The following is a 55,322-nucleotide window of genomic DNA, read 5'->3' as shown; positions in this document are numbered from 1 at the left end:
TGTTACTGAAGTTGTAAATGGTACAGCAGCTTAATAGACATCAGGAATATGATGTGCAGCAAACGCAGTCAATTGACTAGCGTTATTTTTATTGCTAAAAATAACCATTAATTATATTAAAGGTACTTTCGCCTTTCTGTCGAATTAAGTAGATAGACGGGAGTAGATGATATGTTAAAAGAATTTGATAAAATAAATATTTTTGCCCAAGGTGGAACGCGTATATTTAAGACTCAAGGTACTTTTAACGTTAGAGAAAATTCAATTGAAATTAACTTCAGTGAACGCGATGATGCATACAAATATTTCATAGAAGTGCATTTGAAACACCATGAAATTACAAGTTTATTAATATCAAAAGGCGAAGAAACCAATCTCTCGCAAAATTATAAAACTATATTTATTATGGACGCGGATACAAAAGTTATGTTAATAAAACAGCAAGTCCAATAGGAGTTTGCTTTTTAAGCCTTCCACAATTAATGTGGAGGGTTTTTTCTTATATAAAAAAACAAAAGAGCCCTTATACGACTCTTTTTATTTTGGGGAAGAAGAGGTGTTGTTGTGGACGTAACAACAATTGAGAGAATCGCCGGAAGCCAATTTATTTGGACCATATGTAGTATGTTGCTAGGAGTAACCGCGTTAATGTATTTAAAAAGCGAAAACAAAGAGAGAGAAAAAAAGCTCGAAGAAACACAAAAAGAGCAGAAAAGAGAATCCGAAAGACGATACCTAGAGCTAAAAGAAGAGTCACGCAAACGAGAAGAAAAACTCATGGCCAACTTAAAAAGTCTAACTGAATCCCAGGAGAAAAGCGTAAAAGCTATTGAAGGATTGAGCCAGTCTTATACAGGTCTTAAAAGCGACTATTCGCATTTAGCAAAAAGAGTAGAGCTCATAGAAGAAAAAAATGTATTGGAGGAAATACCATGTTAGTAATATTAGCTTTAGCAAGCGTTATTGCACCAATTGTGATGGCATTAGTCGAGTTAGTTAAAAGATCCATAACAACCAAAAAGAACTACATCCCGCTCATCGCATTTGCGATGGGTATTTTTATTGGAATAGTATCATTTCCTTTTACAGAACTTGAAGTCACGTTACGTCTGTGGGCAGGTGGGATTGCTGGATTAGCAAGTACAGGCTTGTTTGAAATAACGAATTATAGAGATGGACTAACCAAGGGGGGCAAATAAATATGGCAAAACAATTTGTAATTAGTAGCGGACACGGCGATAAAGTAGCGGGAGCAGTTGGCATTCTAAATGAGCATGAAGAGGCTAAAAAGGTTGTTAATCGTGTATTCGACATTTTAACCAAAGAATACAACGGTGTTGGCTTTAAATATTATGAATCAACAGCTACAACACAAAATCAAAACTTAGCTAATATCGTAAATTTCCATAACAATAAAGAGCGTGAACTGGATGTAAGTGTACATTTTAATAGCGCTACTCCTGTAGCAACTGGCACAGAATGTTTATACTATGACCAAAAACCATTGTCGGCTAAAATGAGTGCGGCTATGGCAACAGCTCTTGGCATTGTTGATCGTGGACCAAAAGAGCGCAAAGAACTGTACTTTTTAAAAAATACAAGTAAGCCAGCTATTTTATTAGAAGTTTGCTTTGTAACTTCTGAAAAGGATGCAGCAGCATACCGTAAAAACTTTGAAGCTTTATGCCAAGCTATCGCGAAAGTTATGGTGGGGCATTTAGGATACACGCAAAATAAAGTTGAAGGCGTTTCAAAGCCTGTTAACCAAGGTTATTACAATAAGAAATATGACAGGTTAGTTTCTCTAACAGATGTCGGTGTATATGAAGATAAAGAGTTTAAGAAAGAACTGAAACGCCATAAGAAAGGCACTAAACTAGATATTATCGACATTGCTCATTCAAAAAATGGTACACCAAGATTTATTACTTGCGGTGGCTATGTAACTGCAAATCGTGAATATGTTAAAGCATATACTATAAATAAGAAGTAATTTTTTCATCCCTATCTTCCAATTGGAGGATGGGGCTTTTTTGTTTTTACCTATATATTTTCTAGAGGTTTTTAATTATAATGTGTAGAAGTGGGGTAATAATAGAAAATAAAGCATAAATACATAATAAAAGAGGAGGTATCTTCATGATAAACAATCAAGGTGGTAAATATAATGCATCATATGTAGCCGCATATATTGTTAAGAAATTTAATAAAAACGGAGATAACCTTGATCACCTTAAACTTCAAAAATTACTCTATTTTATTGCATTACGTTGGATTGATGAATTTGAAGAATATCCATATAAGCAACCTATTGAGATGTGGAAACTCGGTCCTGTAATAAGAGATGTTTATAGCGAGTATCGTTCAAATGGTTCTGGTCCAATTAGCAAACCGGCAAGTGCATTTATTTTTGAAGATGGAAAATTCCGTTTGGATGAAGTACCAGCAGCTGACTTTACAAGGGAAGAAGTTAGGTTGGTGGAAAGAGTTGTACAGAAATATGGACATTGGGGATCATTCGAATTAGTCGATGAAACGCATGAACATGAGCCATGGAAAAGAAATGAGAAAAAAATTAATAAAAACGATGGAAGAGTTATCGAATACTCTTCAGATGACTTAGAAGAAATAATTGATCAATTGTGAAGTAGGTAAATGAATATGCTGCAATTAGATGATGAAAGTCAAAGTTTAAAAGAATCCTTTAGAGAAACCTTGAAATTTATGAGAAATTACAAACATCAGGAAACTTTTTCTGTAGATTTATCCGATGTTTTTGAAATTTGGAAAAAAGTATTCTTAAGGAATGTGAGAATATATTCGATTATTAGTCATGAACTTTTTAATAAAGAAATAGATGATTTCCATGACCAAGATTTTGATACATTAGCTAGAAATATTTCTCTACTTGGGCAATTTCCTTTTGAACCTGAAGAGCGTATAGATGAGTGGGAAAATTTCTTGTGGAAAATAGACGATCACATTGAACTTGTTCGAGTTCAAATTAGTAAGATTAACGACAATTCACGTTTAGCAGAAAGTTCATTAGGTATTATTGGTACTCATTTAAATAAAATAAATGACGAAAATAATAAGAAATATAAAAGGTTAGAAGGTAAACAGCGTAAGTTATTAGAGCAATCAAAAAATGCTCAAAAAGACTTTATATCAATTCTTGGAATTTTTGCTTCTATCCTAATTGCTGCATTTGGTGGAATAACTTCATTAAGCAGTCTGTTTAAGAAAATTGATAGTGTATCAACAGGTAAATTGATTCTTATGGGTTCTTTCGAAACTCTTGCTATCATCTTAATTATATTCTTGCTATTGAACGGGATAGCAAAATTAACAGATCTTAATTTAAAAAGTTGTGGTTGCAAGCCTGAAGATGATTGCAAATGTAATGTCGCTCGAAAACATCCTTCTTTATTCATTTTAACAGTCGTTCTTTTGTTAACATCGTTGTTTGGTGCTTCTGAATATGTTATCGATTATCCAAAACTACTTGGCAAGATGGGTGACGGCATAACACTTTTAGTTGTAATTATAATTGCAATTTTTATAGCTGTTTGCAGTTTCATTTATTTTAACGATACAAAAAGGAAACTTAAGAGCTCCTAAATTAGACCAGAATATAACTCTGGTCTTTTTTAATACTTGAAATCAGAACAAATGTTCCTTATAATAAAACAAACAAACGTTCTTATTTTAAAGGAGGAATCACAATGAAAGAACAGTTAATAAAAGCTATGCAGCATAATCAATTGGTTGATTTAATGTACATTTCTCAAACAGGAGAGATAACGAAACGACGAGTAAAGTTAATCAAGATTTTTGGTGACAGATTCCAAGCATTTTGCTTCAGCAAGCATGCAAAACGTACTTTTATTACCGATAATGTTCTTGCAGTGATACCAGTCCTTAGAAAAGAACGAGAAGTCGTATGAGTAGGGAACACAGCGATCTAGTGCATAAACAAATCATTCTGGATTTAACAATACGGACACTAGAGCGTGATCGTAAGTTTTTAGATAGTTTTAAATCGCATGGAGCTTTCGATATATGGTTTGAAAATAAGATACAAGAAATAAAACAAGAAAAACTGAATGTCAAAAGACAACTAGGTGCTTTGGGAATACGAATAGAAAAAGAAGTAAGAGAAGATGATTTCATAACTTTTTACGAAGTGTTATATCGTGGTGCAACAGAGTACCATAGGTATTTTAACGTGGCGTTAAGAAACTGGACTAACGAAGAAATAAAACGCCTACTAAACATGGAGTACAAAACAGTAGCAGAAGTTAATAGGAAGGTTTACCACAAATAAAAAGGAGAGATAACCATGTCTTTAGGATTCCCGAAACCAAAAAGAGTTAAAAAATCCGCTAAACATCCTGACCGTGACGAATTTGATTTAGAAGAATTAGCAATGACATTGAACGAAGCTTTAAATACAAACAAAATGTATAGCTTTGCAGTATTTAATAAAGATGAACCGATTGATGGAAAGGTTACTAAGATGGACCCGAATACAAAGTTAATTACTATTCAAAGGTATGGAGAGATATTTAAGGCTCACTTCCTGGATATTTTAAAAGTAAATAGTTATGAAGGTTAAAAGAGCTACCATTTAAGGTAACTCTTTTTCTTTATTTCAATGGAATTACTACTTTAGTTTCTTTTCCTATCGGCTCTTTATTTTTATCAACCGGTGCTTCAAAGTGAAGAGTGATTTTTTTAATATCCTTGATGGCTTTATCTAAGAAGAATACGACACGTCCATTCTTAGAAACTGCACCTTTAAAATCCTCGCCAACTATTTTAGATACATCGTGAGCGGTTGCATCAACTTGTTGCCCATTATCTGTTACAACAGTAGGGTGATCTGCGCTAAACCAAACTTCATCTTTGGTAGTGTTTTCTGTATTCAAAGATACTACAATTACATGAGCCACCTTTAAGTCATTAAAAATAAACGAATATTCTTCTGAAGGTTTTAAATCGGCAATATTAACTCCGGTAATTTCAAATTTCATGGGTCCAGTTTCTTCTTTATAGCTTAAATCTTCCTTATTATAATACTCCTTCACATCCCCATACTCAGAAAGAATATTATTATTGGTTTTAACTTCTGTTTTTGTTTCCTTTTTTGTTTCATTCTTGTTTTCGGGAGATGCCCCACATGCACCCAGTAACAGTGAAGTACTTAACGCTGCAGTTAAGAGTTTCTTCATATGTATATCTCTCCAATTCTTTTGATTTAAAGTTAAGTATAACATCCCGAGTAATCACCATATTAGATCAATTTTAAACACAAAACTCTCCTTATAAATGTGCCGGTAAAAACCGGCATCTTACCGGCACTTAATTTGTTAGATAATGATTCATGAGAATATTAAATGCTTTTAAAGTGTTGCAAAACAAGGTGTAATGTTATAAGATAATTTTTGTTGATACATACACCTATTCCATGGTAAGGAAGAGGTCACCGGTTCAAGCCCGGTTGGAAGCTTATTTATAAAGGTTAAACTTTTTTGGTTGAAACTATTGCTTTTTATAAATTAGTATGGTAAAATAATTCTTGTCTTGTTAAAGAGATATACATAAAGCGGATGGCCCCTTGGTCAAGCGGTTAAGACACCGCCCTTTCACGGCGGTAACACGGGTTCGAATCCCGTAGGGGTCACCATCATATATAACTAATATTGTGGAGGATTAGCTCAGCTGGGAGAGCATCTGCCTTACAAGCAGAGGGTCGGCGGTTCGATCCCGTCATCCTCCACCATTTGTCGGAGGGGTAGCGAAGTGGCTAAACGCGGCGGACTGTAAATCCGCTCCTTCGGGTTCGGCAGTTCGAATCTGCCCCCCTCCACCATCTATTGGGGTATAGCCAAGCGGTAAGGCAACGGATTTTGATTCCGTCATGCCCTGGTTCGAATCCAGGTACCCCAGCCATTTTGAGTCATTAGCTCAGTTGGTAGAGCATCTGACTTTTAATCAGAGGGTCGTAGGTTCGAATCCTACATGACTCATTTCTTATATAAAACCTTCTTCTATTATTAGAAGAAGGTTTTTTGTTGTTTCTAAATAAGTATAAATTCTAGTATTCCAGTTTTCTTTTTGAATAAACATACAAAAAAATGTGACGTTGAGCCATCCCTATAAAAGCGGTTACAATATTAGCAGAATACAAAGGGGGTATTTAATAATGAATACATCATTAAACATCACAATGATTGGGGTACCAATGGACTTAGGCCAACAACGCAGGGGTGTAGACATGGGGCCAAGCGCTATCCGTTACGCAGGCGTGCATGAACGTTTAGAAACGATCGGTCATACGGTAGAGGATTTAGGAAATATCGTCATTGAAACTGCAAAAGAAGAGCCAAACACAAAACTACGCAATTTATCAGCTGTATTGAAAGCGAATACAGAGCTAGCTAATAAAGTGAATGAAATGGTTAAAGAAGAACACTTCCCATTAGTATTGGGCGGAGATCACAGCATTGCCATTGGTACTTTAGCAGGCCTCTCAGATCACTATAGCAATTTAGGTGTTATTTGGTATGATGCACATGCAGATATGAATACAAGCGATACATCACCATCAGGTAACATTCATGGTATGCCACTTGCTATAAGCATGGGTTTGGGACATGATAGCTTAGTAAACATTAGAAACTATGCACCAAAAGTGAAACCAGAAAACATCATTATCATTGGGGCACGCTCAGTGGATGAAGGCGAAAAAGAACTTATCCGGGAAAAAGGCATTAAAGTGTATTCAATGCATGAAATTGATCGTTTAGGCATGACATATATTATGCAAGATGCAATCAACTACTTAAAGGACAGAAATGTAGATGGTGTTCATTTATCACTAGATCTAGACGGTATTGATCCAATCTATACACCAGGTGTAGGTACTCCAGTTCCAGGCGGTATTACATATCGAGAAAGCCATTTAGCAATGGAAATGCTGCATGAATCAAATCTTATTACTTCAGCAGAGTTTGTTGAAGTAAACCCTATTTTAGATGAAAAGAATCAAACAGCAGAAGTAGCGGTAGCGTTAATGGGTTCTTTATTTGGTGAAAAACTAGTATAAAAATGGGCGACTGCCCATTTTTTTTTATTTTAATTTACAAAATGGAAAACATAAATTAAAAATGTTGGATATTTCCTTCCTGATTCTTGTTATAATAAAGTGATGTAACAATCAAAGAAGTTTTTTTAACATCATTATTATTTTATCTAGGTTTCTATGTGGAATGCTAAGAGACCGTATGAAACTGATTGCTAGTTTCAAGAGTATTTGGACTGTGGGTTTCTTATCTAATCATCACATGTCCTATAAGTTTTATGATGGAAACACGCAAGGAGATAAAAATTAATGATGAAAAATGAAACCAAACAAGACTGCGATACGTATAGTATGTAGCCGCATGGCGGAGGGGAATTCACATGGACTCGATCACGAACAAAAGAATAAAGCAAGTACTGAAAGGTGACCAGCATGCGTATTCCGAAATTGTAAGCCTCTATCAACAGAAGGTCTACCAAATATGTTATCGTATGCTTAATAATCAGCATGAAGCAGAAGATATTGCGCAAGAAGCTTTTATACGGGCCTATACTAATTTACATACGTTTGATCTCAATCGGAAATTCTCAACCTGGCTTTTCCGGATTGCTACAAACTTATGTATAGACCGTATAAGAAAAAAGAAACCTGACTATTATTTAGATGCAGAGGTAGCAGGTACAGACGGGCTTGATATGTATTCTCAGATTTCTTCACCGGATCGATTGCCGGAAGAAGAAGTAGAAGGAATGGAATTGCAAGAGCGCATTCAATACGAAATCAGCTGTTTATCCGAAAAATATCGGACAGTGATTATCTTAAAATATATCGAAGAACTGCCGTTGCAAGAGATTAGTGAAATTTTGAATATACCGCTTGGAACGGTTAAAACACGTATACATCGCGGACGTGAAGCTTTAAGAAAGCAACTAAGCAATTTGTAGGAGGGGTTTCACAATGAATACATGCCCTAAAGAGATTGTGCAATATATGCATGAATATCTAGATGGGGATATTGCCAGTGAGCATGAGCAAGAGCTTCAAAAACATTTGTACAATTGCTCAGATTGCCGAAAGCATATGCAAGAGTTGGAAGATACAATTGCATTTGTGAAAGGCGCCATAGCTATCGCCACTCCTCCCCGTTTTGTAGATCAGGTTATGCAGCGGCTTCCTAGGAGAAAAATGAAATACGGATTTCAACGTTTTATCCGAAGACATCCAATTGCTATTGCTGCCGCTTTATTTTGCATTTTTATGAGCGCATCCTTTCTGTCGGGTTATAAAAATGATCAACAGTTTTCATATACAAAACAGCCAAACTTGCAGGTTGAGGGGCAAACGGTCATTGTGCCTGAAGGTGAAACGATAAAAGGAGATCTTCTTGTCAAAAATGGAGATATTCTTGTGAAGGGTGCAGTTGATGGCGATATAACCGTGATCAACGGAAAGTATATGGCGTCCTCTGCCAACGTGACAGGGCAAATTGAGGAAATCGATGAAATGTTTGAGTGGCTATGGTATAAGATAAAAAACAGTGCTAAAAAAGCATGGTCTATTATAGATAATAATGAATAAACTAATGATTAAGTCTGCTATCACAGTAGGCTTTTCTGCTTTATCCCGTATTATTAAGCTACAAGTGACTTACTTTAAACTTTAATAACCTGAATACTGTTCGTAAAGGCCCAAATGGCAATGGGGCTAAAAGAATGTCATTGCTTGTAAGGTCACTTCATCCGGGCAGAAAATAGAGCAGTTATGCTATACTTGATATAAACGTACTCGCTAGAAAAGTGGGGGATCCACATGTCTTTTATTAATGAATTTACACAGTTTACAAACAATCAATGGGTAAGAATGGTTTTAAACGTCATCGACATTCTGTTGGTCTGGTTGGTTATCTATAATATTCTTATATTAATCCGTGGTACAAAGGCCGTTCAGCTATTAAAAGGCATATTCGTCATTATTATCATTCGGATTATTACAGTTTATTTTGGATTGACTACACTTGGCTGGATGACAAAACAGGTAATTGAATTTGGATTTTTAGCCATTATTATTATCTTCCAACCTGAATTGCGTCGAGCACTCGAGCAATTGGGGCGAGGTAAGTTGTTTGCTAGGAGTAATATGCAGGAGGAAGAAGAACAAACTCGGCTAGTTACTGCTATGTCCAAATCAGTAAGCTATATGGCTAAACGAAGAATTGGCGCCCTTATCTCCATTGAGAGAGAAACAGGTCTGAATGAGTATATCGAGACAGGGATACCGATGTATTCTGAGATTTCTTCAGAATTAATTATAAATATCTTTATCCCAAATACACCGCTTCATGATGGAGCAGTCATTGTACAAAAAAATAAAGTTGCAGCCGCCGCTTGTTATCTTCCGCTTTCTGAAAGTCCTTTTATTTCGAAGGAACTGGGAACGCGTCATCGTGCTGCGATAGGCATTAGTGAAGTAACAGATGCAATTACTGTTGTTGTCTCTGAGGAAACAGGAGCTATCAGTTTGACGATCAACGGGGACTTGCACCGTGACTTATCAATTGAAGAGTTTGAGGTCCGCCTGCGAAATGCTTGGTTCGGAGGAGCTACTAATTCAGTAGGCACTTCTAAATGGAGCTTATGGGGGGATAAAAAATAATGGATAAACTTTTTGAGAGTCCATGGTTTCTTCGTATTATGGCGCTCCTGTTATCACTATTAATATTCTTCACTGTTAAGTCAGAGACGAGCACAGACAATTACACAACAACGACATCTGACCGCCAAGCGGAAGTGATAAAGGATGTGCCAGTAGAAGTTCTTTACGATAGCGAAAATTTAATTGTTTCTGATGTTCCTAAGACAGTGGATGTATCTATTAAGGGTCCGCTTGCAGTTGTGTTGCAGACAAAAGCATTTAAAGATTATCATGTTTATTTAGATCTCAGCAAAGAGACAATTGGAGAGCACAAGGTTAAATTTAAATCCAAAGGTTTCTCAGATAAGCTGAATGTACAAATTGAGCCTTCTACCATCAATGTATCAATAGAGGAAAAGGTAACAAAGACATTCAAAATTGACCCTGACTTTAATGAAAGCAGACTATCGCCGAATTACTTCATTAAAACGATGACGGCGAACCCAAGTGAAGTGACTGTCACTGGTGCCAAAAGTGTTATTGACAATATCGCCTATATTAAAGCCATGTTATCTAGCGACGGCAACATTAATGAGTCGTTCACAAAGGATGCTCCTGTTAAAGTACTGGATCGCGATATGAATAAGTTAGACGTCTCGGTTACTCCAGCTACAGTATCAGTTAAAGTTGATATTGGTGAATACAGCAAAGAAGTTCCTCTATCACTTAATATAAAAGGATCGCCAAAGGGTAAGAAAGTAAAATCGATTAAAGCAGAAGAAACGATGATTACATTATTCGGTTCTAAAAATGACTTGGAGAAGATTCAATCTCTTCCTGTCGATGTTGATGTTACTAAACTTAAAAAATCCGGCGATATATCCGTAAACTTGGATAAGCCCAATGGTGTGACAAAGTTATCATTCAATCAATTACGTGTACATGTAATAGTAGATGACACATCTTCATCTTCTGGTTCAGATCAAAATCAAGAGAAAGAAAAAGAAGACAAAAATGCAGACAATGAAGAAACAAAAGTAACAGAAGCACCCGTTTCTACCTCTACTGTTACGTTAAACGATGTAGCCGTTAGCATAGAAAACTTAGACACTGACCAGTATGAAATAGAAAGCAATGCCAACCATTTTGTATCTGTTCTTGTGACTGGTGAAAAGCAACGACTTGCCAATATAGCCAAATCAGATATTCGGTTATATGTGGATGCAAAAGATGTAAAAGAGGGTATAAACAATCTGGAGATTATGGGTGAAAGCCCAAAAGGAACTACATGGAAGGCGAATCCAAATACAATGAAACTAAAAATTAGCCAAATTTCATAAAGTGAAACTCCATAAAAGCAGGGGTTTCTTCTAGTTCATAAAATTGCATTTAGAGTTTTGAAGGAGAGAATACACAATGGGTAAATATTTCGGTACAGATGGCGTACGCGGAGTCGCCAATAGTGAACTAACACCAGAATTAGCATTTAAATTAGGGCGCTTCGGCGGTTATGTTTTGACAAAGGAAACAAGAGAACGCCCTAAAGTTCTAATTGGACGAGATACGCGTATTTCCGGGGAAATGTTAGAAGGTGCACTTGTAGCAGGTCTCTTATCAGTAGGAGCAGAAGTAATGCGTTTAGGTGTCATTAGCACGCCAGGAGTCGCTTACTTGACTCGTGCGATGAGTGCACAAGCAGGCGTTATGATTTCTGCATCTCACAATCCGGTAGAGGATAACGGCATTAAATTCTTTGGTCCCGACGGCTTTAAGCTATCTGATGCGGAAGAAGCAGAGATCGAAGCATTACTTGACCAAGAACATGATGATTTGCCACGTCCAACTGGTGGAGCACTTGGTACTGTCAGCGACTACTTCGAGGGCGGTCAAAAGTACATCCAGTATTTAAAACAAACTGTATATGAAGAATTTACAAATATTCATATTGTGTTAGACTGTGCGCATGGTGCGACATCTTCACTTGCAACTCATCTGTTTGCTGACTTGGAAGCTGACCTTTCTACAATGGGTTCATCACCAAACGGCTTAAATATTAATGATGGAGTAGGTTCTACACATCCTGAGAAACTAGCACAGTTGGTTGTAGATAAAGGGGCAGATATCGGTCTTGCCTTCGATGGTGACGGAGACCGCTTGATTGCTGTAGACGAAAATGGAAATATCGTTGACGGCGACCAAATCATGTATATCTGTGCCAAACATATGCATGAAGAGGGAAAACTGAAGCATGATACAGTTGTATCTACAGTCATGAGTAATATGGGCTTTTATAAAGGATTAGAAGAACACGGTATGCATAGTGTTCAAACAAAAGTGGGTGACCGCTATGTTGTAGAAGCAATGCGCGAAGGAAATTACAATGTCGGTGGGGAGCAATCTGGCCATATTGTATTCTTAGACTACAATACAACAGGTGATGGCATGCTTACTGGTTTACAGCTTGTCAATACCATGAAAGTCACAGGCAAAAAGCTGTCTGAATTAGCTGCAGAAATGACGATTTATCCTCAAAAGTTGATCAATGTACGTGTAACAGATAAGCATGCTGTGACAGATAACGCTAAAGTAGCGGCCACTATTGCTGAAGTCGAACAAGAAATGAACGGCGAAGGTCGTGTCCTTGTACGCCCATCTGGTACAGAGCCATTAGTGCGTGTCATGGTGGAAGCACCGACAAGCGAAAAATGTGAAGCATACTGCACCCAAATTGCTGCTGTTGTCAGCGAGGAAATGGGATTAAAAGAATAATAAAGCGAAGAAAAGGAACTCGTATAAGAGTTCCTTTTTTGTTTAAAATTTGGCGATTGTGGAAAAGTACAAGTAGAGGCCAATAACGGCCCTATCTATGAAAAGGAGATGTTATCATTGGCTAAAGTAGCGACAGTAGTAACAAACCTAGTAGAAGATGTAGAATACACAGAACCTGTTAAAGCCCTTCGTGATGCAGGTCATGAAGTCGTAACAGTTGAAAAAACAGCAGGCGGCGAAGTTGAAGGGAAACATGGCACTAAAATTCAAGTCGACAAATCAATCGATGATGTAAAAGTAGACGACTTTGACGCATTATTGATTCCTGGTGGTTTTTCACCTGACCAATTGCGTGCAGACGAGCGTTTCGTGAATTTCGCAAAAGCTTTCATGGATGCTAAAAAACCAGTTTTTGCGATTTGCCACGGACCGCAATTATTAATCACTGCTAAAACACTAGATGGTCGTCACGCAACTGGCTACAAATCTATCCAGGTAGATATGGAAAATGCCGGTGTCAATTTCCAAGATAAAGAAGTGGTTGTATGCGAAAATCAATTGGTAACAAGCCGTACACCAGATGATATTCCTGCATTCAATCGTGAGATTGTCAATTTATTAAAATAGCCTAGACTGATACAATAGGAGCTAATCGAAAGAGCCTTCTTTCGATTAGCTTTTTACATTACGTTTATAGTAAGCAACTAAAGGGTAATAGTGACATATGATAGTTATATCATCAAACTTGCATTTTATAATTGACTAAAAAAAGACTTTTCAAGTATGATGAACATGCTGATTCTTTTAAAGTTAAGATCAGCGTATGCTGAGGAGGATTGTATGTAAGCAAAAATCGGAAAAACAGTTATAGCGCCAGTACTGAAGAAATCGTGAATCTTCAGTAGACGAGGTGGAGGAGTATCGAAGTTTTCGGCGGATGCCTCCCGATCGCAATGCCCGATCGTTATCTTGCTTTTAAAGGACTCAAGTGATTGAGTAGACAGGGAAGCAAGAAGGCAAATTAGCAGCTGCATATGAATGACTTCGCCTGTAATAGGGGAAGCTTATTTACACGCGGCTAATTTGGCAAAGTTCGGAGGAAATATAGTTATGTGTGGTATTGTTGGATATAATGGTTTACTTGATGCGAAAGAAATTCTATTAAAAGGATTAGAAAAACTAGAATATAGAGGTTATGATTCTGCAGGGATTGGCCTATGCACAGAAGATGGAGTTGCAGTCTTTAAAGAAAAAGGCCGTATCGCTGACTTACGCAGTATTGTCGATGAAGAAGCAGCTGCTACTATGGGCATTGGCCATACACGATGGGCAACACATGGTGTCCCAAATCAGCTGAACGCTCATCCTCACCAAAGTGCGTCAGGCCGTTTTACATTAGTGCACAATGGTGTATTAGAAAACTATCATCACTTGCAAGATGAATACCTAAGCGGAGTTCAGCTAAAATCTGATACAGATACAGAAGTGCTTGTCCAATTGGTTGAGGAATTTGTAGAGGACGGCATGGCAACAGAAGAAGCGTTCCGCCATACGTTAACACTTGTGCATGGGTCTTATGCCCTTGCTTTATTGGATGCAGAAGAATGTGACACGATTTATGTAGCTAAAAACAAAAGCCCGCTTTTAGTAGGTGTAGGCGAAGGGTTTAATGTAGTAGCATCTGATGCGATGGCAATGCTACAAGTAACAGATCAATTTATCGAATTGCATGATGAAGAAGTTGTTATTGTTCGCAAAGACTCTATCGTAATCAAAAAACTTGATGGCACAGTAGTAGAACGTGCACCTTACACTGCAGAGCTAGATATGAGCGATATCGAAAAAGGCACATATCCACACTACATGCTAAAAGAAATCGATGAACAACCTGGCGTAGTTCGCAAAATTGTTCAAAACTATGAAGATGAAGAAGGCAACCTAGTGATTCCTTCTGACATCGCCAATGCTTTACATGCTGCAGATCGACTTTATATCATTGCAGCAGGTACTAGCTATCATGCAGGCCTTGTTGGCAAACAATACTTTGAGAAAATGGCAGGCATCCCTGTCGAAGTGCATATCTCAAGTGAATTCGGCTATAATATGCCGTTACTATCAGAAAAGCCATTCTTTATTTTCATCTCACAATCAGGCGAAACAGCAGATAGCCGTCAAGTGCTTGTGAAAATTAAGGAATTAGGCCATCCAATTTTAACTATTACGAATGTACCTGGCTCTACTTTATCACGTGAAGCGGATTACACATTGTTATTGCATGCAGGCCCTGAAATTGCCGTAGCCTCTACTAAAGCATATGTTGCACAAGTAGCCGTACTTGCAATCGTTGCTTATGTAGAAGCACAAGCAAAAGGCAAAGCACTGGACTTTGATTTAAAAGCAGAGCTTGGCATTGCAGCAAACAACATTCAAACGATTGTTGATCATAAAGAAGACATGGAACATGTAGCAGCAGATTTCTTAGAAACAACACGCAATGCTTTCTTTATTGGCCGCTCAATGGACTTTTATGTCAGCTTAGAGGGCGCGCTCAAACTAAAAGAAATCTCTTATATCCAAGCGGAAGGGTTTGCTGGAGGAGAGCTAAAACATGGTACAATCGCATTAATTGAAGATGGTACACCTGTATTTGCGCTTATTACACAAAAAGAAGTAAGCCTTAACCTAAGAGGTAATGTGAAAGAGGTAACCACTCGTGGTGCCAACGCTTGCATTATTTCGATGGAAGGCATGGAAGAACCAGGCGACACAATCGTCCTTCCACCTGTACACCCGCTTCTAACACCGCTTGTATCAGTTGTTCCATTACAATTGATCAGCTATTATGCATCTCTTGCACGTGGCTGTGATGTGGATAAACCAAGAAATTTGGCTAAGTCGGTTACAGTGGAATAGTTGTATTCCTAGTGAGTGAGTTATACCTAATCCTGTCACAGCTTATAAGTATGTTTGTCATATAAATATAAGTTGTTGTGACACATAGATTCACCTTGATACTGCGATAAACCTTTCAGTATCAAGGTTTTCTGTTTTTTATCTCCAATAGTATTTAGTAAGTGTTATTCACTAAAAATAATTAAAGTAACAGTTAAGGTTTTATAATTAATAATGACATTATTCTATTCGTCTAGGGTTTTGATTGTGATTTAAATAGAGTTGTACAAAAAATGTTCACCTATATTAATGTTAGTAACTATACAATAATGTAGTAACTCAACATTAAACTAGGTAACTGAACTTTTTTTGAAGTATAAATTGTATAGAGCAAATAAAGTTCGATTCGATTTGTTTATTATCGTGTTTAAGAGGATATCTCTTAATCACGATTTTTTTGTTGCTTTTAAATAAAGTACGATGTTTTGCCCCTTTGGATCTGTTTATCTAAGGGGGTGTTTTTATAGTGAAAGAAGATCTGAATTGAAAGGTGGATCAAGGAATTGTTGAGTATCAATAAAGTTACTCAATTAAAGGGCCATTTAATTGAATAACTCTTAAAAGAAAATTGGATAGTATTGGGGAGTTTAGAAGGGGTTGTGAAGTTATGTACTTAAAGTAACGGGGAAGGATAGTTGAATAAGATTAGTCATGATTAGGAGTATTTTACTTTGAATATTGAACTAGTTGAAAATAGATAGTAGTTATTCGAAAGCAAAAAGGACTATTATTCGGTATTATATACCTAGACTACTATCGATAATAAATCAGAGGAGAATAGATGAGAAATATACCTCCTAAAGTGGAATACAGCCTTACAAATAAAGGAGAGATGCTATTACTTGTTTTAGAGCAGTTATGTGAACGGGGGGAGAATGGTAATAATTAACTTCTGTAGATAATGAAAACCCATTTGGAAATAGAGTGAGGTGAGATTAATTCAGTATTTTATATAGAGAACAGAAAACAGTTATCTAATTGGTAACTGTTTTCTGTTCTAATAGTCGTGCCAGTAATCCTGTAGTAAAAAGTAAAGAAGCTCTACTTATGTTACAACAGGACAGAATCCCTATATTAAATGGGTTAGCGTCAGAAAAATTCGGATTTCAACGTAAGTAGATTTCAAGGACGCTACCCCCGTTTTTAACTACATTAAGGAAGCTTTAATGTTCTTAAAGAATCTGTCGAGGCCATCTACTTAGAATTAAAATAGCTAAATTTTAGTACAACAATAAAATACCTTACATATAAGGTATTAAGAAGCCTCTTCTGGTTGTGCGATTTCATATTCACCTTCTGCATACTCTTGCTCCGCATAATGGCTTCCCCATTGACAGAGCTCCTGCAAGATAGGTTTAAGAGATTCTCCAAGTTCAGTGGATGAATATTCAACCTTCGGTGGTACTTGATTATACATCTTTCTGCTCACAAGTCCACTGTCTTCAAGCTCTCTAAGTGTTTGAATCAGCATTTTCTGAGATATATTTGGGACAATGCGCTTTAATTCACTCGTTCTCTTTGGTCCATTCATTAAAAAGTGTAATACAAGACCTTTCCACTTTCCGCCAATAACTTCCTTTGTCACTTCAAAACCACAACTATATTTTTTCAAGTCTAAACCTCTCCATTCCACATTTATTACTTTTTAGTTACTATATCACAAAAAAGTGGGTACTTCCGTTAATGTGCTTACTAAAGGATACTATATCTTGTAAGTTGTTCTTCAAGTACTTGGGGAATGGTGTAACGGAATCGTCGCAAAATATAAAATTTATAGGAGGAGTTAATATGACCAATCAACTAGTTCAACTCAATATTCGTTTTAAGGCTAAACCAGGGAAGAAAGAAGAATTCCGCAAGGAGCTTTTTTCTCTAATTGAGGAGATGTCATCCGAAAAGGCATTTATTAGCGCTATTGTTTCGGATAATCTGGATCAACCGGATGAACTGCTCATTTATGAAACATGGAAAGGCACGAGAGATAGCTGGCTTGATGAAGAATTTACTAAACCATACCGCAAGAATTACGAAGTAAGAGTGGATGATTTAATTGTGGAAAGAAGCGTTAGCTGGTTGCAACCTATCCGTGAATGGGGAAGTCATATAACGAATGCATATTAATTTTTATAAATGAGAAATAGCATCTACAACTGTACAAATGGGCGAAGTCACAATAGCTGTCTTCGACGATACCTGCGGCAACCTTATTAAGATAATACAGGAGTAAACTTTATTTATGGTAGAAAAAGTTATGCAATAGAGTGTTTTTATAAACAAATTAACAACAACTTTATGTTGAGACCTACTAGAAGGAGGAAAGAATCATGGCATTTTTCGAAACAAGTGACGGCGTCAAATTGTATTATCAGCAAAAAGGAGAAGGACAACCGATTGTGTTCGTCCATGGCTGGTCATCAGATCATACAGCATTCGATCAACCATTTGAAGAATTGAGCAAAAAGTTCAATGTAGTGTCTTTTGATTTGAGAGGACATGGCGCTTCTGATCGCCCGGAGCATGGTTTGACATTGAAGAGATTCGCTTCCGATTTGGAAGAACTAATGGAGCATCTTAATTTGATGAATGTCACATTAGTTGGACACTCGATGGGGGTTTCTACGACATTCGAGTATGTAAAAAACTTCGGTGTATCCAGATTGAAGGCCGTATCGTTGTTCGACATGACACCAAAATTAGTCAATGAAGAGGATTGGAATTTAGGTCTTTATCACGGTAAATATACGCGAGAAGACTCATTGAATGATTTGACAGTGATCAATAATAGCTTGATGGAATTCGCAAAGCCTTTCTTTAAAGTGACCGTCCCATACTTGGCTGGTGAAATGATGGAAGAGCAACTCAATTTAGTAGTCAACGGCAATACCCCTCATGTATTAGCGGCAATGTGGCATGCGATGGCAGTTGGCGATTATCGTGACGTGTTACCACAAATCACTGTACCAACACAAATTGTGTATGGAGAAAAGAGTACACTTTACTCAAAAGAAGCAGCGGAATACATGAAGGAACAGATTCCGAATTCTGAAGTGATTCCGTTTGAAAACTGCACGCACTTATTAGTTGCGGAAGATGTAGTAAAAACAGCAAAAGTAATTGAAGAACTTGCAAGTTCTATGGTGAATTCATAAATAATGAAGGGGCTGTCTAAAAAGTCCCTAAAATGAAGAAGGTGGAGAAAAATAAATCGTTTTCTCCACCTTTTTTTGATTTTTCGTTTTATAAGGTGGTTTCTGCACAAGAGGCCTACCACTTTTAGTAAGTTATGAGCCATTGTACCTTTTCAGGTCCCCGTGTCGGTTCCCCTTCTCCTTTGTGCACAAAGCCTTCAGTGGACAATCACCACACTCTTCACATTCGTAGATTTTGAAGTCCTGTACAAAGCCGAGGGTTTCTTTTTCTTCATGTACTTCTTGAAGTGAACACGGCGGCCGTTCGGACAAATGAACAAGTTGTCCTCTTCTACATAATCCCAATTCTTTGCATTGTATGGATTGTCCGGTAGTCGGGTTTTTACATCGCCGCGAGCCACATGGCGGGAATGTTCTCCATTTAAACTAAACGGGGCTTTACTTCAATAATGATCTTCAACAATCGTGCGCGTTTGTTGAATAAGTACCGATAAAAATAATCAAGCCTGTAAGTATGGTATAAAGTAATTTTTTATATGTATAAATTATTTTCTATATAATGGTAGAACAGGCGACAACTTTTTAATATATAGGTAGGGCGTATTGGCGAAATTTTATTTGTTTTACTGGTGTTCCAGTCGAGAATTATTTTATCATGTAACATTAGGTTGGCTTTTAATAAAGGACGGATACAAATAATAAGATCTAATGAAAACAACCTCTGTGGGTAAAATATCCAGTAGAGGTTATTTTATTCTCTGAAAGTAGAGGAACTTTTATCCCAGTGAATTCTTCGAATCAATTCATAGAGGCGGTCATACAAGGTGACTGTTGATAGAGTTATTTACACAACAAAACCAGTTTCCTATGTTAATGTTATTATAAGGGTATAAAAAATATTAAACCTTAGGGATAGTGGAGGAGATTGATATTATTATTTGAATATTTAGGAAAAGTTTAATAGAAGAAGGAAATACCTAGTCTTTTGATGGAAATTATTAATAAAGGTGGTATAAAGATGGAAATATTTGAAATGGCAGATAACGTAAATAGTCCAGAAGATTTAATTGAATTTATAAATCAATTAAGAATGGATTTAAAAATTAATAAGGATGAGTGGAAGAATATAACACTTGAAGATTACTTAGAAGCGATGGAAGCTTGTGTTAATGAAATGGATGAATATAATGTATATGATACTCAAATACTTCCTAAGCAACCCTCTTGGAAGATTATATCTCTAATACTATTTGCTGCGAGTATATATGAATGATGTTTGACTATTGGGGAGCTTTGCTTTTGTACAACAAGGATTTATTAAATATACAAAACAATCTAATAAAGGCTTCAGATAAAGGCGGTATTCCCATAATCTTGCGCATTTATGAGGTAATACTATAGAAAATAATCAAACTACTTTAAATTAACTAAAAAATGTTAAAGAAGCATCCATATTGATTAATGGATGCTTCTTATTAATCTTAGTGTAAAGGGTTTATTAGGGACTTTATTCAAACTTTATCTTAAAGCTACTACTGACATATTCACCTGAAATAAATAATCTAATTATGAACACGATTCAATCAAAATTGGATCGTGCTTTTTACATAGAGGGACGAAAGGGAATAACCAACTTAACTGAAATAATGTAATAATAAAGTTGAGAATACAGATTATAAATGTTCAACTGATTAGAAAGTAAAGGGGGGAGTTTAATGAAGAATTGGGTTCCGCTTTTAGAAAAAGAAATGGGTCAAATTTGGGACAGGATATATAATGATTTTGAATTCGAACCAAGTACGTCTATATTTCCATCTTTTAATGTTCCACATCCTTATATAACTTATAATGTTTCTGGCTATTTCGGAGATTCATCAGATTTAAGTGCTTATGATGACCTTGAAGAAAAAGTGCTAGATGTATTTAAAGAGTGCACAATACTTGGAGAATATATACTAGCACTCGATTGGCAACACGAATGTTATTGGATAAATCCACGCTTAGAATTCGAAAGGGATGAATTCGGAGAATGGGTTATACCAATCTTTCCGAATGGTGATTACTATTTCTTTATTCAGAAGGATTTTATGTGGGGCATTTTAGGACATCCTTGGGAAAATAGTATAACTATATTTGGAAAAGAACTAATAGACGCTTTTAATAAAAACAAGCCTAGAATGTTTTGTAAGATTTTAAGACAGGGCTAATTCTTTAACTTTATATAGCATTGTAATAAATGAGTTCCCAACTTTAAGTCATATATAAAGAGATACGAAAAATGCCAATAAGGCATAGATAAAAAAATCTAATTGGGGGAAAGGGATTTGATTAAAGAAATTGATATGACGAATTCGAAATTTGCTAATGAAGTATTAAACGTTCAATTGTTATCGTATAAAGTAGAAGCAGAGTTAATAGATTTTTATGAACTGCCGCCACTTAAAGATACAGTTGAGAGCTTGCAACAAAGCGGAGAAACTTTTTATGGTTTTTATATAAAAGAAGAGCTAAGCGGAATCATTTCTCTAAAGATAGAAGAGGGTGTAATGGATATACACCGATTATTTGTCCATCCTAAACATTTTAGAAAGGGCATTGCTAGGGAACTATTAGATTTTGTTCAAAGCATTCGAAAAGAATTTCAAACAATTATTGTTTCAACAGGCTCTAAAAATGCACCTGCAATAAACTTTTATAAAAAGAATGGATTTGTAGAATTAAAAGAAATGATGGTTGATGGTGGTCTAACGTTGACCATGCTTGAGAAGAAAGTATAAAGTGAAAAAATTCTACTTTAGGATGTGCAGTAGTATATCCTGAAGGGTCACTCCCGTTCTGAATTAATTTATTCAAAACGGGTTTTTTATTGAAAAATAGAGTGCTTTCATGTTTTTTCATTTATTCTTGTAGAAGTTGAATAACGGCAATAATCCTTATTTCTCCAATTCCCAATTCAGCATATTGTTTTTAGGTTCCGTTCTTTTCATGTGCAGTTTTTCTAAGACCCTTATGGAAGAGTGGTTATCATGCAAGCATTCAGCGACTACTTTTTCTACTTTTCCAGTGGAGAAAGCCCAGTTAATTATTTCTTTCACGGCTTCTGTTGCATACCCTTTCTTTTGAGCAGAGGGGATAATTGCATAGCCTACTTCCACTGTTTTTTGTGAATCAGGTTTTCCTTTAAACCCCATATCGCCAATAATCGTATGATCCTCTTTATTGATCACAAGCCATACACCCCATCCTGAAAGAGAAGGGTCATCTTTTAATGCTAACAAATACATATCTACATGTAGACCGATTACATATTCTTCGGTTTTTGAAAACTCCTGTAATGACTCTTTAGTGCACGGTGTGATTATAAGTCTTTCAGTTTGTAGTTCCATTTTTATCTCCTTTTAATTAAACTACCGGGAGCTATATAATCCCGAATTTTTTTAAAGCAAAAGATATACCATCTTCGCTAGACTTTTTAGTCACAAAATCTGCAACCTTTTTCAATTCCTCATTGCCATTCTCCATGGCAATACCTAGTGCTACAGATTCCAACATATCAATATCATTCTCTCCATCACCGAATGCAATGGCTTCTGACTTATCGAATCCAAAATAATTTAAAACTTTATTAATCGCTAATGATTTGGAAACGTCTTCCTGTAAAACATTCAATATAAAAGGATGCCATCTTTTAAATAGTAGATTTGGGAATTTTAATTTATAGCTTTTCATCATGTCATCGTCTGCGAAAATGCACATTAAGTACACTTCAAGATTATGTATATGTGGGTTTGAAGCAGGATAATCACTCAATGATAAAGTTTCCTTTAAGGCCTTTAATATGTTTTCATTCTTTACGCCATTCATACTGAAATCTTCTGTATAGAATGATAGGGCATGATTTTCAGCAGCGGCAAATTCAATAAAAGAGCGCAAAATGTCTTGATCCATAGGTACTTTATGAACAACATGTTCTTTATGTTTCACATATCCACCATTAGCAGTTATAAAGGTATCAATGCCTAACGTCCTTAACTCGTCACACATGGATAAAGGTCTACCTGTTGCGACAACAACCTTTAAACCCTTTCTTTTTAAAGCTAAGATGGCCTCTTTAGTGCTCTCTGAGATACTGCCGTCTCTATGGTCTGTCAAAGTTCCATCCACATCAAAAAATACAATCTTATAACCCATTGGAAGCCTCCTTTCGAAAGAAAGAAATAAGTATACCTAATTATATAAAAAAACTATATATTAACAAATCAAAAAATTGCGTCATCTTTTAATTATAAGTAATTAAATAGTAAGCTGAGTGTCACGTATTTTATACTCTTGCATATTTTGATAAATAAGCGTACGATTATATAAGGTAATGCTTATATATAAATGAGGTGATGATGATGGATTTACAATTGATGGAGAAGCAGCTCAAAGCGGTGAGTGATGCTAATCGATTAAAGTTGTTAGCCAGTTTGAAGAATGGTGAGGTTTGTGTATGTGATTTGGTTGATATATTGCAAGTTTCACAACCAGCTGTAAGCCAGCAGCTACGTAAATTAAAAGAAGCTAATATTATTCTAGAAAGAAAAAAAGGGACATGGAAGCACTATAGATTAAATGATAGTCAAACGCCTTATATCCAAGCCATCATTGATGAATTAGCGCCTATCCCATTGAAAAATTGCCTTTGCTCGATTAACGAAGGGGAGGCATAAATGTGAGAAAGCCATTAACAAAACAATTATCATTTCTCGATCGTTATTTAACAGTATGGATTTTCGTTGCGATGGGTTTAGGGATTGTGCTGAGCATGATTGCTCCTTCGTTTAAGGATACATTAGATAAATTATCTGTCGGTACAACATCTATTCCGATTGCCATAGGCCTTATAGTGATGCTGTATCCTCCACTGGCAAAAGTAAAATATGAGGAAATGTGGAGAGTATTTAAGGATTGGAAAGTATTAGTCCTGTCTTTGTTGCAAAATTGGCTTTTAGGTCCATTTTTAATGTTCTTCTTAGCAATCATATTTTTACATGATTATCCAGAGTATATGGCAGGACTGATTATGATTGGTATTGCACGTTGTATTGCTATGGTTATAGTATGGAACGATTTAGCGAGGGGGGATAGTGAATACGTAGCTGGTTTAGTAGCATTTAATTCCATATTCCAAATACTGTTCTACTCAACTTTTGCTTATTTCTTCTTAAATGTCATGCCTGGTTGGTTTGGTATGGAGAATTTATCGCTAACAATCTCCATGTGGGACATCACTAAAAGTGTCCTAACTTATCTAGGTATTCCATTTGCTGCAGGCATTTTAACGCGACTTATCGGTATTAGATTGAAGGGGAAAGAGTGGTACCAAGAGAAATTCATCCCTAAAATTTCACCTCTTACATTAATCGCTTTGTTGTTTACTATCGTCATGATGTTTTCATTAAAAGGGGACAAAATTGTTGCCTTACCACTTGATGTGTTACGCATTGCAGTACCATTATTGATTTACTTCTTAATTATGTTTGTAGTGTCATTCTTTGCTTCAAGGAAAGTTGGAGCAAGTTATCCAGTGACATCTGCCCTGTCCTTTACAGCTGCAAGCAACAATTTTGAGTTAGCTATTGCAGTGGCTGTCGCTGTATTTGGTATAAACAGTGGCGAAGCATTCGCAGCAGTTATTGGACCGTTAGTAGAAGTGCCTGTTCTCATAGCGTTAGTAGGTGTTTCGTTGAAGTGGAAAGACAGATATTTTAAATGCTGAAAAAGAGGATATAGAATGAAAAAATTGTACTTTTTATGCACGGGTAATTCTTGCCGTAGTCAAATAGCTGAAGGGTTTGGAAAAAAGTATTTGGATTCTGAATGGGAAGTGCGTAGTGGCGGTATTGAAGCACATGGATTGAATCCCAAGGCTGTGAAAGTAATGAAAGAGGTAGGGATTGATATTTCTAATCAACAATCTGAAATGATTGATCGTGAATATCTAAATCAAGCCGATTTAGTTGTGACTTTGTGCGGAGATGCTGAAATTAGATGTCCTCTGACTCCCTCTCAAGTGAAACGTGAACATTGGGGGTTCAATGATCCAGCCAAAGCAACTGGTTCAGATGATGAGGTATGGCAAGTATTCCAAACAGTTCGCGATGCTATTGGTCAACGCATTAGAGAATTTGCTCAAACAAATGCCTAGAGATTCTAGGCATTATTTTCAATTTATATATAAGGGTTTGCTTATATAAAATAGACTTGTATGTCAAGTTGTGACTGTTAGGAGATTAGAATGGTAGTTAATCATGCAAGTACATTATCAGTAGAGTACTTTATTCAATACCTAGAATTAGTGATGAAGTCGAGACAAATTCCTTTAAAAGAAGCGGAACAATATATGCGTGATCAATTTTTTAAGGGTAACCCACATTTGTATGGGGAAAGAACGGCTTCGTGTTTTAAACAAGCAATACAATGCATAGAAAAGAAGGAGAATGAAAATGAAAGAAATTAAACTATTTACGACAAATACATCATCATGCTGTGGTGCAGAAACAATAAAAGAAACTTCTTGCTGCTCAGAAATACCAAGCCAACTGTCGTATAATCTTGACTTACCAGTAGCTATTATTGGGGCAGGTCCAGTGGGTCTTGCTGCAGCTGCAAATTTAGCAATGAATAAAGTGCCTTTTATTGTTTTGGAGTCAGGCCAAGGTGTAGCTCATAATATTCGCAAGTGGCAACATGTTCATTTGTTTAGTCCATGGCAATACAATATTGATAAGATTGCACGCAAATTGCTAGAAGAAACGGACTGGGAATCACCTCAAGATGATATTTTACCAACTGGTAGAGAACTAATAGAACAGTATTTAGAACCATTAAGTGAATTGCCTGTGATAAAAGAATCGATTTATTATAATTCAAAGGTTGTTTCTATTTCTCGGAAGGAAAATGACAAAATGAAAACGAAAAATCGTGAAAAACAACCCTTTGAAATTTATGTTGATAATCATCAAGAACTGAAAATTGTAGAAGCGCGTGCCATTATTGATGCAACCGGGACATGGGGTAATCCAAATCCAGTTACTTCTAATGGCGTTTGGCTTTCTTCTGAAAGGGCTTGTCAGGATTATATTGAATACGGCATTCCCGATATTGTGCAGAATACAACCCGCTATGCAAATAAAACGATTGCAGTAATTGGTGGCGGGCATTCCGCCATAAATACATTGCTTGAATTAGCAGATCTTCAAATAAAATATCCACAAACAAAACTAATTTGGATATTACGCAAAAAGCATATCTCGGATGCGTTCGGTGGAGAAGAAAAAGATGCATTAGAGGCAAGAGGGGCTTTAGGTACGAAAATCCATTCCTTAGTTGATGCAGAAAAAGTGGAAGTGTATACACCGTTCTATACAATGCAAGTTAAGTCAATAAACGAACAATTGGAGCTTATAGGTCGCTACAATGGTGAAGTGGTATCTATTAAGGAAATTGATGAGTTAATTGTTAATACAGGCAACCGCCCAGATTTTTCAATTGAGCAAGAGCTTCGATTATCTATTGACCCGGCAACAGAAAGTGTGAAAGCACTCGCACCGTTAATCGATCCAAATCTTCATAGCTGTGGGACAGTCCGTCCTCATGGGGAAGAAATTCTTCGTCAACCAGAACATGGACTATATATTGTTGGCATGAAAAGCTATGGTCGTGCTCCCACATTCTTAATGGCGACTGGTTATGAACAAGTTCGTTCTATTACTGCCTATCTCGCAGGGGATATAGAAGCCTCCAAACGAGTGGAGCTTGATTTGCCTGAGACTGGGGTGTGTAGTACAAATTTAAATAATGCCGATTCTTCTTGTTGTTAATAAAGGAAACAGGATATATATGAAAAGAGACCATTATAGTATATGGTTTCTTTTCTTAATCATATAACAAGTATCACAGGGGGTAACTTTTGGATGGCGAATAATTTTGAAGTTAGAAAAATGTTAGATACAGATTGGTCTAGAGTTAAGGAAATTTATTTAGAAGGTATTGCAACAGGACATGCTACATTTCAAACTGAAGCACCTTCTTTTGAAGAATGGACTGCATCACATGATTCCACATGTAAAATGGTTGCTGTAAAAGACGGAATAATAGTTGGTTGGATAGCAATAAGCCCTGTCTCTAGTCGGTGTGTATATAAAGGAGTAGGCGAAATTAGTATATACATAACAACACAAGTAAAAAACAAAGGGATTGGTACAGTATTATTTTCAAAACTAATAGAGGAAAGTGAAAAACAAGGATATTGGACATTGCAATCTTCTATTTTCAAAGAAAATAAGGCAAGTTTAAATTTGCACAAGAAGCTAGGTTTTCGTGAGATTGGATACAGGGAAAAGATAGCACAGCATCACGGTGTTTGGAGAGATGTTATATTATTAGAGCGCAGAAGCAAAAATATAGTTTAATTGAATATATTATTATTTACATAAAGAAAGAACTGAAGTAGAGCGTATCAGTTCTTTCTTTTTTAATGGATATTTAGACTGCTTTATGGTGCAGTTACCATCCAGGTAACCCCGTATTTATCTACAAGGTCTCCATAGTATTCGCCCCAAACTTGTTTTTCAAAGGGATGCTTAAATTCGCCGCCTTCGCCAAGCTTTGCATATACCTCTTTAGCTTCATCCTCACTATCATATGTTAATGCAAGACTGATGGTGGTATTAAGAGGTGCCTGTTCTAAAGTATCGGACATCATGAGGATATTCCCTCCTGCCACCTTCACAGCTAGATGCATCACCTTATCTTTTATTGCTTCTGGGGTTCCTGGGGTTTCGCCATATGTTTTAAGTGTAATGATTTCCCCACCTAGGGCCTCTACATAAAAGTTCGCCTGTCCTTTTGCATCTGTAGACATTAGATAAGGGTTTAATTGTATTCCCATTTTTAACAACCTCTCCAATTATAAATTTTGTGTTGAAGGTTAAAGATTCTTTTAATCTATATACGCCCATTTTGCTTTATTATCCTTCAAGGGTGTATAAAATTTTTAATTATAAGAAGAGGGAACTGTTTTCAAAAATAAAGCGTCCAGGTTTGTAATACTTTTACAAAAGAGTAACGGATATACGGTATTATAGGTATGTATCATAATTATTTTTGAATTTACGTACTATAACATAGTGGGAAATAAAGAGAAATTGGTGAAAGATCGAAAGGGGGTCAGCAATATGAAAAGGTCTATTAAGAAGTCGGAATATCAATGGTTGAAGAAGGAATTGGACTTTTTTGAGAAAGAAGGTTCCATTCAGGCTGCACAAAAAGAAGAACTTTTGGGGCACTACGAGGTAACGGGTGGTCCAAATTTTATCCGTATACTTCTTACGGTGGGTGCATTTTTGATTGGGATTGGGATGTTGAGCTTTATAGCAAGTAATTGGATGTATATGAGTAAAACGGTAAAGTTTTTGCTCATAATTATTTCAGTGATTGGAGTCAATGGTGTCGGACTCAAAATAGAAAACCATAATCCAAAAATGGCCAGAACTTTGTTTTATATAGGCTTTTTGTTTTATGGTGCGGGTATCTTCCTGATAGGGCAAATGTTTAACTTGGGAGGTTCTTTCCGAAATGCATTTTTGGTATGGGCTTTAGGAGGGATACCTATTGCATATGTCTTGAAAGATAAGTTACTACTCATATTCATAACAGCTTTACTATTTATCTATCAAATGAATTACATGTTCGATGGTGAGACTTCTCTGCCATATATTATGCTAGTTATCCTGCCTATTATGTATCTTATCAGTAAGCATATCCACTATTCAGTTCCTTATATATTCTTTATGAATATATTAACGATTCAATTATCTATTTTACTGGCATTTACTTTCATAGACTATGATAGTCCAATAGCCGTTCTTGCTATTTTATTTATATTTTTAATTGGTATCGCTATGCTGTTTATTCCTGTAAGGGAGAAGCTGAAGGGCATATTTGAAATTCAAGGACACCTAATTCACGGTGTCAGTGGGATCATCCTAACATTTGGCTACTTCTGGAGAAATTCATTGTTTGGGGAATCATTTTATATTGTGTTCAGTTTGGCGTATTTAGTACTAGTGCTCTTCTTTATTAAGAGAGGTAGCCTGCTGAATATTATGATTTTGTGCGCGTTAATCCTTCGTTTTTATATAGATATTTCTTATGACTTTTTACCAAAATCATTGGTATTTGTCATAGGGGGAGCCATATTCATTGGCTTCGGTATTTATATAGATAAGCAAAGAAAGAAAGGGGGAAAGTCATTTGCTGAAGAGTAACTGGAAGAAGTTAATTGCCTTTTCACTACCTATTCTTATATTGATAGGAATGTCTATTCCCCCATTTCTAACGATAACTACAGGAAACACGATAAAGCTAGAAACAAGACCGGTGGATCCCACTGATTTGTTCAGAGGGGATTATGTTAGGTTAAACTACAAAGCAGAAGAGGTAAATATTTCAAAATTAGACAAGGAATTAAAAGATTATTTTAAAGTGAATAATTCTTCTTTTTATGATAAGCCAGTAGTTGTCTATTCAGTCTTAGAGAAAAATGAAAATGGTATGGATATTGTGAAGAAGGTAGTAAAGGATCAACCTGAAGAAGGTATTTATTTAAAAGGGGAAATCAATTATTTTCCTTTGAACTCAAGCAATGGACCTGATAATCAAGTTGTAGAAATTAATTATCAATTAGATAAATTCTTTGTCCCCGAAAATACAGGGAAGGACTTAGAGAATGCCATTAGTCAGCCGGCAAACAAGACTTCTGCCATAGCAACTATTAAAGTCCGAAAAGGGCATGCGATTTTAGACAAAGTGGAAATTCAGTCGACGAAATAGATTAATTTAAAACGCAGATCCTCTCAGTGAGAGGCCTGCGTGTTTTTAGGTTTCACTAGACTGATGATCAGAATGAGCATTTCTAAACTGTCGGGGAGTTAAGCTCGTGTATTTTTTAAAGGTTTTTATAAAATAACTTTGATCATGGAAGTTTAGCCAGGTACCAATATCTGAAATAGAGTAATTTGTTAAAAGTAATAGTTTCTTTGCTTCTTCAACACGTTGCCTTTGCATGTATTCACTTATTGGTATTCCAACTTCTTTTTTGAATAATGATGATAAGTAATTTGGACTTAAATGACATACTTCTGCAAGCTGATCGAGAGTGATTTCTTCGTAAAGATGATCATAAATATAGTGATGACAAGTAGTTATTGTGGGAGAATATTTTTCAGTTTTTATTTGGTTCACCCGATTGGTAAAATCCTTTATCGCTTCTTCCGTTAATTTTAAAATGGTTTTTAAGGTGCCTAATTCCTCAATACGTTGGATATAGAAATCACTTAAAGTGAAGGCAGTTTCATCGTTTAATCCCCCTTCGATAGCCGCTCTACAAACAAGAGCTATTCCCGTAATCATTAAGTTTTTTTCACTTCTAAGGCGATTTCGTTTCGATAACAATCCTAATTCTGCCTCACCGATAATAGAGTAATCAAAAATATCCTGTAATTTATCAATTCGTCCGTTTTTGACATAATCAAGCAATATTTGTTCATAGGAAAGATTAGAATGAAAGATGAAATTTCGCCTTCCTTTTGACAGTTCAAGTTCTGGATTTTCAGTTTCGATGATGTCTAAGGCTAATGCTTTATTATTATGTATTACCATCGATTGATCTAGCTTTTTTTGGTACACCAAATAATAAACCAAGAGACTAATCGTTAGAAAGTGCTCACTGTCGATAATGGGAATGGATTGATAATATTCGATGAGTTTTCTTTTATGAAGCTTTCCTTTAAAAGAATCAAAAATTTTATTCACATCCTCATCCGTTACTTCGGATACAAGGGTCGGTCCTAAAATAATGGTGCCCCAAAATGAATTTGTATTCTTCAGGTTAATAAAGAAAAAATTCAATTTAGAATTTGAAAAAAAGATAGGAAAGTCATGTGGGCTTTCATCATAAGTGTAGACGCTGATCTGCTTTTTGATTTGATTATAGTATGGGTTATCCCTTAGGTTTCTCCCTGAAAATTCATGTTCTATTTCACCAAACTGATTGAGGTAAAAAACAGGTATATCATGAACTTTATAAATCATCTCACATATATAATGTAAATCCTGTATAGCTATTTCCATATAGAATATACTTCCTTTTAATTTTTATGGAGCGTAGATAAGAACTATTAATCGTAAGATAATACAATATTAATTTTTAAACAAGTAATAAAATCATGGATGTAAGCTAATAAAAGGGAGGAAATGAACATGGAATTAGCAGGTAAAGTAGCTGTCATAACTGGAGCAGGAAGCGGAATTGGAAGAGCAAGCAGTCTAAAACTAGCAGGTAACGGTGCAACAGTGGTGTTAGTCGACTTTAATCAAGAAACAGGGGAAGAAACATTAAATCTTGTAAAAGAACAAGGCGGAGAAGGTATCTTCGTAAAGGCTGATGTTTCAAAAACTGAAGATGTACAAAATTACGTAAAAAGTGCAATCGACACATACGGACGTATTGATATATTTTTCAATAACGCAGGTGTTATTCAACGATTCGCACCTTTTACTGCAGTAGAAGAATCTGAATTCGATCGTATTATGTCTATCAATGTAAAAGGTGTCTTCCTTGGAATGAAATATGTGCTGAAAGTGATGGAAGAGCAAGGAAGTGGTTCTATCATTAATACAGCTTCTACTGCAGGAGTACGTCCTGAACATAGTGTAGCTGTATATTCTGCAAGTAAACATGCGGTTATAGGTTTAACAAAAGGTGCTGCACTTGAATATGCGAAAAAAGGAATTCGCATCAATGCACTTTGTCCAGGTGGGGTCAAAACAACTTTAACAACTAATGTTGAAGCTCAATTTGCAGAAGGTGGCTATGTTCCAGAAGAGGTTTCCAACATGAGAATGGGACGTTATGCTGACCCAGCAGAGCTTGCTGAAATGGTTGCTTACTTAGCTTCAGATAAAGCAAGCTATATGACAGGTTCAGTTGTTCTTGTTGATGGCGGTTTAACTTTATAATATAAGAGTATATTTAATCCGTTTGCTTATCATTAGCAAACGGATTTTTTTACTACAGTCAGATCGCAAAATCTTCCTGTTTAATACGCACTTATTTAAACTAATTTAAAGAATGTAGATTTTCTTTTGTTGACAATATACCACGCGGGGTATATTATTACTTTATGAACAAGAGAACAAAGAGATGAGGAGGGGGTATGAATGAATTCCTATGACGATAAAGTCAAAAATCGGATGAAACGAATCGAGGGCCAACTCAGGGGAATATTAAAAATGATGGACGAAGGTAAAGACTGTAAGGCTGTCGTCACTCAATTATCAGCTGTGCGCTCTGGTGTTGACCGTACAATAGGAGTTATTGTGAGCCAAAACTTACAAGAGTGCCTCTTGGAAGCAGCAAGTCAAGATGCTGCGAATGATTCGGTGCAAGAAGCAGTGGATTTGTTAGTTAAAAGTCGTTGATATACGATTTTTATTTTTAATCGTATTATACCCTATAAGGTATGTGAGGTGAGTTTATATGGGCATGTGGATTATTATTGCTATTGTGATTCTGTTTTTCCTTTGGCGGTTAAGGCCTGTTAAAGGAATTAAAACAATAACTACAGTTGCATTAAACAGGATAATAGATGATAAAGATAAAGTATTTGTGGATGTAAGAACACCTGGTGAATATAAAACTCGGCATATTAGTCAGTTTAAAAATATTCCATTAGGATCGGACCTTTCGAAACTTCCGAAAGACATAGAGATTGTTGTGATTTGTCAAAGCGGAATGCGTAGCGCTCAAGCCTGCAAACAATTAAAAAAACTAGGCTATGAAAACATTACAAATGTTCGTGGGGGCATGAGTGCTTGGAGAGGTTAATTAATATTGTAGGAGGGTAAACATTGAAAGAAATTACTGCAAAAGAAGTCCAACAACGTATAGAAAATGGTGAAAAGTTAAACCTAATTGATGTTCGTGAGGTAGATGAAGTACAAGCTGGTCATATTCCTGATATCATGCATATTCCACTAGGTTTGCTTGAATTTCGTATGCATGAGTTAGATAAAGCAAAACCCTATATTATGGTTTGTCGTTCTGGTGGTCGTAGCGGCCAAGCAACACAATATTTACAAGGCTATGGGTTTGATGTAACAAATATGGCTGGTGGTATGCTTTCCTGGGAAGGTAAAGTTGAGTAATTTTTTAATTTAAAATATACCCCACGAGGTAATAGGAGGTTTGTAAAATGCAAATAAAAGCAGATCAACAGCTAGATTGTAAGGGACTTGCTTGTCCTATGCCAATTGTCAAAACAAAAAAGGCAATGAATGAAGTAGAAGATGGTCAAGTCATAGAAATTCAGGCTACAGACAAAGGTTCTATTGCAGATTTAAAAGCATGGAGTGAAGGTGTTGGCCATCAGTATCTTGGGACAATACAAGAAAATGGAGTAATACTACATTACATCCGTAAAAGTTCTCATGACACTGGAGAAGAAAAGAAATTTGAAAATACCATTATGAATGATGAAGTAATTGATCGTGCTAGTAAAGGCGGCATAATTTTGGATGTGCGCGAAGAAGCAGAATATGCATTTGGCCATATTGAAGGTTCTAAATCCATACCGATGGGAGAATTAGAAGACCGTTTAGATGAACTAAATAAAGATCAAGAGATTTATGTCATTTGTCGTACAGGTACACGCAGTGATTTAGCAGCAAGTAAACTTTCTGACAAAGGTTTTACAAAAGTCTATAATGTCCTACCTGGAATGGCTTCTTGGCAAGGGGAAATATCCCGCATAGACGGGTAGTAAGAGCCCACCTTAATTGAGGTGGAGCAATATCAAATAAAAAATTATTGGAGGAATTTTATTATGTCTAACAAAGTAGCAATTATCGCAAGTAATGGTGGTTTATTTGACGCTTATAAGGTATTTAATATCGCAACTGCAGCAGCAGCAACAGAAAAAGAGGTAGCTATCTTCTTCACTTTTGAAGGCCTAAACTTAATTCATAAACAAGCAATGCAACAATTGCCAATGCCAGAAGGACGCGAACATTTTGCAGAAGGATTTAAAAAAGCAAATGTACCAAGCATCCCAGAACTTGTAGAAATGGCGCAGGAGTTGGGCGTGAAGTTTATCGGTTGCCAAATGACGATGGATGTAATGGGATTAACAAAAGAAGACTTCATTGATGGTATTGAAGTAGGTGGAGCTGTTACGTTCCTTGAATTCGCGAAAGATGCATCACCATCTTTAACATTCTAGTAGAATAGAAATAAATATGAGAAAACGAGTGGAAGGGTCATCCCTTCCACTATAAAAAACCAAAATAAATACCTATGGGGGTAGTGTGATATGACAATCAATAAAATGACAGCAGCACAGGTTGCTCGTAAGGTAATTGAAAAACAGCCGTTATTTATTTTAGATGTGCGTAACACAGATGCTTATGAAGATTGGAAAATTGAAGGCCAAAACTTTGAGTATATAAATATTCCTTATTTCGAATTATTAGATGGAGTAGATGAAATCTTACCAAAGCTACCATCAAATCAGGATGTATTAGTGGTCTGTGCAAAAGAAGGTTCTTCGAAAATGATCGCTGAAATGCTTTCAGATGCCGGAAGAGATGTATTCTATCTTGAAGGTGGCATGAAGTCTTGGAGTTCTTATCTTGAACCTATTAAAGTGGGAGATTTAACTGGGGGCGGAGAACTTTATCAATTTGTCCGTTTAGGAAAAGGCTGTCTTACGTACATGGTTATTTCTGAAGGAGAGGCAGCAGTAATAGATGCAGTTCGTTTCACAGACATATTTACAAACTATGCAAAAGAGAAAAATGCTGAGATTAAATATGTTTTTGATACACATTTACACGCTGACCATATTTCAGGAGGACGGCACATTGCAGAGGCAACTGGTGCAACATACTACTTACCGCCAAAAGATGCAGATGAAGTAGTATTTGAATACATGCCTCTAGAGGACGGAGTGACAGTAAAAGTTGGTGCCTCTCAAATTGAAGTAGGTGCTCTTTACTCACCTGGCCATACGATAGGATCTACATCTTTCATCGTTGATAGCAAGTATTTATTAACAGGCGATATTTTGTTTATTGACTCTATCGGACGTCCTGACTTAGCGGGCCTTGCAGAAGATTGGGTAGGTGATTTACGTGAGACTTTATATCATCGTTACCGCGAGTTGGCAGAGGACCTAATTGTTTTACCAGCACACTTTATGATCATCCAAGAATTAAATGAAGACGGAACTGTAGCAAAACGCCTAGGTGATTTGTTTGCACAAAACCACGGTCTAAATATTGAAAGTGAAGATGAATTCCGCCATATAGTTACGGATAATTTACCGCCACAACCAAACGCGTATCAGCAAATTCGTCAAGTAAATATGGGGAAAGTCACTCCTGATCAAGATGAACAAATAGAAATGGAGATTGGCCCAAATCGCTGTGCAGTACGTTAGGGAAATCTGAAAGGAAAAAAGCAGGGCAGGAACGAAAGGTGATCCTCTCTTGTCCACAAAATTTATAAGTTAAAGGAGATTAATGGAATGGAAATAAACAAAGTGTTAGATGCAAAAGGATTATCATGTCCAATGCCAATTGTACGAACAAAAAAAGCAATGGATACACTAGAATCAGGGCAAATCTTAGAAGTGCAAGTAACGGATAAAGGGGCATTAGCCGATTTAACAGCTTGGTCAGCTGCAGCAGGCCATACACTTTTAGATCATAAAGAAGAAGCAGATGTATTAACGTTCTATATTAAAAAATCTTAATGATAAAAGTGAGTTGTGGTACGACTCACTTTTCTTTTTAACCAGAAGGATTTCAATGCTTCAGGTTTAGTCGTTAGAAAGAAGGAAACAATATGGATATATATTATGTGCTGCTTCTTTTTGCTATCGGTTTTATCGGTTCATTTCTTTCGGGCATGCTTGGAATAGGTGGTGCCATTGTTAAATATCCGATGCTCCTCATGATTCCGCCTCTATTTAGCTTTCAGGCTTTAACGGCCCACGAAGTTTCTGGCATTAGCGCGCTTGATGTATTAGTTGTATCGATCGCAGGTGTTATAGGTTTTCGTAAAGGGGGCTATTTAAATAAATCGTTAATTACCGTGATGGGGTTATCAGTTCTAGTAGGAACATTTATCGGCAGCTTTGGTTCGCAGAGTTTAACTGAGGAACAAGTCAACATTGTGTATGGTATTTTAGCATTGTTAGCAGCTATTATGATGATTATTCCAAAAAAGGCGAAGGACGATCTTTCCTTAGCTGAAGTGACGTTCAATAAACCGCTAGCAGCTGGCTTAGCGTTCATTGTAGGAATTGGTTCCGGCATTGTAGGTGCAGGTGGAGGCTTCCTACTAATACCTATCATGTTGTTGATACTTCGCATTCCGACACGAATGACCATTGCATCCAGCTTAGCCATCACATTTATCTCATCTATTGCAGGATCAATCGGTAAAATCTCAACTGGGCAAATTGAATACAAAACAGCGATGATTGTAATTATTGCTGGTTTGATTGCAGCTCCTATTGGCGCAAAAATAAGCAAAAAAATAAACACAAAAGTCTTGCAAGGAATCTTAGCCGTTTTAATATTGGGAACAGCCATAAAAATATGGGTAGATATCTTATAAAATAATGGGGGGCTTGATCGTATGGATTTTCACTATACAGTGCTAACAACTAAAACAATAGATGAATCAATTGAATCTATTGAAAAAAACCTAAAAGATAATAAATTCGGGGTACTTTGGCAACTTAACTTAACGGAAACTTTACAGAAAAAAGGTGTCAACAGTTATCAAAAACCTTACAGAATACTTGAGGTTTGCAATCCAGTAGAAGCGGCCCGTGTACTAGCGCATAATCCATTAGTCGGTTACTTTTTGCCATGCAAAATTGCGGTGTATGAAGAGGAAGGGCAAACAAAAATAGGGTTGCCTAAGCCTACAGCAATGATTGGTTTATTAAACGATGACGAGCTAGTTGTCATTGCGAAAGAAATTGAAGAAATACTTATTGATGTCTTAGAGAAAAGTAAATAGCAGTAACGAAAAAATAAAGGGTTATCTCACCAAAATGGCGGATAACCCTTTTAATAGTTTGAACAGAAAAGAATATAATACATAAAACATACTTTTAAAAGCTATATTGAAACTTCTAGTCCAAAATATTCCTTAAAACCTATCTTCCCTTTGTCTGTAATTACAATTTCACGTGAATTCAATTTAGCCTCTATCCATCCCAGTTCTATATATCTCTCAAATAATCCATTTCCTAAAGCCCCTCCCAAATGATGAGTGCGTTCACTCCAATCGAGGCATGCATGAGAAAAGGAACGCCGCTTTTTAGATAAACCAACTATATTTACTCCTAGGCTATTAAAAAACTCTTCTCCTTTTACTGTTACGATAAATTGTTTATTACTTTTTTCTATGTATCCATTATCTAGCATTATAGTTGTTAATTTAACACTTATGCGTCCTGCTAAATGGTCGTAACAGGTTCTTGCATTTTCTAATCTTTTTAATTGGCTTGATTGTTTTAAAGAACGAACCTCGGGTGGGGAGGATATAGACATAAATACCTCAAGAGTATTAGCTACCTCTTCATTGGCTAATCGAAAGTAACGGAAACGCCCATGCTTTTCACAAATTACAAGACTATTTTCTTCTAATTTTGAAAGGTGAAAGCTGGCTGTCTGAGGTTTGATTGAGGCCATGTAAGCTAGCTCGCTTGCTGTATGAAATTTTCCATCCATTAAAGCCGCCAGTATAGTTGCCCGCGATTTCTCTGTAAGTAAAGCAGTTAGTGCCGTGATATCCGGATGTATACTCAAATTGATCACCTCTGCATTCCATATTTCGATGAATATCGTATTATCTAACTTTTATAATAATACTAAGGAACCTGATCTACAAGGAAGGTAGGGGTTTTTTTATTCACAATGAAATTGAATTGGAGGTTCAGTATAAATGAAAAAATATAGCTTTTTTACATTAATCATCTTGACTACTATCTTAATGGGTTCATCTTTTGCCGTAGGGAAAATCGGATTGAACTACTCATCTCCCTTGTTATTGGCTGGACTACGTTTCTTTCTAGCAGGATGTATTATGAGTGTTATTGTATTGGTACAAAAAAGGCCACATCCTATTGCGATAAAGGATTGGGGAAGAGTGATAATTATTGGTTCTCTACAAACTGCCGGAGTAATGGGATGCATATTTATAAGCTTAAGAACTATATCTGCCAGTGAGTCGTCTATTTTAACTTTTATGAATCCTCTTCTAGTTATTATTTTCGGGACTATTTTTATGGGCAACCGTTACAAATGGTATCAATGGAGTGGAGTTATTCTAGGGTTTTTAGGAGTTGGAATTACCTTAGGAGGCATTAATGATTTTAGGATTGGGTTAGTCTTTGGAGCATTCGCCGCTATATTTTGGGCTCTTTCTACAATATTAGTTAGTAGATGGGGTGCTGATTTTAATACTTGGGTGCTTTCCGCCTATCAAATGTTATTCGGTGGAGGCATTCTTATAATTTTAAGTTTACTACTCGAAGAGCCATTCTTTCATATTAATAAATATTCATTATTTATTCTCTTATGGTTAAGCATAATGTCTTCAATTGTTCAATTTGCAGTGTGGTACTTCCTTTTACAAAAGGGTGATCCAGGCAAAACGAGTTCATATCTATTTTTAGCCCCTTTTTTTGGTGTTCTAACTGGGAATGTTTTGCTAAACGAACATATTTCCTATTCGCTTATAGAGGGAGGCACTTTCATTTTAATAGGTATTTATCTTGTAAACAATAATTTCAAGAAGAAAACAAAATTTGAAACTAGTTATCAAAAGATAGATTGAGAATATAAAGGGAAAAAAGGTAGTAAATTAAGGAGCGATAAAAAACGGAAGATAAAATTTGAAAAGATTATTTTAATGAATTAATAAAACATTATTGTTGTATAAATACTTGTCTTTTTAGGTTATTTCTTAAACTAAAAGGGTTATCTCGCCAAATCAATGAATGGCAGATAACCCTTTTTTATTGATAGCCAATCCAACATTAATCTTCAAGGAACTCAGCATCCGGTTTTATCCAAGCTTGGGACCAATTTTCGATTTCTCTTAAAATAGATTCCATGGATTGTCCTTTTTCTGTTAGTGAGTATTCAATGATAACGGGAGTTTCTGGAATAACTTCGCGCTTGATAATATCTTGTGACTCTAAATCCTTCAATCGATCTGATAATACCTTTCCGCTTATGCCAATCGAAGTTTGAATTTCATTGAATCGTTGGGGACCCGTCAGTAATTGATAAATAATTAATGCGGTCCACCTCTGGCTTAACAATGAAATAGCTTTTTCAAATTTAGGGCAAATTGTAGGTAGTTTCATCTTTTAAGTGCACCTCTCTTATAATTGATTTTACCACAAAATGAATTTCAGTTATAATATTAAACTTAATAACTTGACAAAACTTAATAATATAAATAAACTAACTTACATAAAGTAACTTGATGAATAAAAAACAATCGTGCTTAATATAAGGAGGACTATAATAATGATATTTCATACTAAGCCCACTACATTTGTGGGGCATGTCAAAATAAGAGTACTAAACTTGAATCGTTCTTTACAGTTTTATAAGGATATACTTGGTTTTGATATTTTAGAGCAAACAGCTTCTGCAGCAAAACTAACCACAGATGGAAAAACGAGCTTTCTATCGCTTGAACAACCTGAAAACGTAATTCCTAAACAAGAAAGAACAACCGGCTTATATCATTTTGCCATCTTATTGCCGGAACAGAAGGACTTGGCTAATATTGTTGTTCATTTAGTGCAAAACGGTGTTCGTTTTGGTTCTTCAGATCATCTCGTTAGCGAAGCGCTCTACTTGAATGACCCAGATGGAAACCAGATTGAAATCTATCGCGACCGAGTTCCCTCTGAATGGAAATGGAGCGACAATGAAGTAGACATGGCGGTTGATCCGTTAGACTTCGACACTTTGTTAAAGTATGCCACTCCGGATCAGCCTTGGGATCGTATGCCGAAAGATAGTGTAATGGGGCACGTTCATTTACATGTGTCAGAGCTTATCAAAACGGAAGAGTTTTATGTGAAAGGCTTGGGAATGGAAGTCGTGAATCGTTTTGGAGATCAGGCATTGTTCCTTTCTTACGGAAAATACCATCATCATTTAGGTGTCAACACATGGAACGGTGTAGGAATTCCAGCACCAGCCGAGAACAGCGTTGGTCTCGAATCATTTACGCTTCTATTCGATAACGATGAGGTACGTAAACAAGCAGTAATGAACTTGGAGAAAATTGGTGCAAAGATTCTTGAAGAAGATAATCAGTATGTGACGGTTGATCCTTCTGGCAATCGTATTGTATTAGCAGTATAAAAGTAAATTTCAACTAGATTATGGAAAAGCTCTTTATGAATGGATTAGCCTCGGCTATCTGTTATAAAGGGCTTTTTTGGGTATCTTATTAAGAAGGTGAGAACACATTTTAAAGGTAAATAAAAAAATATCTTTAATTCGAGATGTTTTTCTTGTAATTTCTTCACTTGAGGTGTAAAGTGATAGTAACAAAAGGAAGTGAGTCGTATTGAAGAAGAATACTTTAGGTTCATTAATCTGGCTTCGCATTGCTCGTTTCACGCATCAAAGCAATTTATTATCAAATGACTTTTTAAAACAATTTGATATTACGGTTGCGCAGTTTGATGTATTAAATCAGGTTTCGATTTATCAACCTATCACACAAAGTCAGCTCGCCGAAAAAGCAACCTTGTCAGAGGGCGGTATTTCACGTATGCTCACACGGCTAGAAAAAGAGGGATATATCCAACGAAAGCAAGACTGGAAAACAAAATGGATTGTCCTTACTCCACAAGGGGAGCGCAAAATAGAGGAAGTTTTTGATCATCAGCTTGCTTTTCAAACGGCTATTCTTGACGAGTGTTTGACAGAGGAAGAACAGAAAACACTATATATGTTGATGAATAAGCTACAAAAACATACTGAAAACAAATTAGAGAACTAAATGCGCATGGATCTGCGCTATCATTTTTGATTATCACTTAACGTGTTAAGTACAAGGGGGATTTATTTATGTATAAAATAGCAGGTCATCACCACATTTCCATGATTACCAAAAGTGCAAACAAGAATAATCATTTTTATCGGCATGTTCTGGGATTACGCCGTGTAAAGCTAACGGTGAATCAAGATGATGCATCAATGTATCACCTGTTTTTCGGAGATAAGACAGGTAGTCCAGGCACTGAATTATCATTCTTTGAAATTCCACCCGCAGGAAAAACACATCGCGGTACAAATGCCATCACAAGAATTGGATTGCTTGTTCCATCAGAAGACAGCCTGCATTACTGGCAATCACGCTTAGATGAAAATGGCGTGGCTCATAGTGGGGTGGTCACTTACGCTGGCCGTCCTGCCTTGAAATTTGAAGATCCCGAAGGCCTTCGACTAGTGTTGCTTACTGCAAACGGTGAAAAAGTAGCACACTGGGAAACATGGTTGAAGTCTGAGGTGCCAGCTGAACATCAAATACAAGGGATGGGTCCTGTAGAAATTACAGTGAGAAGACTCGAAAAGCTAGCAAATACTCTTACGGATGTTTTTGGTTATACTACTGTGCATTATTCAGAGGATGAAGCGATCTTCCAATCCATCAAGGGAGAGCCTTTTGGTGAAATAATTGTGAAATACTTAGATGGTCCTACTGAAAGACCGGGACGTGGCAGTATACATCATTTAGCCATCCGAGCAAAAGATGAAGAAGAGCTTGCTTTTTGGGAGGAGAAAGTACGGGCACGCGGCTTCCACACCTCTGGCATCATTGATCGCTTTTACTTTAAAAGCTTGTACTTCAGAGAATCAAATGGAATTTTATTTGAAATAGCAACAGATGGACCAGGTTTTGCAATAGATGGGGATGTGGAACACTTAGGCGAAAAACTTGATTTGCCACCGTTTTTAGAGGAACGCAGAGCAGAGATTGAAGCACATTTATCACCGATTGAAGAAAATGAATAGCAGAACGTATAGATCAAATATATAAATTAAAACTATATTCTAGGAGGAATAAAAAATGAACCATCTTAAAGGAATACACCATGTAACAGCGATTACTAGCAGTGCAGAAAAGAACTATGAATTTTTCACTTATGTATTAGGTATGCGATTAGTGAAAAAAACAGTCAATCAAGATGATATCCAAACATATCATTTATTCTTTGCCGATGATAAAGGTAGTGCGGGAACAGACATGACTTTCTTTGACTTCCCTGGTATTCCGAAGGGTATTCATGGAACAAACGAGATATCAAAAACATCTTTCCGTGTGCCAAGTGATGCAGCATTAGCCTATTGGGAAAAACGCTTTGATCGATTAGAAGTTAAGCATACTGGTATTGTGAAACAATTTGGCAAGAATACGCTCTCTTTTGTTGATTTTGACGATCAACAATATCAATTGATCTCAGATGAAATCAATACAGGAGTGGAATCAGGAACACCTTGGCAACAAGGACCTATCCCACTTGAGTATGCGATTACTGGTTTAGGACCTGTCTTTGTTCGAATTGCAAACTTTGATTACTTTAAAGAAATGATGGAGAAAGTTCTATTATTTAAAGAGATTGCGAAAGAAGGATCATTTCACTTATTCGAAGTAGGTGAAGGGGGGAATGGTGCATCTGTAGTTGTTGAGCACAACTCTATTCTGCCAGATGCCCGACAAGGATTCGGTACAGTACACCATGCGGCTTTCCGAGTAGAAGACCGAGCTGTACTAGATGAGTGGACGCAACGGATGGATAGCTTCGGCTTCCATACTTCTGGTTATGTGAATCGTCACTTCTTTGAATCACTTTACGCAAGAGTGGCACCACAAATTTTATTCGAGTTTGCCACAGATGGTCCAGGATTCATGGGTGATGAACCGTACGAAACACTTGGTGAAAAGTTATCTTTGCCACCGTTTTTAGAGCCTAAACGCGAAAAAATAGAAAAATTGGTTCGCCCAATTGATACAGTAAGAAGTACAAAAGAATTCATCAAAGAATAAACATGCTTCAAACCGAATGAGAACATTATAATCAAAAAAATAAATGCCCTTTACAAATGGATGCGGTTAGATGGTTGTCCATTGTGTAGAGGGCTAATTTTTATACATGCTGCTCAGATTTATTAGATTACTTGTTGTTTCTGACTAGTCTTCCTTTTAGTATAAAGGGAAGCTTTCATTAAAAGTTTAATTATAAGGTATCCAGCAATACCTCCAATTGTATTTAAAATAATATCATCTATATCAAACTGGCCAAGTTGTAGGAAGAATTGTAGTAGCTCAATGATACATGTAAGCAGAAGGCTGACGATGAAAACTTTGGATAAGGAATTATATTTGTTGAACAAGATGGGCAAAAAGAAGCCTAAGGGAATAAAAATTAAAATGTTTCCTATTGTATTGTGAATAATGATATCTACATTAAATCTATTTGTGCCCGTTATATATTCATAGACATTATGAAATGGAATGATATTAGAATTAAGTTTCCATACTTTAAGATCAAAGAAACTATGTGTGTTTTCAGGATACCAAAAGTATGTATTAAAATATTTATAATTGATGATTCGATCTAGCATTCGTATCAATAATAAGTTCCAAAGTAAGACAAATGAGTACAAACCAAATAGAATCCATTTGCTGATTTTAATTAATCGGTAGTAAGGGAACAAAGAATGCTGTAGTCCCTCTTGAATATGGTTCCCATCTCCAAAACTATATAGCGCTTTTTGTATTGCTACATCCTCAGAGTAACCTTCTTCTAAATATTCCGTTTTTAATAAAGTCAGATGATCTTTGATTTCTTCCTTGATGTCATTTTTTTCTTCTTTGCTGCACTTTAGTCCGCTGACAATTTGGCTGATATAGTTGTCGAATCTTTTATCCATGTCATTCCCTCCGCACATACATTTATCAAATTGTTTACTTTTTCCCATTCCTGTAATTTCCGTTTTACAACTTTTGAGCCGTCATCAGTGATGCGATAATATTTTCTTCTGGCGCTAGACTCAGATTGAACCCAGTATGATTCAATCCATTCCTTTTTCTCTAATCTTTTGAGAGCAGGGTATAACGTTCCTTCGCTCATGCTGTAAAGTTCATTGCTGTTTTCCTTTAAAGTTTTTACTATTTCATAGCCATACATATCTTTGGCATGTATAAGTGAGAGGAGTAGTATATCAATACTACCTTTCATTATTTCTTTATCCATTTGCTCACCTTCCAATTATTCTTAAAAGCATCGTAACACTACTTACATCGTATTGCAAGGTATTTAAAGGGAAATATTAGTAAGAATGGGATTGAATCAGTGGGCGAAATGATTGGGATATCATTTCCGATATAAATAACTGCAGATTGATGCTAAGCAACGATAGTACATCACTTAACTTTAAACTTCCTAGGTGGAGTGATATCCTTTACTCAGACAAACCTCATTAGAAATTAGATTCCAGCAACTAAGAATCATTGAAAGACCAAAATCCCAGAGAACGATCATAGTTTTAACAAATAAAGGATTAAGGTATAGAACTAGGGAATGATTAGTTAACGTACGGAAACGAAAATATAAGGGGTCACTATGATGATTAAATTTGAAAATGTATCAAAGAGATACCAAGATGGAACCATTGCAGTCGATTCATTGAACCTGGAGATAAAGAAGGGAGAATTCTTTGTTCTTATTGGGCCTAGTGGTTGTGGCAAGACAACAACCCTAAAAATGATTAATCGATTGATTCCACTGTCCGATGGAACCATATTTTTTGATGAACAGAAAATTAGTGAGTATGACATCCATGAATTAAGGTGGAATATTGGCTACGTACTTCAGCAGATAGCACTGTTTCCCCATATGACTATCGAAGAAAATATCACTGTTGTTCCTGAAATGAAAAAATGGTCAAAAGAAAAGATGAAAGAACGAGCATATGAACTGATGGACATGGTGGGGTTGGATCCTAAAATGTATGCAAATCGGAAACCTAAGGAATTATCGGGTGGTGAGCAGCAACGAGTCGGTGTGATACGGGCATTGGCAGCAGATCCAGAAATAATCTTAATGGACGAGCCTTTCAGTGCATTAGATCCCATTAGTCGAGAGAGTCTTCAAGATGATATGTTGGATTTAAAGAAGAATCTAAAAAAAACAACTGTTTTTGTCACGCATGATATGCAAGAGGCATTAAAACTGGCAGACCGAATTTGTATTATGGAAAAAGGGAAAATTGTTCAAATCGGAACACCTCGTGAACTTGTGATGAATCCCGCCAATGATTTTGTAAAGAAATTCATCGGTGATCAAGCCCACAGTCCTTGGATGGCTGATGTTGATTTAGAGCGAATCATCCAACCACTTGGACAGGGTGAAATGTTAGAAAATCCCGCTGTTATATCTGTATCTTCCTCTTTGAAACAAGTATTGGATAATTTGTCCCAACATGAACAACTCATTGTGGAAAGAGATGGTGAATGGATTGGCAGAATTAATCGAAAGTCCATTATCCAATTGTTATCTGAAGAATGGAATGAAGGGGGTCTGAGCAATGACTGAATTTTTGCATGTGTTTCAAGAAAGAAGAGGCGAGTTATTCGCTGCACTGCTAGAACACATTCAGATTTCACTGATTTCCCTTATTCTTGCAGTCATCATTGCCATCCCTCTAGGTATTTATCTCACAAAACATAAAAGAATAGCAGAAGGAATAATTGGTATCACTTCTGTGATTCAGACGATACCTTCTCTAGCGTTATTAGGTATTTTAATTCCATTATTCGGGATTGGTCGAATACCGGCCATTATTGCGTTAGTTGCCTATGCATTGCTTCCAATCGTACGCAATACGTTTACAGGAATAAATGAAGTGAATCCCGCATTAATTGAGGCGGCTAGAGCCATGGGAATGAACTTCAGAAAACGATTGCTGAAGGTTGAAATTCCGCTTGCTATGCCGGTTATCATGGCGGGCATCCGAACAGCTACCGTGTTAATTATAGGAACGGCCACTCTTGCTGCATTGATTGGTGCAGGTGGGCTTGGTGACATTATTCTTCTGGGAATTGACCGAAACAATACGAATTTAATCCTTCTAGGTGCCATTCCTGCCGCTTTACTAGCGATTCTATTTGATTACCTGCTTAAAAAGCTTGAAAGCTTATCCTTCAAAAAAGCTTTCCTAGCCATTGGCTCTATCGGTGTTTTGGCAGTGGCTATTATATTGGCGCCTTTCATTGGACAGCAAGACCAGAAAATTGTGATTGCTGGGAAGCTTGGTTCAGAACCGGAGATTTTAATTAATATGTACAAGCTATTAATTGAGGATGAGACAGATTTACAGGTGGAATTAAAGCCGGGACTTGGTAAAACTTCATTCGTGTTTAATGCCCTCAAATCTGGCAGTGTGGATGTATATCCAGAGTTTACAGGTACAGCTATTTCTGAATTTCTAAAAGAAACCGCAAAGAGTACCGATCGGAAAGAAGTGTACCAACAAGCCAAAAATGGATTATTGAACAAGTATGAAATGGTACTGCTGAAGCCCATGCAGTATAACAATACTTATGCACTGGCTGTGTCAAACCATTTTGCAAATCAATATGGAGTCAAGTCCATTTCTGATTTAAAAGGAATACAAGATAAAGTTCACGCAGGATTCACACTGGAATTTTCCGATAGGGAAGATGGATATAAGGGAATTCAATCATTGTATGGCATTCATTTTTCTTCACTTGTAACAATGGAGCCGAAATTGCGCTATAACGCTGTCAAATCGGGTGAAATTAATTTAGTTGATGCTTATTCTACAGATAGTGAATTAAGAAAATTTAAACTAAAGGTACTGGAAGATGACCAACATTTATTCCCACCTTATCAGGGAGCACCTTTAATGAAAGAGGCAACTGCCAAAAAATATCCTGAAATGCTAAAGGCATTAAATAAATTGACCGGAAAAATAACCGATGATGAAATGCGGGCTATGAATTACGAAGTGAATGTAAAAGGGAAAAGTCCGACAGAAGTAGCGAAAGAATACTTGCAAAAGAATGCTCTGTTAAGTAACTCTAAATAAGTAAACAGCAGGAGAACTTTTGAATCTCCTGCTCATTGGTTTTAGGCTATTGCAGAACCTATGATAGGAGTTGAAATGAATAGTAATGGCAGAATGGGATATATCAAGTATTCAAAGTTTTGATAAAGTAATCGAAAGAAAAATTCGCTATGATTCAACAATAGTGAATCATCATTGCCTTTTGTTGGAAGCGGATAGTCAATCTATAGTCCTTTTTCATAAAGTAGCTACCTCCTTTACAATGGTAGCTGAACAAAATGAATTAACCATCCCTGAAGGCAGTTATACAGTAGCATACTACTGGAAGGATCAGCCGTTTAATTTATATATTTGGAGAGATGAGAACGAAAACTATTTAGGCGCTTATTTTAATATCGTTAAAAATACAGGTTTCAAAGATAATGTCCTATTCTTTGAGGATTTGATTATTGATGTTGTCATTTTTCCGAATGGGGAGTACTTTATACTGGATGAAGATGAACTACCGCAACCATTAGCACAAATGGAAAACGGCTTTGTCTTACAATCATTAAATACACTAATTGAAGATATTGATTCATTCCTTTCACAGCTAATTCATGATGCTAACATGAATTTTCGACACAAAGAGATAATTCCCTTGGTTAACACAAAAAGATTCATAGGGAAAAATTGATGTGTAAGGTGAGAGAATAAATTGTGAAACGTTAAATTAAGAAAAGGTGTTGAATAAAAATGGGTATGGAAAAATACCGTATTGATGAAAGTAAGGGAATGGAGTTCGGGATATATACGTTGGGCGATCATTTAGCCAACCCACATACAGGTGAACGCATTTCAGCCAAACAACGTGTTCAAGAAATCATTGAAGCAGCAAAGTTAGCGGAGCAAGCAGGAATTGATTTCTTTAGTGTAGGAGAAAGCCATCAAGAATATTTCGCTTCGCAAGCACATGCAGTGATATTATCAGCGATTGCACAAGCAACGGAAAAGATAAAAATCGGCAGCTCTTCTACAATTATTTCTACTTCTGATCCTGTTCGCGTGTATGAGGATTTTGCCACGATTGATTTGATATCTGATGGACGTGCAGAGATTATTGCCGGCCGTGCTTCAAGGATTGGGCTCTTCGAATTGTTAGGCTATAATGTTCAGGATTACGCAGAGCTCTTTGAGGAAAAGTTCGAATTGCTGCTTCAAATTAATGAAAATGAAGTGGTGAATTGGAGCGGAGACTTCAGAGCTCCTTTAAGAAATGCTGTCGTGCTACCACGCCCTAAGAATGGTTCTTTACCGATTTGGCGAGCTGTCGGCGGTACTCCAACTAGTGCGGTTAAGGCTGGTCTTCAAGGCGTACCGATGGCTTTAGCAACGCTCGGCGGTCCAGTTTCCCATTTTAAAATGTCTATCGATGCGTATCGCAAAGGATTAATGCAAGCAGGGCACCAACCAGCTGATTTTCCAGTTGCAACGACAGGCTTTTTCTATGCGGCAGAGACGACTCAGCAAGCACTAGCGGAATATTATCCGCACATCAATGAAGGAATGAAACGAACAAATGGATCTGGTTTCTCACGTCAATTATTTGAACAAGGTGCAGAGCGTGATAGTGTGATGCTTGTCGGCAGCCCGCAAGAAATCATTGAAAAGATGTTATATCAACATGAACAATTTAGCCACCAACGATATATGGGACAGTTAGAGTTCGGTGGAGTACCGTTTAATAAAATCATGAAAAATATTGAATTGATAGGTACAGAAATTCTTCCTGCTATTAAAAAATATACAGATAAAAAATAGGGTGGGAGGGTATACCCCCCACTTGAATACACTCAAATAAGCTGAATCTACACATAAAAGTAGATTCAGCTTATTTGGCATGAAGGAAAGTAAGACCCCAATAATTTCGATTTTTTATTGCAAATGCAACAAAATTACGCTACATTTAATTTAACTTAATTTTAGTTGTATTTGCAACAATATGAGGTATATGAGGTGTTTATAATGAAAGACATTCTTCGAGAAATTGGAATGATAGCAAGGGCTTTAGATTCGATTAGCAATATCGAGTTTAAAGAACATGATCTTACGAAGGGACAATATTTGTACCTCGTCCGAATATGTGAAAATCCGGGCATCATTCTCGAAAAGTTAGCAGAAATGATAAAGGTAGATCGAACGACTGCATCCAGAGCCGTAAAGAAATTAGATATGAATGGCTTTATTGAGAAGAAGGGAGATCAGCATAATAAAAAAATCAAAAGACTTTACCCGACGCAGAAAGGGCAAAGTGTTTATCCATTTATCATTCGGGAAAACGATCATTCCAATAAAGTGGCGTTGGATGGCTTTTCTGAAGAGGAAGCGGAGCGGACATTACAGCTTTTGCAAAAGGTAAGAATGAACATCGAGAAGAACTGGGATTATGTGAAGAAGGGAAATAAGCGTAATTATTAATACAAAGGGGCGTATGGATAATGACTCAAAAAATAAGACAGTGCAATCTTAGTGATATTAAAACACTTCAAGAAATAAGTATAGAAACATTCAATGATACATTCAAGGACCAAAACTCACCTGAGAATATGGCAACGTATTTAGAAAAAGCTTTTAATCTAGAACAACTTAAAGATGAATTAGCTACAGCAGCATCTCAATTCTTTTTTATTTATTTGAATGATGAAATTGCAGGTTATTTAAAGATCAACATTCTGGATGCGCAATCTGAAAAAATGGGTGATGATTCACTCGAAATTGAACGGATTTATATTAGATCATCATTTCAAAAGCATGGTCTTGGCAAATCCCTACACCAAAAGGCTATTGCATGTGCGAATGAATGGGGCAAAAAGAAAATATGGCTTGGCGTATGGGAAAAGAATGAAAATGCTATAGCATTTTATAAAAAGATGGGTTTTGAACAATCAGGTTCCCACTCATTCTATATGGGTGATGAAGAACAAATTGACTTAATCATGGTGAAAAGTTTAACCAATTCATTCGAAGGGTGAGATGAATATGTATATCCCAAAGTATTATAAGGAAACGAATATGGAAGAAATTAAAGAATTTATTCAAGGGAATTCTTTTGGGACGGTCGTATCAACAGAACAAGGAAAACCCATTGCCACCCATTTACCATTGGAGCTACATAAAGAGGATAATAAATATTACATAACCGGGCATATGGCATATGGCAATTCTCAATGGAGAACGTTTGAGAATGAAGATGATTCAATACTTGTTATGTATCAAGGACCAGATGCTTACATTTCTTCTTCTTGGTATAAGCATGAAAATGTTCCAACTTGGAATTATCAAGCAGTCCATGTATATGGCTCTGCCAGCCTGATGACCCAACAAGAATTAGAAGAGGATCTTATTCTCTTATTACAAAAATACGAAAACCATCGCCAAAATCCTGTGTTATGGGAGAATCTTTCTCCTCAAGCGAAAAAGCAGATTAAAGGAATTGTTGGATTTAAAATTGAAGTAAAAGAAGTGCAAGCTGCTTATAAATTAAGCCAAAACCGCAATGAGGAAGATTATAATCGAATTGTTGAAAATCTACGGGATGAACAACAGAAAAGCTCCATACAAATGGCAGATTTGATGGAGAAGAGAAGAAATAGTAATTGATTTTAATGTTAGCCTGAATAACTTGTCAGTAGCTGTTTGCGGTTGCTGGCTATTTTTTATGTCGAATTTCTACGGAAGCGTAATAAAAAAATACGCAGATTTTTTAAATATGCCCAAACAATTTCATTGACATTAAATACTATAGGGGGGTATAGTATAGAAAAACAGAATATAAGGAAGTGGTTCATTTGGATAAATTCTTGCACGATAAACCAAGCCATCCAAGATCAAAAGATGAGAAACAAGCGGTGATTAACCGATTAAAGAGAATTGAAGGACAGGTGCGAGGAATTCAGAAGATGGTAGAAGAGGACCGCTACTGTGTTGACATACTCGTACAGATTAGTGCCATCCAAGCGGCATTAAAAAATGTAGGTTTTACAGTAACCGAACGGCATATGAACCATTGTGTCACACACGCAATTGAACAAGGTGAAGGTAAGGATATGATTACAGAGCTGATGAATGTATTAAAACAATTTTCTAAGTAAGGAGGATGTATGATGAGCGAAACAAACCATGCCACATTAGGCATAACAGGCATGACCTGTGCAGCATGTTCAAATAGAATTGAAAAAACATTGAATAAAATGGATGGTGTAGATGCTCAAGTAAACCTAACAACAGAAAAGGCATCCATTGATTTTGATCCAGGCAAAACATCTCTTGATGATATATCTAAAAAAATTGAGAACATCGGATATGGTGTTTTAACAGAGAAAGTGGACCTTGATGTATTTGGGATGACCTGTGCAGCATGCTCGAACCGTATAGAAAAGGTATTGAATAAACAAGCAGGCGTATCTAATGCTACTGTCAATTTAACGACAGAGAGCGCAATGATTGAATACAATCCGGGAATGGTTGATGTAGATTCTTTGATTGAAAAGATTAAAAATACCGGCTATGATGCAAAACCAAAAGCAGAAGCGGAGGAAAAGCAAACCCATAAGGAAAAAGAACTCCAAGGCAAGAAATTGAAATTAATTGTTTCAGCCATTCTTTCCGCTCCACTTTTAGTTACGATGTTAGTTCATTTATTCCATATAAGCATCCCAGGTATATTTATGAATCCATGGTTTCAGTTTGCGCTAGCAACACCAGTTCAATTCATAATCGGATGGCAATTCTATGTAGGAGCCTATAAAAACCTTCGCAATGGCGGGGCCAATATGGATGTACTCGTCGCTTTAGGAACAAGCGCAGCTTATTTCTATAGTTTGTACGAAGCAGTCAAAACTATTGGCCATCCAGCCTATATGCCGCATTTGTATTTTGAAACAAGCGCAGTTCTTATCACTTTAATTTTGTTTGGTAAATATTTAGAAGCAAAGGCTAAAACTCAAACTACTAACGCAATTTCAGAATTGCTTAATTTACAAGCAAAAGAGGCTCGCGTGGTCAAAGATGGAAACGAAGTGATGATTCCAGTAGAGGAAGTAAAAGTTGGAGATCATCTAATTGTCAAACCAGGAGAAAAAATACCGGTAGACGGTATAGTCTTGAAAGGTAAAACATCTGTTGATGAATCGATGCTAACAGGTGAATCTATCCCGATTGAAAAAGATCCGGGGGCCAAACTGATAGGTTCGACAATCAATAAGAATGGTTCGATTGAAATGGAAGCAATCAAAGTAGGCAAAGATACAGCACTTGCATCTATCGTAAAAGTGGTTGAAGAAGCGCAAGGATCAAAAGCGCCAATCCAACGTTTAGCGGATGTAATATCAGGATACTTCGTACCTATTGTTATTGGTATTGCAGTGGTGACCTTTGCCATCTGGATTCTATTTGTAGAACCTGGCCAATTTGAACCGGCACTAGTCGCAGCGATTGCTGTACTTGTTATTGCTTGTCCATGTGCATTGGGACTCGCAACACCAACTTCTATCATGGTAGGGACAGGAAGAGCTGCCGAAAGTGGAATTCTTTTTAAAGGTGGAGAGCATTTAGAAAGAACCCATCAATTGCAAGCAATCGTCCTAGATAAAACAGGAACCATTACAAAAGGGAAACCTGAAGTAACTGACTTCTATGGTGACACAGAAGCATTACAGCTGTTAGCAAGTGCAGAAAAAGGTTCAGAACATCCACTAGCAGGCGCCATTGTAGCCTATGCAACGGAGAATGATATTGACTTTGTGGATGTAGATGTATTTAACGCAATTCCAGGACATGGGATACAAGCAGAGATAGCGGGAAAACAAGTACTAGTCGGAAATCGAAAATTAATGACTGATCATCAAGTTGATATTGAAGGCAAGGATGAAAATTTAACCGAATTCGAAACAGAAGGCAAAACAGCGATGCTTTTGGCGATAGACGGAATGTATCGCGGTATTGTAGCAGTGGCGGATACAATTAAGGAAACAGCTCCACAAGCTATTAAAGAGCTAAAGGAACAAGGTCTGGAAGTTATTATGCTGACAGGCGATAATGAAAGAACAGCAGAGGCTATTGCGAAACAAGTGGGCATTGATCATGTTATCGCGCAAGTACTGCCTGAAGAAAAAGCAGATAAAGTCAAAGAAATCCAAGCACAGGGCAAAAAAGTAGCAATGGTTGGCGATGGTGTTAACGATGCCCCTGCCCTTGTAACAGCGGATATCGGGATTGCAATTGGAACAGGTACAGAAGTGGCTATTGAAGCAGCCGATGTGACTATCCTAGGTGGCGAGCTGCTGCTTATACCAAAGGCGATCAAAATCAGTCATGCAACCATTCGCAATATCCGCCAAAACCTATTTTGGGCATTCGGCTATAATACAGCTGGCATTCCGGTAGCGGCCATTGGATTACTAGCTCCATGGATAGCAGGTGCTGCTATGGCATTAAGCTCAGTCAGCGTTGTGGCAAACTCGCTTCGATTGAAACGGATAAAATTATAAGCGGCACACTTTGAAGGAGGTGAATACAGAATGGAAACGAAAACATTAGCCGTACAAGGTATGTCTTGTGGTCATTGCAAATCTTCAGTAGAAGGTGCTTTGAATCAATTGGATGGCGTATCATCAGCTGAAGTGAATTTAGAAGCTGGTAATGTAGCCGTAGCTTATGATGATTCAAAAGTAACGCTTGCTGCTATGAAAGAAGCGATTGAAGAACAAGGCTATGATGTGGAAGCATAATGCAAAGAGAAGAAGCTGATTTCCTATATGGAAACCAGCTTTTTTGTTTTTATGAAGAAGTGTTAACTTCTGATAAATAGTGGGAAAAGAAAATATCACATTAGTTCTATGGAAACAAACATCAAGAAGACATAATGCTCAGTGTGAGAAATTGGTAATAATACATATGTCACCTTCCTTTTATTCCATTGAAATACAAATAATTTAAAAATAGTAAATATGGTTGACTGCATTTTTTAGTGCTTCCTTTATACTAAATTGTAGGACGAAATATAAAAGAAGGAAGTGGAAGTGTTGAAAAAAATTCTTTCCCTTACAATGGGATTACTTTTGGTATTTATGCTAGGAGCATGTAACTCAAAGGCAGAGCCTGAAAACAAACAAAATGGTTCTACTGCCAAAGCTGATTCAGGTTTAACATTAGAGCAAGTATTTAAAAAATCTACTGAAGCCTCTAAAAACTTAAAAAGTTACAGAACAAAAATGGAAGTTATACAAAATATTAATTCTGGACAAAATAATGTAGAGACAGATACAGGCATCATTATGGATGTAGTTCAAAATCCTATGTCTTTCTATCAAAAGTTAATGATGAAGGCTCCAGAGTCTGACAAAATGATTCAAACAAAAAGCTATTTTACAAAGGACGGTATGTTTACGTATGATCCAAATTCAAAAAAATGGATGAAGTTCCCTTCTGAAATGGCGGATCAATTAGCGCAAGCTTCCAACCAACAAACAGATCCTATGGCAGAGATTAAACAACTGAAGAAATTCGTAAAGGACTTTAAATTTAAACAAAATGATAAAAACTATATCCTATTATTAAATGCTTCAGGTGAAAAGTTCACTCATTTCATTCAAGAAAAAGTTCAAAAAACATTGCCAGCTGGAATGGCTAATTCTGCTGAATTGTTGAAAGATATGAAAATCAACAAAGTAGATTATGAGATTCATATCGATAAAAAGACATTTTATCCGACTATGTTGAATCTCAACATGGAAATGTCATTGAATGCTCAAGGCCAACCGGTAAAGATAGAGCAAGAAATCATGAGCAAGTATGAAAAATACAACCAAATTAAAGAAATAGTAGTGCCGGAAAAAGTAAAGAAAAAAGCGGTTGAAGTTAATTCATAATGAATAGAATTCAATATGGTGAATAGGCGATTTTACGAATTAGTAGCAGAATCATTGCGAGTAAGATAATTTGGCAAGCGATTGTTTAGTAAATTGTTCTGCGGGGTAATAAATATATGTAAATAAATTTAAATTATCTGCAGAAAGGATGTTTGCGATGCTTTGGACGCTAATAGGACTCCTAGTTCTTTTCTGGGTATTAGGCCTTATATTCCATATTGGCGGAGGATTAATTCATATCCTTCTTGTCATAGCGCTGATTGTCTTTATTGTTCGCCTATTCTCTGGAACAGCACGAAGGTGACCGACATAGTATATAAAAGAAAATAAAAAAGAGTGCCTTAGAAGAAATGCTTCTAAGGCACTCTTTTTTGAAGTGACTAAGATTTATAGCTTTCTTTTTTGTTTTACTAAGTTTATAATGATTTCGAATAAAAGAATATTCCTTCGGGGTCGGGTGAAATTCCCAATCGACGGTGATGAAGCAATTCTAAGCCCGTGAGCCTTTTTTAAAGGCAGGATTTTGGTGAGAATCCAAAGCCGACAGTATAGTCTGGATGGGAGAAGGAT

At 36.5% G+C, this 55,322-nt stretch carries 69 protein-coding genes, 5 tRNA genes, 1 pseudogene and 1 riboswitch (1 of these 76 running past the window's edge); of the genes and pseudogenes, 64 read left to right on the top strand and 11 right to left on the bottom strand.

All coding sequences use genetic code 11. The annotated features are described in order from the left end of the window. From RCJ93_RS15475 to RCJ93_RS15430, 10 genes are all read left to right on the top strand, one after another. Positions 1 to 34 carry the end of a hypothetical protein gene (locus RCJ93_RS15475; RefSeq protein ID WP_446739486.1) on the top strand. It extends 107 nt beyond the left edge of the window, so only the last 34 of its 141 coding nucleotides appear in the window; its start codon lies off the left edge, out of view; the stop codon is at positions 32 to 34. A 137-nt stretch (positions 35 to 171) separates the two neighbouring features. Then, positions 172 to 453 (top strand): hypothetical protein, encoded by a 282-nt coding sequence (locus RCJ93_RS15470; protein WP_446739485.1) that lies wholly within the window; start codon positions 172 to 174, stop codon positions 451 to 453. 111 nt (positions 454 to 564) lie between these two features. Next, the gene (locus RCJ93_RS15465) at positions 565 to 939 is read left to right on the top strand and encodes a hypothetical protein (RefSeq protein WP_446739484.1); all 375 of its coding nucleotides are present in this window, start codon (positions 565 to 567) and stop codon (positions 937 to 939) included. Next, a complete protein-coding gene (locus RCJ93_RS15460) occupies positions 933 to 1,199 on the top strand; it encodes a holin (RefSeq protein WP_446739483.1) in 267 nt (88 codons plus the stop codon). The genes RCJ93_RS15465 and RCJ93_RS15460 overlap by 7 nt, the downstream gene beginning before the upstream one ends. A gap of 2 nt (positions 1,200 to 1,201) precedes the next feature. Continuing rightward, positions 1,202 to 1,993 (top strand): N-acetylmuramoyl-L-alanine amidase, encoded by a 792-nt coding sequence (locus RCJ93_RS15455; protein ID WP_446739482.1) that lies wholly within the window; start codon positions 1,202 to 1,204, stop codon positions 1,991 to 1,993. 146 nt (positions 1,994 to 2,139) lie between these two features. Further along, the gene (locus tag RCJ93_RS15450) at positions 2,140 to 2,646 is read left to right on the top strand and encodes a Panacea domain-containing protein (RefSeq protein WP_446739481.1); all 507 of its coding nucleotides are present in this window, start codon (positions 2,140 to 2,142) and stop codon (positions 2,644 to 2,646) included. Positions 2,647 to 2,661: 15 nt separating this feature from the next. Further along, positions 2,662 to 3,621 (top strand): hypothetical protein, encoded by a 960-nt coding sequence (locus RCJ93_RS15445; protein WP_446739480.1) that lies wholly within the window; start codon positions 2,662 to 2,664, stop codon positions 3,619 to 3,621. Positions 3,622 to 3,725: 104 nt separating this feature from the next. Beyond that, entirely contained in the window at positions 3,726 to 3,947 is a 222-nt protein-coding gene (locus tag RCJ93_RS15440; protein WP_446739479.1) for a transcriptional regulator, read from the top strand. After that, positions 3,944 to 4,327 carry a hypothetical protein gene (locus RCJ93_RS15435; RefSeq protein WP_446739478.1) on the top strand — a complete coding sequence of 128 codons (384 nt, stop codon included), beginning with the start codon at positions 3,944 to 3,946 and terminating at the stop codon, positions 4,325 to 4,327. The genes RCJ93_RS15440 and RCJ93_RS15435 overlap by 4 nt, the downstream gene beginning before the upstream one ends. 15 nt (positions 4,328 to 4,342) lie before the next feature. Next, positions 4,343 to 4,618, top strand: a complete 276-nt coding sequence (locus RCJ93_RS15430) for a YolD-like family protein (protein ID WP_446739477.1) — start codon at positions 4,343 to 4,345, stop codon at positions 4,616 to 4,618. A gap of 31 nt (positions 4,619 to 4,649) precedes the next feature. Here RCJ93_RS15430 and RCJ93_RS15425 read toward each other — a convergent pair whose 3' ends face one another. Beyond that, complete coding sequence (locus RCJ93_RS15425; RefSeq protein ID WP_446739476.1) at positions 4,650 to 5,234, bottom strand: hypothetical protein; 585 nt, start codon at positions 5,232 to 5,234, stop codon at positions 4,650 to 4,652. A 380-nt stretch (positions 5,235 to 5,614) separates the two neighbouring features. On the opposite strand from RCJ93_RS15425, the gene RCJ93_RS15420 reads away from it, so the two are divergent. From RCJ93_RS15420 to RCJ93_RS15355, 14 genes and pseudogenes are all read left to right on the top strand, one after another. Further along, positions 5,615 to 5,689, top strand: a tRNA-Glu gene (locus tag RCJ93_RS15420). A gap of 20 nt (positions 5,690 to 5,709) precedes the next feature. After that, positions 5,710 to 5,785, top strand: a tRNA-Val gene (locus RCJ93_RS15415). Between the two features lie 6 nt (positions 5,786 to 5,791). Beyond that, positions 5,792 to 5,875, top strand: a tRNA-Tyr gene (locus tag RCJ93_RS15410). Between the two features lie 5 nt (positions 5,876 to 5,880). Beyond that, positions 5,881 to 5,955, top strand: a tRNA-Gln gene (locus tag RCJ93_RS15405). A gap of 4 nt (positions 5,956 to 5,959) precedes the next feature. Beyond that, positions 5,960 to 6,032, top strand: a tRNA-Lys gene (locus RCJ93_RS15400). Between the two features lie 176 nt (positions 6,033 to 6,208). Then, positions 6,209 to 7,111 (top strand): arginase, encoded by a 903-nt coding sequence (rocF, locus tag RCJ93_RS15395; RefSeq protein ID WP_446739475.1) that lies wholly within the window; start codon positions 6,209 to 6,211, stop codon positions 7,109 to 7,111. Positions 7,112 to 7,467: 356 nt separating this feature from the next. Beyond that, on the top strand, positions 7,468 to 8,031 hold the full coding sequence (gene sigW / locus RCJ93_RS15390; RefSeq protein WP_066790721.1) for an RNA polymerase sigma factor SigW: 564 nt from the start codon (positions 7,468 to 7,470) through the stop codon (positions 8,029 to 8,031). Between the two features lie 13 nt (positions 8,032 to 8,044). Beyond that, positions 8,045 to 8,665: a zf-HC2 domain-containing protein gene (locus RCJ93_RS15385; RefSeq protein WP_251648502.1), complete on the top strand. Its 621-nt coding sequence runs from the start codon at positions 8,045 to 8,047 to the stop codon at positions 8,663 to 8,665. Positions 8,666 to 8,896: 231 nt separating this feature from the next. Then, entirely contained in the window at positions 8,897 to 9,739 is an 843-nt protein-coding gene (cdaA, locus tag RCJ93_RS15380) for a diadenylate cyclase CdaA (RefSeq protein WP_066790714.1), read from the top strand. Beyond that, positions 9,739 to 11,058 carry a CdaR family protein gene (locus RCJ93_RS15375; RefSeq protein WP_446739474.1) on the top strand — a complete coding sequence of 440 codons (1,320 nt, stop codon included), beginning with the start codon at positions 9,739 to 9,741 and terminating at the stop codon, positions 11,056 to 11,058. Before cdaA ends, RCJ93_RS15375 begins: the two co-directional genes overlap by 1 nt. Positions 11,059 to 11,134: 76 nt before the next feature. Further along, positions 11,135 to 12,487 (top strand): phosphoglucosamine mutase, encoded by a 1,353-nt coding sequence (glmM, locus tag RCJ93_RS15370; protein WP_066790710.1) that lies wholly within the window; start codon positions 11,135 to 11,137, stop codon positions 12,485 to 12,487. A 108-nt stretch (positions 12,488 to 12,595) separates the two neighbouring features. Continuing rightward, a complete protein-coding gene (locus RCJ93_RS15365; RefSeq protein WP_184117595.1) occupies positions 12,596 to 13,114 on the top strand; it encodes a type 1 glutamine amidotransferase domain-containing protein in 519 nt (172 codons plus the stop codon). Between the two features lie 483 nt (positions 13,115 to 13,597). Further along, positions 13,598 to 15,400, top strand: a complete 1,803-nt coding sequence (gene glmS, locus RCJ93_RS15360; RefSeq protein WP_446739538.1) for a glutamine--fructose-6-phosphate transaminase (isomerizing) — start codon at positions 13,598 to 13,600, stop codon at positions 15,398 to 15,400. 829 nt (positions 15,401 to 16,229) lie between these two features. Continuing rightward, a pseudogene (locus tag RCJ93_RS15355) lies at positions 16,230 to 16,328 on the top strand (winged helix-turn-helix transcriptional regulator); the annotation flags it as partial. A 366-nt stretch (positions 16,329 to 16,694) separates the two neighbouring features. On the opposite strand, the gene RCJ93_RS15350 reads toward RCJ93_RS15355, so the two are convergent. Next, positions 16,695 to 17,051, bottom strand: coding sequence for a winged helix-turn-helix transcriptional regulator (locus RCJ93_RS15350; protein ID WP_150285535.1), 357 nt, complete (start codon positions 17,049 to 17,051; stop codon positions 16,695 to 16,697). A gap of 176 nt (positions 17,052 to 17,227) precedes the next feature. Here RCJ93_RS15350 and RCJ93_RS15345 point away from each other — a divergent pair, with 176 nt between their 5' ends. Beyond that, a complete protein-coding gene (locus RCJ93_RS15345) occupies positions 17,228 to 17,560 on the top strand; it encodes an antibiotic biosynthesis monooxygenase family protein (RefSeq protein WP_150285534.1) in 333 nt (110 codons plus the stop codon). 203 nt (positions 17,561 to 17,763) lie between these two features. Beyond that, positions 17,764 to 18,588, top strand: coding sequence for an alpha/beta fold hydrolase (locus tag RCJ93_RS15340; RefSeq protein WP_446739473.1), 825 nt, complete (start codon positions 17,764 to 17,766; stop codon positions 18,586 to 18,588). A gap of 132 nt (positions 18,589 to 18,720) precedes the next feature. On the opposite strand, the gene RCJ93_RS15335 is transcribed toward RCJ93_RS15340, so the two are convergent. Then, positions 18,721 to 18,900 carry a transposase gene (locus RCJ93_RS15335; protein ID WP_446739472.1) on the bottom strand — a complete coding sequence of 60 codons (180 nt, stop codon included), beginning with the start codon at positions 18,898 to 18,900 and terminating at the stop codon, positions 18,721 to 18,723. Positions 18,901 to 19,606: 706 nt separating this feature from the next. Here RCJ93_RS15335 and RCJ93_RS15330 point away from each other — a divergent pair. The 3 genes from RCJ93_RS15330 (at position 19,607) to RCJ93_RS15320 (ending at position 21,365) form a co-directional block, all read left to right on the top strand. Then, positions 19,607 to 19,861 (top strand): DUF7660 family protein, encoded by a 255-nt coding sequence (locus tag RCJ93_RS15330; RefSeq protein WP_150285532.1) that lies wholly within the window; start codon positions 19,607 to 19,609, stop codon positions 19,859 to 19,861. A gap of 442 nt (positions 19,862 to 20,303) precedes the next feature. Continuing rightward, positions 20,304 to 20,795: a DUF2716 domain-containing protein gene (locus RCJ93_RS15325; protein ID WP_446739471.1), complete on the top strand. Its 492-nt coding sequence runs from the start codon at positions 20,304 to 20,306 to the stop codon at positions 20,793 to 20,795. Positions 20,796 to 20,912: 117 nt separating this feature from the next. After that, positions 20,913 to 21,365 carry a GNAT family N-acetyltransferase gene (locus tag RCJ93_RS15320; RefSeq protein ID WP_249775019.1) on the top strand — a complete coding sequence of 151 codons (453 nt, stop codon included), beginning with the start codon at positions 20,913 to 20,915 and terminating at the stop codon, positions 21,363 to 21,365. Between the two features lie 156 nt (positions 21,366 to 21,521). Here RCJ93_RS15320 and RCJ93_RS15315 read toward each other — a convergent pair whose 3' ends face one another. Together RCJ93_RS15315 and RCJ93_RS15310 are read right to left on the bottom strand one after the other, a co-directional pair. Further along, entirely contained in the window at positions 21,522 to 21,974 is a 453-nt protein-coding gene (locus RCJ93_RS15315; RefSeq protein ID WP_446739470.1) for a GNAT family N-acetyltransferase, read from the bottom strand. A 31-nt stretch (positions 21,975 to 22,005) separates the two neighbouring features. Next, the gene (locus tag RCJ93_RS15310; protein ID WP_446739469.1) at positions 22,006 to 22,779 is read right to left on the bottom strand and encodes a Cof-type HAD-IIB family hydrolase; all 774 of its coding nucleotides are present in this window, start codon (positions 22,777 to 22,779) and stop codon (positions 22,006 to 22,008) included. A gap of 206 nt (positions 22,780 to 22,985) precedes the next feature. On the opposite strand from RCJ93_RS15310, the gene RCJ93_RS15305 reads away from it, so the two are divergent. The 6 genes from RCJ93_RS15305 to RCJ93_RS15280 all read left to right on the top strand — a co-directional run bounded on the left by RCJ93_RS15305 (position 22,986) and on the right by RCJ93_RS15280 (position 27,044). Beyond that, entirely contained in the window at positions 22,986 to 23,300 is a 315-nt protein-coding gene (locus tag RCJ93_RS15305; RefSeq protein ID WP_446739468.1) for an ArsR/SmtB family transcription factor, read from the top strand. Between the two features lie 2 nt (positions 23,301 to 23,302). Beyond that, positions 23,303 to 24,349, top strand: a complete 1,047-nt coding sequence (gene arsB / locus RCJ93_RS15300) for an ACR3 family arsenite efflux transporter (protein ID WP_446739467.1) — start codon at positions 23,303 to 23,305, stop codon at positions 24,347 to 24,349. 15 nt (positions 24,350 to 24,364) lie between these two features. Further along, a complete protein-coding gene (arsC, locus tag RCJ93_RS15295; protein WP_392996619.1) occupies positions 24,365 to 24,778 on the top strand; it encodes an arsenate reductase (thioredoxin) in 414 nt (137 codons plus the stop codon). 90 nt (positions 24,779 to 24,868) lie between these two features. Further along, positions 24,869 to 25,090, top strand: coding sequence for a hypothetical protein (locus tag RCJ93_RS15290; RefSeq protein ID WP_446739466.1), 222 nt, complete (start codon positions 24,869 to 24,871; stop codon positions 25,088 to 25,090). Continuing rightward, positions 25,077 to 26,453, top strand: a complete 1,377-nt coding sequence (locus tag RCJ93_RS15285; protein WP_446739465.1) for an NAD(P)-binding domain-containing protein — start codon at positions 25,077 to 25,079, stop codon at positions 26,451 to 26,453. The genes RCJ93_RS15290 and RCJ93_RS15285 overlap by 14 nt, the downstream gene beginning before the upstream one ends. A gap of 93 nt (positions 26,454 to 26,546) precedes the next feature. Then, complete coding sequence (locus RCJ93_RS15280; protein ID WP_446739464.1) at positions 26,547 to 27,044, top strand: N-acetyltransferase family protein; 498 nt, start codon at positions 26,547 to 26,549, stop codon at positions 27,042 to 27,044. A gap of 83 nt (positions 27,045 to 27,127) precedes the next feature. On the opposite strand, the gene RCJ93_RS15275 is transcribed toward RCJ93_RS15280, so the two are convergent. After that, positions 27,128 to 27,523: a VOC family protein gene (locus RCJ93_RS15275; RefSeq protein WP_446739463.1), complete on the bottom strand. Its 396-nt coding sequence runs from the start codon at positions 27,521 to 27,523 to the stop codon at positions 27,128 to 27,130. 286 nt (positions 27,524 to 27,809) lie between these two features. Here RCJ93_RS15275 and RCJ93_RS15270 point away from each other — a divergent pair, with 286 nt between their 5' ends. Together RCJ93_RS15270 and RCJ93_RS15265 are read left to right on the top strand one after the other, a co-directional pair. Continuing rightward, a complete protein-coding gene (locus tag RCJ93_RS15270; protein WP_446739462.1) occupies positions 27,810 to 28,901 on the top strand; it encodes a DUF2157 domain-containing protein in 1,092 nt (363 codons plus the stop codon). After that, a complete protein-coding gene (locus tag RCJ93_RS15265; protein ID WP_446739461.1) occupies positions 28,888 to 29,466 on the top strand; it encodes a GDYXXLXY domain-containing protein in 579 nt (192 codons plus the stop codon). The genes RCJ93_RS15270 and RCJ93_RS15265 overlap by 14 nt, the downstream gene beginning before the upstream one ends. 45 nt (positions 29,467 to 29,511) lie before the next feature. On the opposite strand, the gene RCJ93_RS15260 is transcribed toward RCJ93_RS15265, so the two are convergent. Continuing rightward, on the bottom strand, positions 29,512 to 30,765 hold the full coding sequence (locus RCJ93_RS15260) for a helix-turn-helix domain-containing protein (protein ID WP_249775010.1): 1,254 nt from the start codon (positions 30,763 to 30,765) through the stop codon (positions 29,512 to 29,514). Positions 30,766 to 30,894: 129 nt separating this feature from the next. On the opposite strand from RCJ93_RS15260, the gene RCJ93_RS15255 reads away from it, so the two are divergent. The 10 genes from RCJ93_RS15255 (at position 30,895) to RCJ93_RS15210 (ending at position 36,727) form a co-directional block, all read left to right on the top strand. Continuing rightward, complete coding sequence (locus RCJ93_RS15255; protein WP_150285520.1) at positions 30,895 to 31,653, top strand: SDR family NAD(P)-dependent oxidoreductase; 759 nt, start codon at positions 30,895 to 30,897, stop codon at positions 31,651 to 31,653. 201 nt (positions 31,654 to 31,854) lie between these two features. Then, complete coding sequence (locus RCJ93_RS15250; protein ID WP_066790563.1) at positions 31,855 to 32,115, top strand: metal-sensitive transcriptional regulator; 261 nt, start codon at positions 31,855 to 31,857, stop codon at positions 32,113 to 32,115. Positions 32,116 to 32,173: 58 nt separating this feature from the next. Further along, on the top strand, positions 32,174 to 32,521 hold the full coding sequence (locus RCJ93_RS15245) for a rhodanese-like domain-containing protein (RefSeq protein WP_446739460.1): 348 nt from the start codon (positions 32,174 to 32,176) through the stop codon (positions 32,519 to 32,521). Between the two features lie 23 nt (positions 32,522 to 32,544). Continuing rightward, the gene (locus tag RCJ93_RS15240; RefSeq protein ID WP_150285517.1) at positions 32,545 to 32,841 is read left to right on the top strand and encodes a rhodanese-like domain-containing protein; all 297 of its coding nucleotides are present in this window, start codon (positions 32,545 to 32,547) and stop codon (positions 32,839 to 32,841) included. Positions 32,842 to 32,888: 47 nt separating this feature from the next. Further along, positions 32,889 to 33,455, top strand: a complete 567-nt coding sequence (locus RCJ93_RS15235) for a sulfurtransferase TusA family protein (protein WP_446739459.1) — start codon at positions 32,889 to 32,891, stop codon at positions 33,453 to 33,455. A 63-nt stretch (positions 33,456 to 33,518) separates the two neighbouring features. Then, positions 33,519 to 33,914, top strand: coding sequence for a DsrE/DsrF/DrsH-like family protein (locus tag RCJ93_RS15230; protein WP_066790556.1), 396 nt, complete (start codon positions 33,519 to 33,521; stop codon positions 33,912 to 33,914). Positions 33,915 to 34,004: 90 nt separating this feature from the next. Next, positions 34,005 to 35,132, top strand: coding sequence for an MBL fold metallo-hydrolase (locus RCJ93_RS15225; protein WP_446739458.1), 1,128 nt, complete (start codon positions 34,005 to 34,007; stop codon positions 35,130 to 35,132). A gap of 87 nt (positions 35,133 to 35,219) precedes the next feature. Next, positions 35,220 to 35,447, top strand: a complete 228-nt coding sequence (locus RCJ93_RS15220; protein WP_150285514.1) for a sulfurtransferase TusA family protein — start codon at positions 35,220 to 35,222, stop codon at positions 35,445 to 35,447. Positions 35,448 to 35,539: 92 nt separating this feature from the next. After that, a complete protein-coding gene (locus tag RCJ93_RS15215) occupies positions 35,540 to 36,316 on the top strand; it encodes a sulfite exporter TauE/SafE family protein (protein WP_150285513.1) in 777 nt (258 codons plus the stop codon). Positions 36,317 to 36,337: 21 nt separating this feature from the next. Beyond that, positions 36,338 to 36,727, top strand: coding sequence for a DUF302 domain-containing protein (locus RCJ93_RS15210; protein WP_446739456.1), 390 nt, complete (start codon positions 36,338 to 36,340; stop codon positions 36,725 to 36,727). 101 nt (positions 36,728 to 36,828) lie between these two features. Here RCJ93_RS15210 and RCJ93_RS15205 read toward each other — a convergent pair whose 3' ends face one another. Next, positions 36,829 to 37,521, bottom strand: a complete 693-nt coding sequence (locus RCJ93_RS15205; RefSeq protein ID WP_446739455.1) for an ArsR/SmtB family transcription factor — start codon at positions 37,519 to 37,521, stop codon at positions 36,829 to 36,831. 136 nt (positions 37,522 to 37,657) lie between these two features. On the opposite strand from RCJ93_RS15205, the gene RCJ93_RS15200 reads away from it, so the two are divergent. Continuing rightward, the gene (locus tag RCJ93_RS15200) at positions 37,658 to 38,551 is read left to right on the top strand and encodes a DMT family transporter (protein ID WP_446739454.1); all 894 of its coding nucleotides are present in this window, start codon (positions 37,658 to 37,660) and stop codon (positions 38,549 to 38,551) included. 202 nt (positions 38,552 to 38,753) lie between these two features. Here RCJ93_RS15200 and RCJ93_RS15195 read toward each other — a convergent pair whose 3' ends face one another. Further along, positions 38,754 to 39,086 (bottom strand): winged helix-turn-helix transcriptional regulator, encoded by a 333-nt coding sequence (locus RCJ93_RS15195; RefSeq protein WP_446739453.1) that lies wholly within the window; start codon positions 39,084 to 39,086, stop codon positions 38,754 to 38,756. A 166-nt stretch (positions 39,087 to 39,252) separates the two neighbouring features. On the opposite strand from RCJ93_RS15195, the gene RCJ93_RS15190 reads away from it, so the two are divergent. From RCJ93_RS15190 to RCJ93_RS15175, 4 genes are all read left to right on the top strand, one after another. Further along, on the top strand, positions 39,253 to 40,104 hold the full coding sequence (locus tag RCJ93_RS15190) for a VOC family protein (protein WP_446739452.1): 852 nt from the start codon (positions 39,253 to 39,255) through the stop codon (positions 40,102 to 40,104). A 208-nt stretch (positions 40,105 to 40,312) separates the two neighbouring features. Further along, complete coding sequence (locus tag RCJ93_RS15185) at positions 40,313 to 40,750, top strand: MarR family winged helix-turn-helix transcriptional regulator (protein ID WP_147198018.1); 438 nt, start codon at positions 40,313 to 40,315, stop codon at positions 40,748 to 40,750. 68 nt (positions 40,751 to 40,818) lie between these two features. Beyond that, the gene (locus RCJ93_RS15180; RefSeq protein WP_446739451.1) at positions 40,819 to 41,766 is read left to right on the top strand and encodes a ring-cleaving dioxygenase; all 948 of its coding nucleotides are present in this window, start codon (positions 40,819 to 40,821) and stop codon (positions 41,764 to 41,766) included. A gap of 55 nt (positions 41,767 to 41,821) precedes the next feature. Continuing rightward, complete coding sequence (locus tag RCJ93_RS15175) at positions 41,822 to 42,799, top strand: ring-cleaving dioxygenase (RefSeq protein WP_446739450.1); 978 nt, start codon at positions 41,822 to 41,824, stop codon at positions 42,797 to 42,799. Between the two features lie 122 nt (positions 42,800 to 42,921). Here RCJ93_RS15175 and RCJ93_RS15170 read toward each other — a convergent pair whose 3' ends face one another. Together RCJ93_RS15170 and RCJ93_RS15165 are read right to left on the bottom strand one after the other, a co-directional pair. Beyond that, on the bottom strand, positions 42,922 to 43,686 hold the full coding sequence (locus RCJ93_RS15170; protein WP_150285501.1) for a VanZ family protein: 765 nt from the start codon (positions 43,684 to 43,686) through the stop codon (positions 42,922 to 42,924). Continuing rightward, entirely contained in the window at positions 43,638 to 44,009 is a 372-nt protein-coding gene (locus RCJ93_RS15165) for a PadR family transcriptional regulator (protein ID WP_446739449.1), read from the bottom strand. The genes RCJ93_RS15170 and RCJ93_RS15165 overlap by 49 nt, the downstream gene beginning before the upstream one ends. A gap of 372 nt (positions 44,010 to 44,381) precedes the next feature. Between RCJ93_RS15165 and RCJ93_RS15160 the strand changes: the two genes are divergently transcribed. From RCJ93_RS15160 to RCJ93_RS15105, 12 genes are all read left to right on the top strand, one after another. Continuing rightward, positions 44,382 to 45,350: an ABC transporter ATP-binding protein gene (locus tag RCJ93_RS15160; RefSeq protein WP_150285499.1), complete on the top strand. Its 969-nt coding sequence runs from the start codon at positions 44,382 to 44,384 to the stop codon at positions 45,348 to 45,350. Continuing rightward, positions 45,343 to 46,866 carry an ABC transporter permease/substrate-binding protein gene (locus RCJ93_RS15155; protein ID WP_446739448.1) on the top strand — a complete coding sequence of 508 codons (1,524 nt, stop codon included), beginning with the start codon at positions 45,343 to 45,345 and terminating at the stop codon, positions 46,864 to 46,866. The genes RCJ93_RS15160 and RCJ93_RS15155 overlap by 8 nt, the downstream gene beginning before the upstream one ends. Positions 46,867 to 46,951: 85 nt before the next feature. Next, positions 46,952 to 47,521, top strand: a complete 570-nt coding sequence (locus RCJ93_RS15150; protein WP_446739447.1) for a DUF402 domain-containing protein — start codon at positions 46,952 to 46,954, stop codon at positions 47,519 to 47,521. Positions 47,522 to 47,586: 65 nt separating this feature from the next. Continuing rightward, entirely contained in the window at positions 47,587 to 48,645 is a 1,059-nt protein-coding gene (locus RCJ93_RS15145; protein WP_446739537.1) for an LLM class flavin-dependent oxidoreductase, read from the top strand. A 204-nt stretch (positions 48,646 to 48,849) separates the two neighbouring features. Next, on the top strand, positions 48,850 to 49,302 hold the full coding sequence (locus RCJ93_RS15140) for a MarR family winged helix-turn-helix transcriptional regulator (RefSeq protein WP_446739446.1): 453 nt from the start codon (positions 48,850 to 48,852) through the stop codon (positions 49,300 to 49,302). Positions 49,303 to 49,322: 20 nt separating this feature from the next. Next, positions 49,323 to 49,856 (top strand): GNAT family N-acetyltransferase, encoded by a 534-nt coding sequence (locus RCJ93_RS15135; RefSeq protein ID WP_446739445.1) that lies wholly within the window; start codon positions 49,323 to 49,325, stop codon positions 49,854 to 49,856. A gap of 7 nt (positions 49,857 to 49,863) precedes the next feature. Beyond that, positions 49,864 to 50,484, top strand: coding sequence for an FMN-binding negative transcriptional regulator (locus RCJ93_RS15130; RefSeq protein ID WP_150285495.1), 621 nt, complete (start codon positions 49,864 to 49,866; stop codon positions 50,482 to 50,484). A gap of 188 nt (positions 50,485 to 50,672) precedes the next feature. Then, entirely contained in the window at positions 50,673 to 50,975 is a 303-nt protein-coding gene (locus RCJ93_RS15125; RefSeq protein ID WP_066790524.1) for a metal-sensing transcriptional repressor, read from the top strand. A gap of 12 nt (positions 50,976 to 50,987) precedes the next feature. Continuing rightward, positions 50,988 to 53,372: a heavy metal translocating P-type ATPase gene (locus RCJ93_RS15120; protein WP_446739442.1), complete on the top strand. Its 2,385-nt coding sequence runs from the start codon at positions 50,988 to 50,990 to the stop codon at positions 53,370 to 53,372. A gap of 30 nt (positions 53,373 to 53,402) precedes the next feature. Further along, complete coding sequence (copZ, locus tag RCJ93_RS15115) at positions 53,403 to 53,612, top strand: copper chaperone CopZ (protein ID WP_147198042.1); 210 nt, start codon at positions 53,403 to 53,405, stop codon at positions 53,610 to 53,612. A 291-nt stretch (positions 53,613 to 53,903) separates the two neighbouring features. Further along, positions 53,904 to 54,752 carry a DUF6612 family protein gene (locus tag RCJ93_RS15110; RefSeq protein ID WP_251648433.1) on the top strand — a complete coding sequence of 283 codons (849 nt, stop codon included), beginning with the start codon at positions 53,904 to 53,906 and terminating at the stop codon, positions 54,750 to 54,752. A 157-nt stretch (positions 54,753 to 54,909) separates the two neighbouring features. Further along, entirely contained in the window at positions 54,910 to 55,056 is a 147-nt protein-coding gene (locus RCJ93_RS15105) for a lmo0937 family membrane protein (RefSeq protein WP_149032026.1), read from the top strand. Positions 55,057 to 55,191: 135 nt separating this feature from the next. Continuing rightward, positions 55,192 to 55,322, top strand: a riboswitch (FMN riboswitch). This riboswitch is flagged as partial in the annotation.

This window comes from Rummeliibacillus sp. BSL5, assembly GCF_052928305.1.
The sequence above is the reverse complement of the archived record's forward strand: the minus strand, read 5'-3'. Positions and strand labels throughout refer to the sequence as shown.

Bases quoted from the DNA above. Each gene is read 5' to 3' on its own strand.
- RCJ93_RS15470 (WP_446739485.1), top strand. From the start codon at position 172: ATGTTAAAAGAATTTGATAAAATAAATATTTTTGCCCAAGGTGGAACG.
- RCJ93_RS15460 (WP_446739483.1), top strand. From the start codon at position 933: ATGTTAGTAATATTAGCTTTAGCAAGCGTTATTGCACCAATTGTGATG.
- RCJ93_RS15455 (WP_446739482.1), top strand. From the start codon at position 1,202: ATGGCAAAACAATTTGTAATTAGTAGCGGACACGGCGATAAAGTAGCG.
- RCJ93_RS15450 (WP_446739481.1), top strand. From the start codon at position 2,140: ATGATAAACAATCAAGGTGGTAAATATAATGCATCATATGTAGCCGCA.
- RCJ93_RS15445 (WP_446739480.1), top strand. From the start codon at position 2,662: ATGCTGCAATTAGATGATGAAAGTCAAAGTTTAAAAGAATCCTTTAGA.
- RCJ93_RS15440 (WP_446739479.1), top strand. From the start codon at position 3,726: ATGAAAGAACAGTTAATAAAAGCTATGCAGCATAATCAATTGGTTGAT.
- RCJ93_RS15435 (WP_446739478.1), top strand. From the start codon at position 3,944: ATGAGTAGGGAACACAGCGATCTAGTGCATAAACAAATCATTCTGGAT.
- RCJ93_RS15430 (WP_446739477.1), top strand. From the start codon at position 4,343: ATGTCTTTAGGATTCCCGAAACCAAAAAGAGTTAAAAAATCCGCTAAA.
- RCJ93_RS15425 (WP_446739476.1), bottom strand. From the start codon at position 5,234: ATGAAGAAACTCTTAACTGCAGCGTTAAGTACTTCACTGTTACTGGGT.
- rocF (WP_446739475.1), top strand. From the start codon at position 6,209: ATGAATACATCATTAAACATCACAATGATTGGGGTACCAATGGACTTA.
- sigW (WP_066790721.1), top strand. From the start codon at position 7,468: ATGGACTCGATCACGAACAAAAGAATAAAGCAAGTACTGAAAGGTGAC.
- RCJ93_RS15385 (WP_251648502.1), top strand. From the start codon at position 8,045: ATGAATACATGCCCTAAAGAGATTGTGCAATATATGCATGAATATCTA.
- cdaA (WP_066790714.1), top strand. From the start codon at position 8,897: ATGTCTTTTATTAATGAATTTACACAGTTTACAAACAATCAATGGGTA.
- RCJ93_RS15375 (WP_446739474.1), top strand. From the start codon at position 9,739: ATGGATAAACTTTTTGAGAGTCCATGGTTTCTTCGTATTATGGCGCTC.
- glmM (WP_066790710.1), top strand. From the start codon at position 11,135: ATGGGTAAATATTTCGGTACAGATGGCGTACGCGGAGTCGCCAATAGT.
- RCJ93_RS15365 (WP_184117595.1), top strand. From the start codon at position 12,596: ATGTTATCATTGGCTAAAGTAGCGACAGTAGTAACAAACCTAGTAGAA.
- glmS (WP_446739538.1), top strand. From the start codon at position 13,598: ATGTGTGGTATTGTTGGATATAATGGTTTACTTGATGCGAAAGAAATT.
- RCJ93_RS15345 (WP_150285534.1), top strand. From the start codon at position 17,228: ATGACCAATCAACTAGTTCAACTCAATATTCGTTTTAAGGCTAAACCA.
- RCJ93_RS15340 (WP_446739473.1), top strand. From the start codon at position 17,764: ATGGCATTTTTCGAAACAAGTGACGGCGTCAAATTGTATTATCAGCAA.
- RCJ93_RS15330 (WP_150285532.1), top strand. From the start codon at position 19,607: ATGGAAATATTTGAAATGGCAGATAACGTAAATAGTCCAGAAGATTTA.
- RCJ93_RS15325 (WP_446739471.1), top strand. From the start codon at position 20,304: ATGAAGAATTGGGTTCCGCTTTTAGAAAAAGAAATGGGTCAAATTTGG.
- RCJ93_RS15315 (WP_446739470.1), bottom strand. From the start codon at position 21,974: ATGGAACTACAAACTGAAAGACTTATAATCACACCGTGCACTAAAGAG.
- RCJ93_RS15310 (WP_446739469.1), bottom strand. From the start codon at position 22,779: ATGGGTTATAAGATTGTATTTTTTGATGTGGATGGAACTTTGACAGAC.
- RCJ93_RS15305 (WP_446739468.1), top strand. From the start codon at position 22,986: ATGGATTTACAATTGATGGAGAAGCAGCTCAAAGCGGTGAGTGATGCT.
- arsC (WP_392996619.1), top strand. From the start codon at position 24,365: ATGAAAAAATTGTACTTTTTATGCACGGGTAATTCTTGCCGTAGTCAA.
- RCJ93_RS15290 (WP_446739466.1), top strand. From the start codon at position 24,869: ATGGTAGTTAATCATGCAAGTACATTATCAGTAGAGTACTTTATTCAA.
- RCJ93_RS15285 (WP_446739465.1), top strand. From the start codon at position 25,077: ATGAAAGAAATTAAACTATTTACGACAAATACATCATCATGCTGTGGT.
- RCJ93_RS15280 (WP_446739464.1), top strand. From the start codon at position 26,547: ATGGCGAATAATTTTGAAGTTAGAAAAATGTTAGATACAGATTGGTCT.
- RCJ93_RS15275 (WP_446739463.1), bottom strand. From the start codon at position 27,523: ATGGGAATACAATTAAACCCTTATCTAATGTCTACAGATGCAAAAGGA.
- RCJ93_RS15270 (WP_446739462.1), top strand. From the start codon at position 27,810: ATGAAAAGGTCTATTAAGAAGTCGGAATATCAATGGTTGAAGAAGGAA.
- RCJ93_RS15260 (WP_249775010.1), bottom strand. From the start codon at position 30,765: ATGGAAATAGCTATACAGGATTTACATTATATATGTGAGATGATTTAT.
- RCJ93_RS15255 (WP_150285520.1), top strand. From the start codon at position 30,895: ATGGAATTAGCAGGTAAAGTAGCTGTCATAACTGGAGCAGGAAGCGGA.
- RCJ93_RS15250 (WP_066790563.1), top strand. From the start codon at position 31,855: ATGAATTCCTATGACGATAAAGTCAAAAATCGGATGAAACGAATCGAG.
- RCJ93_RS15245 (WP_446739460.1), top strand. From the start codon at position 32,174: ATGGGCATGTGGATTATTATTGCTATTGTGATTCTGTTTTTCCTTTGG.
- RCJ93_RS15235 (WP_446739459.1), top strand. From the start codon at position 32,889: ATGCAAATAAAAGCAGATCAACAGCTAGATTGTAAGGGACTTGCTTGT.
- RCJ93_RS15230 (WP_066790556.1), top strand. From the start codon at position 33,519: ATGTCTAACAAAGTAGCAATTATCGCAAGTAATGGTGGTTTATTTGAC.
- RCJ93_RS15225 (WP_446739458.1), top strand. From the start codon at position 34,005: ATGACAATCAATAAAATGACAGCAGCACAGGTTGCTCGTAAGGTAATT.
- RCJ93_RS15220 (WP_150285514.1), top strand. From the start codon at position 35,220: ATGGAAATAAACAAAGTGTTAGATGCAAAAGGATTATCATGTCCAATG.
- RCJ93_RS15215 (WP_150285513.1), top strand. From the start codon at position 35,540: ATGGATATATATTATGTGCTGCTTCTTTTTGCTATCGGTTTTATCGGT.
- RCJ93_RS15210 (WP_446739456.1), top strand. From the start codon at position 36,338: ATGGATTTTCACTATACAGTGCTAACAACTAAAACAATAGATGAATCA.
- RCJ93_RS15200 (WP_446739454.1), top strand. From the start codon at position 37,658: ATGAAAAAATATAGCTTTTTTACATTAATCATCTTGACTACTATCTTA.
- RCJ93_RS15195 (WP_446739453.1), bottom strand. From the start codon at position 39,086: ATGAAACTACCTACAATTTGCCCTAAATTTGAAAAAGCTATTTCATTG.
- RCJ93_RS15190 (WP_446739452.1), top strand. From the start codon at position 39,253: ATGATATTTCATACTAAGCCCACTACATTTGTGGGGCATGTCAAAATA.
- RCJ93_RS15180 (WP_446739451.1), top strand. From the start codon at position 40,819: ATGTATAAAATAGCAGGTCATCACCACATTTCCATGATTACCAAAAGT.
- RCJ93_RS15175 (WP_446739450.1), top strand. From the start codon at position 41,822: ATGAACCATCTTAAAGGAATACACCATGTAACAGCGATTACTAGCAGT.
- RCJ93_RS15170 (WP_150285501.1), bottom strand. From the start codon at position 43,686: ATGGATAAAAGATTCGACAACTATATCAGCCAAATTGTCAGCGGACTA.
- RCJ93_RS15165 (WP_446739449.1), bottom strand. From the start codon at position 44,009: ATGGATAAAGAAATAATGAAAGGTAGTATTGATATACTACTCCTCTCA.
- RCJ93_RS15160 (WP_150285499.1), top strand. From the start codon at position 44,382: ATGATTAAATTTGAAAATGTATCAAAGAGATACCAAGATGGAACCATT.
- RCJ93_RS15155 (WP_446739448.1), top strand. From the start codon at position 45,343: ATGACTGAATTTTTGCATGTGTTTCAAGAAAGAAGAGGCGAGTTATTC.
- RCJ93_RS15150 (WP_446739447.1), top strand. From the start codon at position 46,952: ATGGCAGAATGGGATATATCAAGTATTCAAAGTTTTGATAAAGTAATC.
- RCJ93_RS15145 (WP_446739537.1), top strand. From the start codon at position 47,587: ATGGAAAAATACCGTATTGATGAAAGTAAGGGAATGGAGTTCGGGATA.
- RCJ93_RS15140 (WP_446739446.1), top strand. From the start codon at position 48,850: ATGAAAGACATTCTTCGAGAAATTGGAATGATAGCAAGGGCTTTAGAT.
- RCJ93_RS15135 (WP_446739445.1), top strand. From the start codon at position 49,323: ATGACTCAAAAAATAAGACAGTGCAATCTTAGTGATATTAAAACACTT.
- RCJ93_RS15130 (WP_150285495.1), top strand. From the start codon at position 49,864: ATGTATATCCCAAAGTATTATAAGGAAACGAATATGGAAGAAATTAAA.
- RCJ93_RS15120 (WP_446739442.1), top strand. From the start codon at position 50,988: ATGAGCGAAACAAACCATGCCACATTAGGCATAACAGGCATGACCTGT.
- copZ (WP_147198042.1), top strand. From the start codon at position 53,403: ATGGAAACGAAAACATTAGCCGTACAAGGTATGTCTTGTGGTCATTGC.
- RCJ93_RS15105 (WP_149032026.1), top strand. From the start codon at position 54,910: ATGCTTTGGACGCTAATAGGACTCCTAGTTCTTTTCTGGGTATTAGGC.